General features: G+C 72.3%; 52 protein-coding genes (2 of these 52 running past the window's edge). 25 read left to right on the top strand and 27 right to left on the bottom strand.

Annotated features, from left to right (window positions below; all coding sequences use genetic code 11):
• A protein-coding gene (locus HD597_RS45570) for a helix-turn-helix transcriptional regulator (RefSeq protein ID WP_253752726.1) crosses the window boundary here: on the bottom strand, positions 1-75 show its 5' portion. It extends 942 nt beyond the left edge of the window; 75 of the gene's 1,017 nt are visible here — the first part of the coding sequence; it begins with the start codon at positions 73-75; its stop codon lies beyond the left edge, outside the window.
• Between the two features lie 420 nt (positions 76-495).
• On the opposite strand from HD597_RS45570, the gene guaB reads away from it, so the two are divergent.
• The 4 genes from guaB to HD597_RS45550 are packed head-to-tail and all read left to right on the top strand — an operon-like array spanning position 496 to position 4,602.
• Positions 496-1,977, top strand: coding sequence for an IMP dehydrogenase (gene guaB, locus HD597_RS45565; RefSeq protein ID WP_253752724.1), 1,482 nt, complete (start codon positions 496-498; stop codon positions 1,975-1,977).
• A 4-nt stretch (positions 1,978-1,981) separates the two neighbouring features.
• On the top strand, positions 1,982-3,103 hold the full coding sequence (locus tag HD597_RS45560; RefSeq protein ID WP_253752722.1) for a GuaB3 family IMP dehydrogenase-related protein: 1,122 nt from the start codon (positions 1,982-1,984) through the stop codon (positions 3,101-3,103).
• Between the two features lie 60 nt (positions 3,104-3,163).
• On the top strand, positions 3,164-3,406 hold the full coding sequence (locus HD597_RS45555; protein ID WP_253752720.1) for a hypothetical protein: 243 nt from the start codon (positions 3,164-3,166) through the stop codon (positions 3,404-3,406).
• Between the two features lie 2 nt (positions 3,407-3,408).
• On the top strand, positions 3,409-4,602 hold the full coding sequence (locus HD597_RS45550) for an RNA polymerase sigma factor (RefSeq protein ID WP_253752718.1): 1,194 nt from the start codon (positions 3,409-3,411) through the stop codon (positions 4,600-4,602).
• Between the two features lie 161 nt (positions 4,603-4,763).
• Here HD597_RS45550 and HD597_RS65225 read toward each other — a convergent pair whose 3' ends face one another.
• A complete protein-coding gene (locus tag HD597_RS65225; protein WP_276083189.1) occupies positions 4,764-5,429 on the bottom strand; it encodes a TetR/AcrR family transcriptional regulator in 666 nt (221 codons plus the stop codon).
• Positions 5,430-5,524: 95 nt separating this feature from the next.
• On the opposite strand from HD597_RS65225, the gene HD597_RS45540 reads away from it, so the two are divergent.
• Complete coding sequence (locus HD597_RS45540) at positions 5,525-5,929, top strand: nuclear transport factor 2 family protein (protein ID WP_253752716.1); 405 nt, start codon at positions 5,525-5,527, stop codon at positions 5,927-5,929.
• Here the strand turns inward: HD597_RS45540 and HD597_RS45535 are convergent.
• On the bottom strand, positions 5,905-6,492 hold the full coding sequence (locus HD597_RS45535) for a dihydrofolate reductase family protein (RefSeq protein WP_253752708.1): 588 nt from the start codon (positions 6,490-6,492) through the stop codon (positions 5,905-5,907). The two genes, HD597_RS45540 and HD597_RS45535, sit on opposite strands and share 25 nt — an antisense overlap.
• Positions 6,493-6,564: 72 nt before the next feature.
• Between HD597_RS45535 and HD597_RS45530 the strand changes: the two genes are divergently transcribed.
• The 3 genes from HD597_RS45530 to HD597_RS45520 are packed head-to-tail and all read left to right on the top strand — an operon-like array spanning position 6,565 to position 7,960.
• Entirely contained in the window at positions 6,565-6,714 is a 150-nt protein-coding gene (locus tag HD597_RS45530; RefSeq protein ID WP_372513559.1) for a hypothetical protein, read from the top strand.
• Between the two features lie 38 nt (positions 6,715-6,752).
• The gene (locus HD597_RS45525) at positions 6,753-7,529 is read left to right on the top strand and encodes a phosphotransferase family protein (protein ID WP_253752706.1); all 777 of its coding nucleotides are present in this window, start codon (positions 6,753-6,755) and stop codon (positions 7,527-7,529) included.
• Entirely contained in the window at positions 7,526-7,960 is a 435-nt protein-coding gene (locus HD597_RS45520) for a GNAT family N-acetyltransferase (protein WP_253752704.1), read from the top strand. Before HD597_RS45525 ends, HD597_RS45520 begins: the two co-directional genes overlap by 4 nt.
• Here HD597_RS45520 and HD597_RS45515 read toward each other — a convergent pair.
• Genes HD597_RS45515 through HD597_RS45500 form a run of 4 tightly spaced genes read right to left on the bottom strand, consistent with a single transcriptional unit; the run spans position 7,950 to position 11,690 of the window.
• Positions 7,950-8,774 carry a class II fructose-bisphosphate aldolase gene (locus tag HD597_RS45515; protein ID WP_253752702.1) on the bottom strand — a complete coding sequence of 275 codons (825 nt, stop codon included), beginning with the start codon at positions 8,772-8,774 and terminating at the stop codon, positions 7,950-7,952. The genes HD597_RS45520 and HD597_RS45515 overlap by 11 nt on opposite strands.
• Positions 8,775-8,785: 11 nt before the next feature.
• Complete coding sequence (locus HD597_RS45510) at positions 8,786-9,688, bottom strand: 1-phosphofructokinase family hexose kinase (RefSeq protein ID WP_253752700.1); 903 nt, start codon at positions 9,686-9,688, stop codon at positions 8,786-8,788.
• Complete coding sequence (nagA, locus tag HD597_RS45505; protein ID WP_253752698.1) at positions 9,688-10,821, bottom strand: N-acetylglucosamine-6-phosphate deacetylase; 1,134 nt, start codon at positions 10,819-10,821, stop codon at positions 9,688-9,690. Before nagA ends, HD597_RS45510 begins: the two co-directional genes overlap by 1 nt.
• Complete coding sequence (locus HD597_RS45500; protein WP_253752697.1) at positions 10,818-11,690, bottom strand: SIS domain-containing protein; 873 nt, start codon at positions 11,688-11,690, stop codon at positions 10,818-10,820. Before HD597_RS45500 ends, nagA begins: the two co-directional genes overlap by 4 nt.
• Before the next feature lie 131 nt (positions 11,691-11,821).
• Here HD597_RS45500 and HD597_RS45495 point away from each other — a divergent pair, with 131 nt between their 5' ends.
• Entirely contained in the window at positions 11,822-12,592 is a 771-nt protein-coding gene (locus HD597_RS45495; protein ID WP_253752695.1) for a DeoR/GlpR family DNA-binding transcription regulator, read from the top strand.
• A 68-nt stretch (positions 12,593-12,660) separates the two neighbouring features.
• Positions 12,661-14,397, top strand: a complete 1,737-nt coding sequence (locus tag HD597_RS45490; protein WP_253752693.1) for a glycerol-3-phosphate dehydrogenase/oxidase — start codon at positions 12,661-12,663, stop codon at positions 14,395-14,397.
• A 53-nt stretch (positions 14,398-14,450) separates the two neighbouring features.
• Here the strand turns inward: HD597_RS45490 and HD597_RS45485 are convergent, their stop codons facing one another.
• The 3 genes from HD597_RS45485 to HD597_RS45475 all read right to left on the bottom strand — a co-directional run bounded on the left by HD597_RS45485 (position 14,451) and on the right by HD597_RS45475 (position 20,192).
• Positions 14,451-15,701, bottom strand: coding sequence for a S8 family peptidase (locus HD597_RS45485; protein ID WP_253752691.1), 1,251 nt, complete (start codon positions 15,699-15,701; stop codon positions 14,451-14,453).
• 155 nt (positions 15,702-15,856) lie between these two features.
• The gene (locus HD597_RS45480; RefSeq protein WP_253752689.1) at positions 15,857-17,833 is read right to left on the bottom strand and encodes a beta-propeller domain-containing protein; all 1,977 of its coding nucleotides are present in this window, start codon (positions 17,831-17,833) and stop codon (positions 15,857-15,859) included.
• 31 nt (positions 17,834-17,864) lie between these two features.
• Entirely contained in the window at positions 17,865-20,192 is a 2,328-nt protein-coding gene (locus HD597_RS45475; protein ID WP_253752687.1) for a WD40 repeat domain-containing serine/threonine protein kinase, read from the bottom strand.
• Positions 20,193-20,265: 73 nt separating this feature from the next.
• Here HD597_RS45475 and HD597_RS45470 point away from each other — a divergent pair, with 73 nt between their 5' ends.
• Positions 20,266-21,771 (top strand): succinic semialdehyde dehydrogenase, encoded by a 1,506-nt coding sequence (locus HD597_RS45470; RefSeq protein ID WP_253752685.1) that lies wholly within the window; start codon positions 20,266-20,268, stop codon positions 21,769-21,771.
• A 7-nt stretch (positions 21,772-21,778) separates the two neighbouring features.
• Here the strand turns inward: HD597_RS45470 and HD597_RS45465 are convergent, their stop codons facing one another.
• On the bottom strand, positions 21,779-22,519 hold the full coding sequence (locus HD597_RS45465) for an N-acetyltransferase (protein WP_253752674.1): 741 nt from the start codon (positions 22,517-22,519) through the stop codon (positions 21,779-21,781).
• Between the two features lie 89 nt (positions 22,520-22,608).
• On the opposite strand from HD597_RS45465, the gene HD597_RS45460 reads away from it, so the two are divergent.
• Both HD597_RS45460 and HD597_RS45455 read left to right on the top strand, forming a co-directional pair.
• Complete coding sequence (locus HD597_RS45460) at positions 22,609-24,123, top strand: DUF885 family protein (protein ID WP_253752670.1); 1,515 nt, start codon at positions 22,609-22,611, stop codon at positions 24,121-24,123.
• A 59-nt stretch (positions 24,124-24,182) separates the two neighbouring features.
• Positions 24,183-25,004 (top strand): SDR family NAD(P)-dependent oxidoreductase, encoded by an 822-nt coding sequence (locus HD597_RS45455; protein WP_253752666.1) that lies wholly within the window; start codon positions 24,183-24,185, stop codon positions 25,002-25,004.
• Here the strand turns inward: HD597_RS45455 and HD597_RS45450 are convergent.
• Complete coding sequence (locus HD597_RS45450) at positions 24,995-25,900, bottom strand: DUF2207 domain-containing protein (RefSeq protein ID WP_253752663.1); 906 nt, start codon at positions 25,898-25,900, stop codon at positions 24,995-24,997. The two genes, HD597_RS45455 and HD597_RS45450, sit on opposite strands and share 10 nt — an antisense overlap.
• Before the next feature lie 96 nt (positions 25,901-25,996).
• On the opposite strand from HD597_RS45450, the gene guaA reads away from it, so the two are divergent.
• Positions 25,997-27,544, top strand: a complete 1,548-nt coding sequence (gene guaA, locus HD597_RS45445) for a glutamine-hydrolyzing GMP synthase (protein ID WP_253752660.1) — start codon at positions 25,997-25,999, stop codon at positions 27,542-27,544.
• A gap of 7 nt (positions 27,545-27,551) precedes the next feature.
• On the opposite strand, the gene HD597_RS45440 is transcribed toward guaA, so the two are convergent.
• Entirely contained in the window at positions 27,552-27,920 is a 369-nt protein-coding gene (locus HD597_RS45440) for a nuclear transport factor 2 family protein (RefSeq protein ID WP_253752657.1), read from the bottom strand.
• 76 nt (positions 27,921-27,996) lie between these two features.
• On the opposite strand from HD597_RS45440, the gene HD597_RS45435 reads away from it, so the two are divergent.
• The 5 genes from HD597_RS45435 to HD597_RS45415 all read left to right on the top strand — a co-directional run bounded on the left by HD597_RS45435 (position 27,997) and on the right by HD597_RS45415 (position 33,964).
• Positions 27,997-28,587, top strand: a complete 591-nt coding sequence (locus HD597_RS45435; protein ID WP_253752654.1) for a TetR/AcrR family transcriptional regulator — start codon at positions 27,997-27,999, stop codon at positions 28,585-28,587.
• 77 nt (positions 28,588-28,664) lie between these two features.
• Complete coding sequence (locus tag HD597_RS45430) at positions 28,665-30,557, top strand: hypothetical protein (RefSeq protein WP_253752651.1); 1,893 nt, start codon at positions 28,665-28,667, stop codon at positions 30,555-30,557.
• A gap of 178 nt (positions 30,558-30,735) precedes the next feature.
• Complete coding sequence (locus HD597_RS45425) at positions 30,736-31,914, top strand: PP2C family protein-serine/threonine phosphatase (RefSeq protein WP_253752648.1); 1,179 nt, start codon at positions 30,736-30,738, stop codon at positions 31,912-31,914.
• Positions 31,911-33,500 carry a sensor histidine kinase gene (locus HD597_RS45420; protein WP_253752646.1) on the top strand — a complete coding sequence of 530 codons (1,590 nt, stop codon included), beginning with the start codon at positions 31,911-31,913 and terminating at the stop codon, positions 33,498-33,500. Before HD597_RS45425 ends, HD597_RS45420 begins: the two co-directional genes overlap by 4 nt.
• On the top strand, positions 33,497-33,964 hold the full coding sequence (locus HD597_RS45415) for a response regulator (protein ID WP_253752643.1): 468 nt from the start codon (positions 33,497-33,499) through the stop codon (positions 33,962-33,964). Before HD597_RS45420 ends, HD597_RS45415 begins: the two co-directional genes overlap by 4 nt.
• Here HD597_RS45415 and HD597_RS45410 read toward each other — a convergent pair.
• The 10 genes from HD597_RS45410 to HD597_RS45365 all read right to left on the bottom strand — a co-directional run bounded on the left by HD597_RS45410 (position 33,961) and on the right by HD597_RS45365 (position 45,781).
• A complete protein-coding gene (locus tag HD597_RS45410) occupies positions 33,961-35,544 on the bottom strand; it encodes a hypothetical protein (RefSeq protein WP_253752640.1) in 1,584 nt (527 codons plus the stop codon). The genes HD597_RS45415 and HD597_RS45410 overlap by 4 nt on opposite strands.
• Positions 35,545-35,575: 31 nt before the next feature.
• Positions 35,576-36,256 carry a polysaccharide deacetylase family protein gene (locus HD597_RS45405; RefSeq protein ID WP_253752637.1) on the bottom strand — a complete coding sequence of 227 codons (681 nt, stop codon included), beginning with the start codon at positions 36,254-36,256 and terminating at the stop codon, positions 35,576-35,578.
• Between the two features lie 64 nt (positions 36,257-36,320).
• Complete coding sequence (locus tag HD597_RS45400; protein ID WP_253752634.1) at positions 36,321-37,019, bottom strand: class I SAM-dependent methyltransferase; 699 nt, start codon at positions 37,017-37,019, stop codon at positions 36,321-36,323.
• 3 nt (positions 37,020-37,022) lie between these two features.
• The gene (locus tag HD597_RS45395) at positions 37,023-38,171 is read right to left on the bottom strand and encodes a glycosyltransferase (protein WP_253752631.1); all 1,149 of its coding nucleotides are present in this window, start codon (positions 38,169-38,171) and stop codon (positions 37,023-37,025) included.
• A gap of 108 nt (positions 38,172-38,279) precedes the next feature.
• The gene (locus HD597_RS45390; protein ID WP_253760016.1) at positions 38,280-40,505 is read right to left on the bottom strand and encodes a hypothetical protein; all 2,226 of its coding nucleotides are present in this window, start codon (positions 40,503-40,505) and stop codon (positions 38,280-38,282) included.
• 365 nt (positions 40,506-40,870) lie between these two features.
• Positions 40,871-42,097, bottom strand: a complete 1,227-nt coding sequence (locus tag HD597_RS45385) for an acyl-CoA reductase (protein ID WP_308210830.1) — start codon at positions 42,095-42,097, stop codon at positions 40,871-40,873.
• A 326-nt stretch (positions 42,098-42,423) separates the two neighbouring features.
• Positions 42,424-43,443: a LuxE/PaaK family acyltransferase gene (locus HD597_RS45380; protein WP_253752628.1), complete on the bottom strand. Its 1,020-nt coding sequence runs from the start codon at positions 43,441-43,443 to the stop codon at positions 42,424-42,426.
• A 25-nt stretch (positions 43,444-43,468) separates the two neighbouring features.
• Complete coding sequence (locus HD597_RS45375; RefSeq protein WP_253752625.1) at positions 43,469-44,776, bottom strand: AMP-binding protein; 1,308 nt, start codon at positions 44,774-44,776, stop codon at positions 43,469-43,471.
• Entirely contained in the window at positions 44,776-45,558 is a 783-nt protein-coding gene (locus tag HD597_RS45370) for an SDR family NAD(P)-dependent oxidoreductase (RefSeq protein WP_253752621.1), read from the bottom strand. Before HD597_RS45370 ends, HD597_RS45375 begins: the two co-directional genes overlap by 1 nt.
• A complete protein-coding gene (locus HD597_RS45365; RefSeq protein ID WP_080047271.1) occupies positions 45,533-45,781 on the bottom strand; it encodes an acyl carrier protein in 249 nt (82 codons plus the stop codon). Before HD597_RS45365 ends, HD597_RS45370 begins: the two co-directional genes overlap by 26 nt.
• Before the next feature lie 162 nt (positions 45,782-45,943).
• Between HD597_RS45365 and HD597_RS45360 the strand changes: the two genes are divergently transcribed.
• From HD597_RS45360 to HD597_RS45350, 3 genes are read left to right on the top strand one after another with little or no spacing between them, the layout of a single operon-like run.
• Positions 45,944-46,780 carry a hypothetical protein gene (locus HD597_RS45360; protein ID WP_253752618.1) on the top strand — a complete coding sequence of 279 codons (837 nt, stop codon included), beginning with the start codon at positions 45,944-45,946 and terminating at the stop codon, positions 46,778-46,780.
• Entirely contained in the window at positions 46,777-48,402 is a 1,626-nt protein-coding gene (locus tag HD597_RS45355; RefSeq protein ID WP_253752615.1) for a class I SAM-dependent methyltransferase, read from the top strand. Before HD597_RS45360 ends, HD597_RS45355 begins: the two co-directional genes overlap by 4 nt.
• Before the next feature lie 33 nt (positions 48,403-48,435).
• Positions 48,436-50,322, top strand: coding sequence for a glycosyltransferase family 2 protein (locus HD597_RS45350; protein ID WP_253752612.1), 1,887 nt, complete (start codon positions 48,436-48,438; stop codon positions 50,320-50,322).
• Here HD597_RS45350 and HD597_RS45345 read toward each other — a convergent pair whose 3' ends face one another.
• Positions 50,323-51,447, bottom strand: a complete 1,125-nt coding sequence (locus tag HD597_RS45345; RefSeq protein WP_253752609.1) for a DegT/DnrJ/EryC1/StrS family aminotransferase — start codon at positions 51,445-51,447, stop codon at positions 50,323-50,325.
• Positions 51,447-52,424, bottom strand: coding sequence for a UDP-N-acetylglucosamine 4,6-dehydratase (inverting) (pseB, locus tag HD597_RS45340; RefSeq protein WP_253752606.1), 978 nt, complete (start codon positions 52,422-52,424; stop codon positions 51,447-51,449). The genes HD597_RS45345 and pseB overlap by 1 nt, the downstream gene beginning before the upstream one ends.
• Positions 52,425-52,528: 104 nt before the next feature.
• Between pseB and HD597_RS45335 the strand changes: the two genes are divergently transcribed.
• Together HD597_RS45335 and HD597_RS45330 are read left to right on the top strand one after the other, a co-directional pair.
• On the top strand, positions 52,529-53,257 hold the full coding sequence (locus tag HD597_RS45335; protein ID WP_308210829.1) for a cytidylyltransferase domain-containing protein: 729 nt from the start codon (positions 52,529-52,531) through the stop codon (positions 53,255-53,257).
• A 47-nt stretch (positions 53,258-53,304) separates the two neighbouring features.
• Positions 53,305-54,234 carry a PseG/SpsG family protein gene (locus HD597_RS45330; RefSeq protein WP_253752586.1) on the top strand — a complete coding sequence of 310 codons (930 nt, stop codon included), beginning with the start codon at positions 53,305-53,307 and terminating at the stop codon, positions 54,232-54,234.
• Here HD597_RS45330 and pseI read toward each other — a convergent pair.
• Complete coding sequence (gene pseI, locus HD597_RS45325) at positions 54,231-55,274, bottom strand: pseudaminic acid synthase (RefSeq protein WP_253752583.1); 1,044 nt, start codon at positions 55,272-55,274, stop codon at positions 54,231-54,233. The two genes, HD597_RS45330 and pseI, sit on opposite strands and share 4 nt — an antisense overlap.
• Positions 55,271-55,762, bottom strand: a complete 492-nt coding sequence (locus tag HD597_RS45320) for a GNAT family N-acetyltransferase (protein ID WP_253752580.1) — start codon at positions 55,760-55,762, stop codon at positions 55,271-55,273. Before HD597_RS45320 ends, pseI begins: the two co-directional genes overlap by 4 nt.
• Positions 55,763-55,921: 159 nt before the next feature.
• Between HD597_RS45320 and HD597_RS45315 the strand changes: the two genes are divergently transcribed.
• Positions 55,922-56,141: the beginning of a glycosyltransferase family 2 protein gene (locus tag HD597_RS45315; protein ID WP_253752577.1), read on the top strand. It continues 1,223 nt past the right edge of the window; only the first 220 of its 1,443 coding nucleotides appear in the window; it begins with the start codon at positions 55,922-55,924; the stop codon falls past the right edge of the window.

Here is a 56,141-nt window from a genome sequence, read left to right as displayed (position 1 = left end):
GTAGAGCGCGGTCTGGGCCGGGTCAAGGCCCAGTGTCTCGAGCGGATCTGACATGATTAGCGGCTCGTCGCGCATTATGGGCGGCTCCGTTGGGGGGACACGGGCGTGCCGTGAGGATAACCCCGCATTCGCTTCCTGTCCGCGTGTTGCGCGGACTGCGGCCCCGCGGCGTGCAACTTCGTGCAATTGCACGTTTTCACATTGCGATGTGCCGTTGAGTAACGCAGGCTTTACCTAGCGTCGGCATCCAGCCAAGGGCGCGGTTGCGCCGGCCATCAGGACGCGGAGGGGGGTTCGGTGGCGTGTCGCGCCGCCGTTGCCCGGATGCCGGTGGCCGGGGGGTGGGACGGATCACCGACCGTCCCATCCCCCGGCACTATGTCGAAGCCGGGACTGCGAGAGCCGTGGGGGTTCTCGTGCTCCCGGCTTCAGTGCGTTTTGGAAGCAGGGCCTAGACTTGGTGCACATCAGCGCTAGGCAGGAGGGGGCCGCGGCATGTCCAAGTTCACCGAGATGGGTTTGACCTTCGATGATGTGCTGCTGGTGCCCGGATATTCGGACCTGCAGCCAGGGGAGGCCGAAACCCGATCTCGCCTGTCCAAGGGCATCACGCTGTCCATCCCGCTGATGTCCGCGGCCATGGACACCGTCACCGAGGCCCGCATGGCGGTCGCCATGGCCCGGCAGGGCGGCATCGGCATCCTGCACCGCAACCTGTCGGTCGAGGAGCAGGCCCAGCAGGTCGACCTGGTCAAGCGGTCCGAGGCCGGCATGGTCACCAACCCGGTGACGTGCAGCCCCGACGACACGCTGGCCGACGTCGAGCGGCTGTGCGCCACGTACCGGATCTCCGGGGTGCCCGTGACCGACGTGTCGGGCACGCTGGTCGGCATCGTGACCAACCGCGACATGCGCTTCGAGACCGACCAGGCGCGGCCGGTCCGCGAGGTCATGACGAAGATGCCCCTGGTCACCGCGCCGGTGGGGGTCTCGCGTGACGACGCGTTCGCCCTGCTCAGGCAGAACAAGATCGAGAAACTGCCGCTGGTCGACACCGAGGGCAGGCTGCGGGGCCTGATCACGGTCAAGGACTTCACCAAGAGCGAGCAGTACCCGCTGTCCACCAAGGACGCCGACGGGCGGCTGGTCGTCGGGGCGGCCGTCGGGGTCGGCGGCGACGCCGAGGTGCGCGCCAAGGCCCTCATCGAGGCCGGTGTGGACGTCGTGGTCGTGGACGTCGCGCACGGTCACTCCAAGGGCCTGGCCGACATGATCGCCAAGGTCAAGGCCAACAGCAAGGTCGAGGTCATCGGCGGCAACATCGCGACCAGGGCCGGCGCCCAGATGCTGGTCGACGCGGGCGCCGACGCCGTCAAGGTGGGCGTGGGCCCCGGCTCCATCTGCACCACCCGCGTCGTGGCCGGGGTCGGCGCGCCGCAGGTCACGGCCATCTACGAGGCGTCCAGGGCGTGCGCGCCGGCCGGGGTGCCGGTGATCGGCGACGGCGGGCTGCAGTACTCCGGCGACATCGTCAAGGCCATCGCCGCCGGGGCCGACACGGTCATGCTGGGCTCGTTGCTCGCCGGCTGCGAGGAGTCGCCCGGTGAGCTGATCTTCATCAACGGCAAGCAGTTCAAGTCGTACCGGGGCATGGGCTCGCTCGGCGCCGTGCGCAACCGCGAGCGCGGCGGCACCTCCTTCAGCAAGGACCGCTACGCGCAGGCCGACGTCGGCGGCGAGGACAAGTACATCCCCGAGGGCATCGAGGGCCAGGTGCCCTACCGCGGCCCGGTCGCGGCCGTCGCCCACCAGCTCATCGGCGGGCTGCGCCAGGGCATGTGGTACGCGGGCTGCCGCACGATCGAGCAGATGCACACCGACTGCGAGCTCATGCCGATCACGGCGGCGGGCCTCAAGGAGAGCCATCCCCACGACATCCAGATGACCGTGGAAGCTCCGAACTATCACAGAAGGTAAGTTCATGACTCAGCAGGTGGAGATCGGCCGGGGTAAGACCGGGCGGCGGGCGTACGCGCTTGACGAGATCGGCCTGGTGCCCTCGCGGCGCACCCGTGACCCGGAGGAGGTCTCGATCGCCTGGCAGATCGACGCCTACCGGTTCGAGTTGCCCGTGGTCGTCGCTCCCATGGACAGCGTGGTCTCGCCGGCCACCGCCATCGAGATCGGGCGGCTCGGCGGTCTGGCCCCGCTCGACCTCGAAGGGTTGTGGACGCGCTACGAGGACCCGCTGCCGCTGCTGGAGGAGTGCGCCGCCCTCGACCAGGAGGCGGCCACCAAGCGGCTGCAGGAGATCTACGCCGCGCCGATCAAGGAAGAGCTGATCGGCCGCAGGATCGAGGAGATCCGCGCCTCCGGCGTGACCACCGCGGTCCGGCTGTCGCCGCAGCGCACGGTCCAGTACCACAAGACCGTGATCGACGCGGGCGTCGACATCTTCGTCATCCGCGGCACCACGGTCTCGGCCGAGCACGTGTCGGGGCGGGCCGAGCCGCTCAACCTCAAGCAGTTCATCTACGAGCTGGACGTGCCGGTCATCGTGGGCGGCTGCGCCACCTACACCGCCGCGCTGCACCTGATGCGCACCGGCGCGGCCGGCGTGCTGGTGGGCTTCGGCGGTGGCGCCTCGCACACCACCCGCAACGTGCTGGGTGTGGCCGTGCCGATGGCCACCGCGATCTCCGACGTGGCGGCGGCGCGGCGCGACTACCTCGACGAGTCCGGCGGCCGCTACGTGCACGTGCTCGCCGACGGCGGCATGGGCACCTCCGGCGACATCGCCAAGGCCATCGCCTGCGGCGCCGACGCCGTGATGGTGGGCTCGCCGCTGGCACGCGCGGTGGAGGCGCCCGGGCACGGGTTCCACTGGGGCTCCGAGGCGCACCACCCCGATCTGCCGCGCGGGCGTCGGATGGCGTTCGGCACGGTCGGCACGCTGGAGCAGATCCTGCACGGGCCGTCGAGCGTGGCCGACGGGTCGATGAACCTCATGGGCGCGCTGAAGCGGACCATGGCCTCGACCGGTTACTCCGACATCAAGGAGTTCCAGCGGGTCGAGGTCGTCGTGGCGCCGATCCAGCGCTGACGTTCCGGGTGGCCGCCGCCCGCTCTGCGCGGGTGGCGGCCGCGACGTAGGGTTCTCGCCATGGAATCGGTTGAGGACAGGATCGCCCGGCTCGAACAGCAGGTGGCGGCCCTCCAGCGCTATCTCGGCGTCGATCTCTCCCGCGGTGAGGAGCGCCGGTTCCCGCCGGAGCTCTACGAGGCGCTGAGGCACGGCAAGACGATCAAAGCCATCGCGATCTACCGCAAGGAGACCGGGGCCTCGCTCAGGGACGCCAAGAACGCGGTGGAGGCCATGCAGCGCAGGGCGGGCTCCGGGTTCTGAGGGTGACGGAGGTCGAGCGGGTCTTCCGCGAGGAGTACGGCAGGGCCGTCTCGGTGCTCGTGCGCGTCTTCGGCGACCTCGACCTGGCCGAGGAGGCGGTGCAGGAGGCCTTCACCGTGGCGCTGCGCCACTGGCCGCAGGCCGGCCAGCCGCCGAGCCCCGCCGGATGGATCATCACCACCGCGCGCAACCGCGCCATCGACCGCCTGCGCAGGGAGTCCGCGCGGCACGACAAGCACGCCCAGGCCGCGCTGCTGCACGCCCCCGCCGAGCACGTGGACGAGGGGCCCGTGCGCGACGACCGGCTCCGGCTGATCTTCACCTGCTGCCATCCGGCGCTGGCCGCGCACGCCCAGGTGGCGCTCACGCTGCGGCTGCTGGGCGGGCTCACGACGGCGGAGATCGCCCGGGCGTTCCTCGTGCCCGAGGCCACCATGGCCCAGCGGCTGGTCAGGGCCAAGGGCAAGATCCGGGACGCGCGCATCCCGTACCGGATCCCGGAGCAGGCCGATCTGCCCGCCCGGCTGCGGGCGGTGCTGGCGGTGGTGTATCTGATCTTCAACGAGGGCTATGCGGCCAGCTCCGGTGACCGGCTCGTCCGCGAGGAGCTGTGCGCCGAGGCCATCAGGCTCGGGCGGCTGCTGGCCGCGCTGATGCCGGACGAGCCGGAGGTCATGGGCCTGCTCGCGCTCATGCTGCTCATCGAGTCGCGGCGGGCGGCCCGCACCGGGGCGGGCGGCGAGCTGGTGCCGCTGGCCGCGCAGGACCGGCGGTTGTGGGACCGGGCGCTCCTGGAGGAGGGGCGGGAGCTCGTACGGCGGTGCCTGCGGCGCGACGAGCCGGGGCCGTACCAGGTGCAGGCGGCCGTCAACGCGGTGCACGGCGACGCGGCGAGCGCGGCGGAGACCGACTGGGGTCAGATACTCAAGCTGTACGACCTGCTGCTGACCCTCACCCCGACCCCCGTGGTGGCGCTTAACCGGGCCGTGGCCGTGGCCGAGGTGGAGGGGCCCGGGCGGGCGTTGCGGGTGGTCGAGGAGATCGGGGCGGCGGGTGACTACTACCTGTTCCACGCCGTGCGGGCCGATCTGCTGCGGCGGCTGGGGCGGGAGGCGGAGGCCGCGCAGGCGTACGAGGCGGCGATCGCGCGGTCGGGCAACGAGGTGGAGCGGGAGTTCCTGCGGGCGAGACTGTGACGGGGCCCGGCCGCCAGTCGGAGGCGCGACGGGCCCCGGCGGCCGAGTCGGAGGCGTGATGGGCCCCGGCGGCCGAGTCGGAGGCGCGACGGGCCCCGGCGGTCATGTCAGAGGTGTGACGGGCCCTGGCCGTGAGGCGGGGGTGTCGCGGGTCGCGGCCCTCAGGCGGGGGTGTGGCGGCGGCGGTGGGCGCGTTGCCGGCAGGCGTTGCCGCAGTAGCGGGCGGGGCGGCCCGTGGCGGTGGGCGCGATCGGGGTGCCGCACTCCACGCACCGAGTTTCGTTAGGTTTCGTTACGGAGGCGCGAAGGCCGTCCAGGACGATGGCGGTGCTGCGACCGGGGGTGGCGGCCGTGTGCTCCATGGCGGCGCAGCCCGCGATCAGCCCGGCCACGTCCCCGGCGGTCACGTCGGGACGGACGGCCCCCGCCCGCTGGGCGCGGGCGAGCAGGGGAGCCAGGGCGGCCAGGAAACGGTCGTGGACGCCGGGGGAGACGCCGGCGGCGGAGGCCATCGACTCGCACAGGGCCTTGTTGAGCGCCACCTGCGACACCGCCCGCTCGAACGCGGCGAGGAAGGCCGCGCCGGGGTCGGCGGACGCCGGGGTGGCGAGCTCCTCGACGAGCCGGTCGAGCCGGTCGTTGACCACCGCCGCGAGCAACGCCTCCTTGCTGGGGAAACGCCGGTAGACGGTGCCCGCGCCCACGCCGGCCCGGCGCGCGACGGCGTCGAGCGTCGCCGACGGGCCCTGCTCGGCGAACGTCTCCCGCGCCGCCGCCAGGACGCGGGCGTGGTTGTGGCGGGCGTCCGCCCGGCCGGGAACGGTCATGCCCGGAACCTCCTGGGTTGACAGCCGGAACGAGCGTTCCGTAGCGTCTAAGCGGGTTACTCGTTCCGGATTCTAGACCGTTCTGGAGGCATGTGATGCATCCGTCCGCCCGTGAAGTGGCCGAGCGTTTCCTCGCCGTCGCCGCCGGGGGCGACCTCGCCGCGCTGGCCGACCTCTACTCGGAGGACTCGGTGATCGAGATCCCGTTCACGTCCGGGGGCGGGCCCTTCAGGTTCGAGGGGAGGGAGGGGCATCGGGCCAGGTTCGAGCGGGCGGGGGCGGTGCTGCGGCGGGACCGGCTGGAGAACGTGGTGCTGCACGAGACCGCCGACCCCGAGGTGGTCATCGCCGAGTACGGCCTGCACGGCCACGTCGTCTCCTCCGGCCGGCCGTTCGCGAGCTCGTACGTGATGGTGATGAGGATCAGGGACGGCCTCATCGTGCACTCGCGCGACTACGCCGACCCGACCGGCTATCAGGACGCGCTCGCCGCCTCGTGACGCGTGTACGTCATGACCACGGTGCCGTTGCTGAACGTGCGGGTGCCGGTCAGCGTGAACCTGGTCGGTGAGAAGGCGCCGTGGAAGGCCGGGATGCCCGCCCCCGCCACCACCGGGTAGCACTTGACCACCATCTCGTCGATCTCGGGCAGGAGCTGGGCGGCCAGGCTGCCGCCGCCGCAGAGGTAGATGTCGAGGCCCTCCTCCTGCTTGAGCCGGCGCACCAGGCCGAGGGGGTCGCCGGGGACGAGCTCCACGGCCGGGTCGTCGATGCTCTTGATGGTGCTGGAGACGACGTACTGGCGCAGGTGGGCGTACGGGCTGGTGTATCCGGCCGCCAGGCCGGGCTCGTAGGAGCCACGGCCCATGAGGATGGTGTCGAAGCGCCTGTTGGGGGCCTCGAAGCCGATCTGCTCGCGCACCGGGGTGGGGACGGTCTCGGGATACTGCTCGTTCATGGCGGCGGCCATGTCGTCGGCCACGGGGTAGAAGTCGTACTCGCCCCCGGGGCCGGCGATGTAGCCGTCGATCGAGGTGGCGATGTAGTAGACGAGCTTTCGCATGCGATCAACTCCGTTTGAAGTACTACGAATGAAGTGATCTGACCGTAGTACTACAAGCGGAGTGGTGTCAAGGTGATCCGCAGGAACACGGCGCGGCGTGCCGCGCTGGTCGACGCCGCGATCGAGGTGCCGGTCGAGGAGGGCGCCCACGGGCTCACGTTCGGGGCGGTGGATCACCCAGGCCGCTGCCCGGCGACGTGGACGAGCTCCACAGGCTCGTGACCAGCGCCGTTGCGCGGTTGTTGCCCTAGCATGCGGGAATGGCTGATCTTCAGCACACGCACGAGCTGACGTACGAGGGCGACCGCGTCGTCAAGCGCTACCAGGACAGCAAGCCGGGCGCGGCCGAGCGCGAGTGGCGGGCGCTGACGCTGCTGGCCGAGCACGCGCCGGGGCTCGCGCCGGAGCCGATCACGTTCGAGGGCGGCGCGGTGACGATGTCCAGGATCCCCGGCGTGCCGCTGCGCGGGCTGTTCGCGCGGGGCAGGCACGTGTCGGCCATGGCCGAGGCGCTGGCGGAGCTGCACGCCGCCGTGCCCGGCGACGTGCTGGGCGGCCTGCCCGTACGCCCCTGGCAGCGCGAGGCGATCGTCGACTGGGTCAGGAAGCGCTGCGCCGCCTGGCAGCCCAGGGAGCCGCTGGCCGACCGGGCCGTCAAGGAGGGGCTGCGCTGGCTGGAGAGCTGGTCGCCCGGCGAGGCCGGGGTCCGGGAGGTGTTCGGCGCGGGCGACGGGAACCTGGCCAACTTCCTGTGGGACGGCTCGCGCGTGCGCATCGTCGACTTCGAGGACTCCGGGCGCAGCGACGTCGCGTTCGAGGTGGCCGAGCTGGCCGAGCACGTGTCGATGTGGGTGGACGGGGAGGTGGAGATCGCGCGCCGGTTCGAGCTGAGCCCGCAGGAGGAGCGGCGGACCAGGGAGTGCCGCAAGGTGCACGCGCTCGTCTGGTTCTTCCTGCTGTCGCACGAGCACCCGCGCAACCCGCCCGGGACCTTCCAGCGGCAGGTCGAGCGGGTGCTGACTACATTGGGCGCATGAGAATCGCGGAGGAGAGCGACAGGGCCGCCGTGGAACGGCTCGTCCACGACGCCTACACGCCGTGGATCGAGGTCATCGGCATGCCGCCGCTGCCGCTGGAGTCCGACTACGCGGCGCTCATCGCCGACGGCCGGGTGCACGTCACCGACGGGCTCGAAGGGCTCATCGTGCTGGTGCCCGAAGAGGGCGTGCTGCTGGTGGACAACGTGGCCGTACGCCCCGACCTGCACGGCAGGGGCATCGGACGGGCGCTGCTGGCCCACGCCGAGCGGGAGGCGCGCAGGCTGGGGCTGCCCGCGCTGCGCCTCTACACCAACGCCAAGATGACCGCCAACATCGCCCTGTACGAGTCGCTCGGCTACCGCGAGACCGGCCGCCAGGGCATCGAGGGCCGCTCGGCCGTCCTCATGCGCAAGCAGCTCAGCCCGTGAGCACGCCCAGCAGGTGGCTGACCTCGCGGGCCACCGCGTCGCGGCCGGCCTTGAGGTACTTGCGCGAGTCCACGACCCGCTCGTCGTGGGTCAGGTAGTCGCGTACGGCGCCGGTGAACGCCTTGTTCAGGTGGGTCGCGATGTTGATCTTCTTCATGCCCTGGCGGACGGCCTCGCGCAGCACGTCGTCCGGCACCCCGGAGGAGCCGTGCAGCACCAGCGGCACCGGCACGGCCGCGCGCAGCTCGGCGATGAGCTCCAGGTCCAGCACGGCGTCCTTGGTGGTCATGGCGTGCGAGGTGCCCACGGCGACGGCCAGCGCGTCCACGCCGGTCCTGGTCACGTAGTCGAGCGCCTCGTGCGGCTTGGTGCGGGCCCCGGGCGCGTGCACGCCGTCCTTGCCGCCGACCTCGCCCAGCTCGGCCTCCACCCACACGCCGCGCTCGTGGCACCAGGCGGCCACCTCGGCCGTGGCGGCGACGTTCTCCTCGTCGGGCAGGGCCGAGGCGTCGTACATCACCGAGCCGAGGCCCAGCGTCACCGCCTCCTCGACGAGCGCCCGGTCGGTGGCGTGGTCGAGGTGGACCGCGACCGGCACCTCCGCCTTCCTGGCGACCGCGAGCGAGGCCAGCGCGATCGGCTCCAGCGCGCCGTGGTAGCGCACGCAGTTCTCGCTGATCTGCAGCACCACCGGCAGGCCCAGGGCCTCGGCGCCCGCCACGATGGCGGTGGCGTGCTCCAGCTGGATCACGTTGAACGCGCCCACCCCCGCGGGGGACTGGCTGACGATGTCGCCGATGGAGGCGAGGGGCATGGCGGGGCTCCTTACGTGATGATGATCTGGGGGTGGATGTCGGCGTACACGTCGGGGTCGAACTCGCCGGCCACCGGCCTGGCCACGGCCGCCGCGCCGAGCGCGGCCGCCCGCCTGAGCCGGTCCGGCCACGGATCCGGCTCGACCAGGCCCAGCGCCAGCCCCGCGACCAGCGAGTCGCCGGCGCCCGTCGGGTTGCCCCGCACGGTGTACGGCATCCGCGCCGCGTACGTGCCCTCCCCGGTGACGGCCAGCAGCCCGTCGGCGCCCATGGACACCACCACGGCCCCGGCGCCCCGGCCGCGCAGCGCCTGGGCGCCCTCGGCCGGGGTGCCGCCGGGCACGGCCCTGGCCAGCTCGTCCGCGTTGGGCTTGAGGATCGAGGGGCGGCCCTCGGGCGCGTGGCGCAGGGGGTCGCCGTCGGCGTCCACGATGGACGGCACGCCCCGGCCGGCCGCGATGGCCGCCAGCGTGGCGTAGGTGTCGGCGGGCACGCCGCGCGGCAGGCTCCCGGACAGCACGACCGCGTCGGCGCCGGTCAGGAGGGTCTCGTAGTGCTGGACGAAGCCGGCCAGCTCGTCCGCGGTGACGTCGGGGCCCGGCTCGTTGAACAGGGCCGTGTGGTCGGCGTCGGTGACGGCGAGGGTGGTGCGGGAGTCGCCGTTGATGCCGTACAGGGCGCTGGGCAGCCGCGCCGCCTCCAGGTCGGCCTCGATCGCCCGGCCGGTCGGCCCGCCGGCCAGGCCCGTGACGAGCACGTCCCGGCCGAGCGCGGCCAGCACCCTGGCCACGTTGACGCCCTTCCCGCCCGCGCGCCTGTGCACCGCGCTGACCCGGTTGACCCCGTCCCAGTCGACGCCGGGCACCTGGTAGGTCACGTCGAGAGCGAGGTTGAGCGTCACCGTGATGATCATTAAGGCTCCGTGATCCAGACGCCGTCCTTCAGCACGCCGTCCACTTCCAGCGAGTCGGAGAGCACCAGCAGGTCGGCCGCCTTGCCCACGGCGATAGAGCCGATCCTGTCGGCCAGGCCGAGCAGCCGCGCGGGCGTCAGCGAGGCCACCTGGACGGCGTCGGGCAGCGACATGCCCAGCTCCTGGACGCCGCGCCGGAACGCCACGTCCATCGTCAGCGTGGAGCCCGCGATCGAGCCGCCCTCGACCAGCCGGGCCACGCCGTCGTCCACCCGCACCGCCATGGAGCCGAGCACGTAGTCGCCGTCGCCCAGGCCGGTGGCCGACATCGCGTCGGTGATCAGTGCCGTCCTGCCTGGCCCCGCCACCTCGTACGCCAGGCGCAGCATGGCCGGGTGCACGTGCACCCCGTCGTTGACCAGCTCGACCGTCACCCGCTCGTCGTCCAGCAGCGCCGCCACGGGCCCGGGGGCGCGGTGGCCGAGCGGCGGCATCGCGTTGTACAGATGGGTCGCCACGGTGGCGCCCGCCTCGATGCCCTCGATGGCCTGCTCGTAGCCGGCCTCGCTGTGCCCGATGGCGGCGAGCACGCCTTCGGCGACGGCCATCCTGATCGTGTCGAGCGCGCCGGGCAGCTCCGGCGCGATGGTCAGCATGCGCACGTGGCCGCGCCCGGCCTTCACCAGCCCCGCGAACTCCTGCGGCGAGGGCTCGCGCAGCCGCGTCGGGTCGTGCGCGCCGCAGCGCGACCTGGCGATGTACGGGCCCTCGAAGTGGATGCCGGCCAGCAGCCCCTCGTCGCACAGCTCGGCCAGCGCCGACGCCGCCCTGGTCAGGCCCTCGATCGTGTCGGTGACGAGGCTGGCCATCGTGGTCGTGGTGCCGTGGCGGCGGTGCAGTGCCACGGCCTCGCGCGCCCGCTCCAGGTCGCCGGTGGGGAAGGAGCCGCCCGCGCCGCCGTGGTTGTGCACGTCCACGAACCCCGGCACGACGTGCCGGCCGCCCACGCTGAGGCCGGGACCCGGGGCGGATCCCTGGCCGACGTGCGTGATGCGGCCGTCTTCGATGGTCAGCCACCCCTCGTGCACGCCCTCGGGCGTCACGATCCTGGCGTCGGCAAGAGTAAGGCTCATGAAGAAAGGATCACAGATCGCGTGAGGTGCATGGGCTCGTCGGGGTTCAGCCCCTGGGCGAAGGCCCGCGCCACCGCGACCCGCTGGGCGCGGATCAGCTCGGCCATGGGGTCGAGCGAGGTCTCGAAGAACGTGCCGCCGGTCTCCTCGACCTGCGCGCGCAGCCCTTCGGGAGCGGTGCCGAGCATCCAGGTCACGCGGCCAGGGGCGGCGATGCTGATCGGGCCGTGCCGGTACTCCATCGCCGGGTAGGCCTCCGTCCAGGAGCGGGACGCCTCGCGCATCTTCAGCGCCGCCTCCTGCGCCAGACCGACCGACCAGCCGGTGCCCAGGAAGCTGAACTGCTCGGCCGAGACCAGCGGGTCGGGCAGCGGCGCGGCCACGGCCTCCTCGGCGTCGGCGATCGCCTGGGTCAGGTCCTCGCCCAGGGAGGCGCGGAGCATGGCGAGCTGCGTGGTGGCGAACCTGGTCTGCACGACCGACTGCTCGTCGGCGTAGTCGAGCACGACGACCTCGTCGGCGGCCGACATGATCGGCGTGGTGGGGTCGGCGGTGATGGCGACGCTCTTGTCGGTGGTCCGCGCCAGCAGGTCGAGGACCTCGGTCGTGGTGCCCGAGCGCGTCAGCGCCAGCACGCGGTCGTAGCGGCGCCCCTGCGGGAACTCGGAGGCGGCGAACGCGTCGGTCTCGCCGTGCCCGGCCCGCTCGCGCAGCACCGCGTACGCCATCGCGATGAACCACGACGTACCGCAGCCGACGACGGCGACCCGCTCGCCCCGGCGCGGCAGCGCGTCGGCGGGGACGTTCGCGACGGCGCGGCGCCAGCAGGACGGCTGGGACGCGATCTCGGCCTCGGTGTGGGTGGTCACCACTTGCCTCCCCGTGATTGATTGTTTCTGCGCTTTTTATATCAGGAATGGGCATAAATGAACACTGGTAGCCCTGGCGTTCCTGGGTGTGCCACGCTTGCTCCTGTTCCCCATGCCCCCAGGAGGCCTCCGTGTCCCGCTACGACCGCTGGAACGCCATCCTCGAGCTGCTGGCGCAGGAGGGCAGGCTGTCGGTGGAGGAGGCGGCCCAGGCGCTCGACGTCTCCACCGCGACGATCCGGCGGGACTTCGACCAGCTCGCCCAGCAGCAGATGCTCATGCGCACGCGGGGCGGAGCGGTGGCGCAGAGCGTCAGCTACGACCTGCCGCTGCGGTACAAGACGGCCAGGCACGCCGACGAGAAGCACCGCATCGCCCTGGCGGCGGCCGAGCTGGTGACGCCCGGCGCCGTGATCGGGCTCAACGGCGGGACCACGACGTCCGAGCTGGCCCGCACCCTCGCGACGCTGCCGACGCTGGAGAGCGGGTTCACGATCGTCACCAACGCCCTGAACATCGCGGCCGAGCTGACCGTCCGGCAGCACGTCAAGATCGTGGTCACCGGCGGGGTGGCCAGGCAGCAGTCGTACGAGCTGATCGGGCCGCTGGCCGGCGGCGTGCTGGAGCAGGTGACCCTGGACGTGGCGTTCCTGGGCGTGGACGGGCTGGAGGTCGAGCTCGGGGCCTCGGCCCACCACGAGGGCGAGGCCAGCGTGAACCACCTGCTGATCAGCAGGGCTGCGCAGGTCGTGGTGGTGGCCGACTCCTCCAAGATCGGCAAGCGGGCCTTCTCCCGCATCTGCCCGATCGGCCAGATCGACACGCTGGTCACCGACGCCCAGCTCTCCGACCGGCTGGCGGGGGAGCTCACGGACGCGGGTGTGAAGGTCGTCCGTGCCTGAGGGCGTTACAGGGCGATACGTCCGCGGGTAGGTATGGAACGCAGACCACAGGCGTTCCAGGGGGAGATATGACGTCGGGAAAGAGCGCGGCCCGGCTCGGGCCCGCAGAGCGGGCAGAGGCGCTGGACCGTATGTCGTCCCAGGAGCTCGACGTGGTCGTGGTCGGCGGCGGCGTCGTCGGGGCGGGCATCGCGCTCGACGCCGCGACCCGCGGGCTCGACGTGGCGCTCGTCGAGGCGCGCGACTTCGCCTCGGGCACCTCGTCGCGCTCGTCCAAGCTGATCCACGGCGGCCTGCGCTACCTGGAGCAGCTCAACTTCGAGCTGGTGCGCGAGGCGTTGCAGGAGCGGGCGCTGCTGCTGCAGCGCATCGCGCCGCACCTGGTACGGCCGGTGCCGTTCCTGTTCCCGCTGACCCACTACGGGTGGGAGCGCCCCTACGTGGGCGCGGGCGTGGCGCTGTACGACACGCTGGGCTTCGCCACCGGGCTGACCCGCGGGGTGCCGGGGCACCGGCACCTGTCCAGGTCGCGGGCGCTGCGGCTGGCGCCCGCGCTGAAGAAGACCGCCTTCACCGGCGCCGTCCAGTACTGGGACGCCCAGGTCGACGACGCCCGCTACGTGATGATGATGCTGCGCACGGCGGCCACGTACGGCGCGCACATCGCGCCCAGGGCGCAGGTGGTGGGGTTCCTGCGGGAGGGCGAGCGGGTCACCGGCGTGCGGGTGCGCGACCTGGAGCTCGGCGAGGAGTTCGAGGTACGCGCCCGCCAGGTGGTCAACGCGACCGGCGTCTGGACCGACGACATCCAGGAGCTGGTGGGCGGGCGCGGCCAGATCCACGTCCGCGCCTCCAAGGGCATCCACCTCGTCGTCCCGCGCGACCGCATCCACTCGCTGACCGGCATCATCCTGCGTACGGAGAAGTCGGTGCTGTTCGTGATCCCGTGGGGCCGCCACTGGATCATCGGCACCACCGACACGGAGTGGACGCTCGACAAGAGCCACCCCGCGGCCTCCCGCACCGACATCGACTACCTGCTCGACCACGTCAACGCGGTCCTGTCGGTGCCGCTGACCCGCGACGACGTCGAAGGCGTGTACGCGGGGCTGCGGCCGCTGCTGTCGGGCGAGTCGGACGAGACGTCCAAGCTGTCCAGGGAGCACGTGGTCGCGCACCCGGTGCCGGGGCTGGTGATGATCGCCGGCGGGAAGTACACGACGTACCGGGTCATGGCCAAGGACGCGGTGGACGCCGTGGCGCACGGCCTGGACCAGCGGGTGCCGCGCTCGTGCACCGACCGCATCCCGCTCGCCGGCGCGGAGGGCTACCAGGCGCTGTGGAACTCCCGGCACCGCATCGCCCAGGAGTCGGGGCTGCACGTGGCCAGGATCGAGCACCTGCTGCAGCGTTACGGCTCGCTGATCGACGAGCTGCTGGAGCTGATCGAGCAGGACCCGTCGCTGGCGCGGCCGCTGGCGGGGGCCGACGACTACCTGCGCGCCGAGATCGTCTACGCCGCCACCCACGAGGGCGCCCGGCACCTGAACGACGTGCTGACCCGGCGGACGCGCATCTCCATCGAGACCTTCCACCGCGGGGTGGCGGTGGCGCAGGAGTCCGCCGAGCTGCTGGCCGAGCCGCTCGACTGGGACGGCGAGCAGGTCAAGCGGGAGGTCGAGTACTACACCAAGCGCGTGGAGGCCGAGCGCCGCTCGCAGGAGCAGGACTCCGACCACGAGGCCGACGCGATCAGGCTCGGCGCGCCGGAGATCGTCCCCGTCGTGGTGCCGGAACATACCTGAGGGGGCGGCCCGCGGCGCTGCGGGGTCCGCGGACCGCCCCGTCCAGGATGGTTCTACGCCGGCGGGTAGCGCGTGGCGTCGTGCACGTCGAGCAGCGGCTCCTTGACGCCGTCGCCCGAGTCGTCGGTCCAGTTGAGGTTGCCCGTCGAGATCAGCGTGCTACGGACGGACAGCGAGCCCGTCCGGTTCGTCGGCTTGTGGGTGCCCGACGTGAGCAGGGCGGCCGCGCCCGCCACGTGCGGGCTGGCCATCGAGGTGCCGCTGATCGTGGCGTAGCCGCCTGCGCGGTAGGTCGAGTAGATGCACGTGCCCGGCGCCGTGATCTCCACCGTGGAGCCGTAGTTGGAGTAGAACGCCGAGGTGTCGTCCTGATCGGTCTCGCTGCGGCACGAGAGCGTGCTGCCCCCGGCGCCGCCGGCCAAACCGTCGTTGTCGGTCAGCGCGGAGACGGTGACCACGTCGGGGTGGTTGGCGGGGAAGAAGGAGGAGGTGTTCGTGTGGCTGTTGCCCGCGGCCACCACGACCACGATGCCGGCGTTGACCGCGTTGGTGATCGCCGTGCTGATCGCGCTGCTGGAGCAGCCGTTGCAGCCGAGGCTGAGGTTGATGACCTCGATGGTGGAGGCGCGCGCCACCACCCAGTTGATGCCGGCGGCGATGCCGGACAGGGTGCCGGAGCCGGCCGCGTTGAGCACCTTGACGCCGTGGATGCGGGCGCCGGGCGCCACGCCCACCGGGCCGATGGTGTTGTCGAGGGCGCCGACGGTGCCCGCGACGTGCGAGCCGTGGCCGTTGTCGTCGGTGCCGGAGTTGTTGACGCACAGGCCGGTCAGGCAGTTGGCCCGGGCGACCACGTTGAGGTCGGGATGGGTGTTGTCCACGCCGCTGTCGACCACGGCGACGTCCACGTCGATGCGGACGTCGTCGGTGCCGTCGATGTCCAGGTTCGGGTTGTCCGGGCCGAAGATGCGCCTGACGCCCGTGGGCACGGTCTGCACGAAGGCGTGCACCTCGGCGTCGGGCTCCACGCTGATGACGTTCGGGTTGCGCTTGAGCTGTTCGGCGGCGGTCGCGCTCAGGCGGGCGGTGTAGCCCTTGAACGCGTGCTCGTACACGCCGACGAGCTGCCCGCCGAGGCCGGCGACCTGGTCCTGGGCGGCGCCGCGCGGCGCCCGCATGGCGGGGTTGAGCTGGACGATGTACGTGCCGTCCGGGGCGGCCGCCGCGGCGGAGACGGGCAGGGGCGCGGCGAGTAACGCCAGTGCGCTGACGAGCAATGCGAGCAGGGGGGTGCGTGGTCGCATGGCAGCGTGGGCCCTTTCTGGTTCGGGACCGGCCCGCCCGCTATGACACGAACCAACCGGTCCGACAGTGGGGTGTAAGCAAAGTTTTCACCATTTGTCGGGATAAGTCCACAAAAAGGGCGCCGGTTCGCTACGAACCGGCGCCCTTTGGTTGCTTAACGGAGTGGGATCCACGCTTGTGAGGCCAGCGTGGCGAGGTCGTTGACCTGGACACCCTCGTACGAGACCGTCCACAACGAGTCGCCGATGACGATCGAGCGCTGGATGCCCGGCTCGTAGCTGTAGCCGCCCTCCTGACGCTGCTTCGGGTGCTTGATCATGCCCAGCTCCTTGACCTCCGCGTCACCGATCTGGAGCACGAGCGCGCCCGACTCGTTCATCTTGTTCAGCGGGATCACCGACAGGCCCGTCTTCGGCCAGTACAGGAACGCGTGCGGGTCCCACTCGGCCCCGGAGCCCGAGTCCTTCTGGAAGAACTGCGACAGCCGGCGCGGCGTGCCCGGGTCGCTGACGTCGAACAGCGAGACCTGCGTGCCCAGCGTCCTGCCCTGCTCGCTGGCCTCCTGCCCGATGCCGATGAGCCGGCCCTCGCTGCCGGGGTGCAGGTACGCCGAGTAACCCGTGATCTTCAGCTCGCCCGTCACCCTGGGCGCCGCCGGATCGCGCAGGTCCAGCGTGTAGAGCGGGTCGACCTGCCGGAACGTGACGCAGTAGCCGACCGCCCCGATGAACCTGACCGAGTAGATGCGTTCGCCCTTGCCCAGGCCGCCTACCTCGCCGACCTGGGCCAGGGTGTCGGCCCTGAGCACGTGGACGGCGCTGGAGCTGGTCTTCTCGTCGCCGGAGTCCACGGTGGTGGCGACGCGCAGGTGACCGTCGTGCTCCGACAGCGAGTACTGGTTCAGCAGCCGCCCCGGCACCTTGCCCGAGGCCACGTACGCGGGCGCGCCGGGCCTGGTGATGTCGAACCGGTGCACCTCCGTCTCCTCCGGCGGCATCGTGGGCGTCGGCCGGGGGCTCGCCGGGGGCACCGCCGCGTCGCCGGGGGTGGGCTCCACCGCGGGGGCGACCGCGTCCGAAGAGGCCGGCGCCTCCTCGACGGGGAGCGGGCGGGCCACGGGGAACCACCAGCGCGGGTTGCTAACCACGTACAGGCTCTGGCCGGTGCCGTACACCACGTCGCCGTCGGCGGCCAGGCTGATCGGGTCGGTGCCCGCCGCCGTGACGCCCTGCGCCAGGTCGATGGTGTGCACGGTCAGCATCGAGGTGCCGGTGTAGCCGGCGGGGTGGCTGACCCGCTCGCACTTCACCGTGTCCTTCCTGACGGCGCCCGACGCGTCCGTGATCTCGATCTTCGGCAGCCAGGCGTCCACCGGCGCGCGCCGGACGGTGTCCTGGTTCGCCTTGAGCAGGTCGGCCTCGGTGGCGTTCTGCTTCGGCTCGGGGAAGGCGATGTCGGGCTGGCTGCGGGTGACGAGCCGGACGGTGGAGCCGATCATCCTGGCGTCCACGTACGAGCCCTGTGGCCGGATCGTGCTCAGCACCCTGGGCTCGCCCGCCAGGTCCACCACGACGTAACGGGTGTCGGCGGGCGGCCCGATCGGCCGCGTCTTGTACATGATGTCGCCGCCGCGCATGAGCACCAGCGCGCGGTCGCCCGAGACCAGCAGGCCGCCGGGGATCCCGGGGCCGCCCTCGCCCTCGGTCAGCCTGACCGACCCGGTGATCCTCCTGGTGGCCGTGTCGATGATCCGCAGCGTGCCGTCCGCGACCGTGATGACCCGGTCGCCGTCGGTCTTGACCAGGTCGGGCTCGTCCACCCCGGCCTCGTGCACGTTCGTGGTGGAGTGCTCCGGCGTCGCCGCCACCCTGGCCTTGCTCTCGGCCGCCGCGTCCTGCGCGACCGCGAACGGCATGACGCCGCCGAAGCCGTACGCGGTGACGTTGGCGGCGGCCTGCTCCCGCAGGCCGGCCAGCGCGTCGTCGCAACTGCTGTAGGCCACCAGGCGGACGGCGCCGAGCGCCGTCGCCTTCGGGGGCGGGGCCGTGGAGCCTCCCGTCGAAGAGGTGCAGGCGGCCGTGACCGCCGCCAGCGCGGCGGCGGTCACGGCCGTGCGGATCAACGTCTTCATGCCCTCATCACGGCTGCGTGAGCGGGATGGTTCAGGAGCCTCTGGACGGATTCACGGTGAAGGCCGGGCTGAAGTCGAGATCGTCGGGCACTTCGAGCATCTTGCGCAGCAGCTTGCCGGTGAAGTCGAGCACCTGGATCTCGTCGTTGGCGCCGTTGTCCTGCTCCCAGCAGTAGAGGTGGCTCTCGTCGTAGAAGCCGAGCACCTTGTCGCAGTCGGAGGAGAACTTCTGCAGGCGCTCGCCCGTCGTGGCGTCCCAGATGCAGTGGTCGCCGTCGCCGCCGTTGGGGCAGTTGGTGACGAACGCCTCGCCCGACGGCGAGAAGATGTCCTGCGTGCCGGCGGAGAGCGTGCCGATGCCCTTCAGCGAGCGGGTGGCCTTGCCCTCGGTGTCGAAGAAGCGCAGGTTGCGGTTGGTCTCGCTGCCGTAGACGTTGACCACGCCCTCGTCGTCGCCGTCGAAGCCGAAGGAGGTCTCACGGATGGAGGTGTCGCTCACGTTGACCACGTCGGCCGTCTTCGCGGTCACGTCCACGATGACGAAGCCGAGGTAGTGCCACTTGCTGCCGCTCTTCTTCTCGATGTTCAGCAGGATCCTGGAGCCGTCCTTCGACCAGGCCCTGATGCTGCTGATCAGAGGTTCCTTGACGGTCTTGATCGTCGTACGCTCGCCGGAGTCGCGCTCGGTGATCACGATGAAGTCGAAGTCGTCGGAGCTGTAGCTCCTGCCCCTGGCGGCCAGGAGCTTCCCGTCGGGGGAGACGACCGACTCCCAGTTGCCCTGGTACTTCGTGAACGTGCCGCGCAGCGAGTTCCTGGCGTAGTCGATCCAGTCGTCCTTCGGCTTGTCGTAGACCTCGTAGGAGGTCAGGACGATGGCGTCGGCGGGGTTCTCGTACAGGGAGATCTTGCCGCCGGGCAGCGTCCGCTTGGTGCCGGTCGCCGGCACGCTCGCCTGCGCGGTCTGGGACGGGCTGTCGGACGGGGTGCTGCTCGTCCTGGGATCGGCGCTCTTCGACGAACGCCTGGGGTCCGGGGTGCTGGTCCCGATCGCCACCGACGTCGTCGAGGACTTGTCGATCTGGATGAACACGATGACGCCGGCGAGCATGAGCAGCGCGACCGCCACCGTGACGCCGGCGATCAGCGGGCCCCTGCCGCTCCTGCGCGGCGGCGCCTGCGTGTACATGCCCTGCTGGTGCTGCTGCCCGTAGGGCGGGATCGTGGGCTGCTGCCACGGGGGCTGCTGGTGCGGGTGCTGGGGGAACTGGGCGCCGGTCGCGTACGGGACGTTGCCGGACATCGGCCCCGACGGGGAGCCGGCCGGTGACGCGAACGGCGAGCCCGGGGCAGGGCCGGTGGGAGAGCCGAACGGTGGGCCCGAGGGCGGGCCCGAGGACGGGCTCGCGTACGGGCCTGAGGACGGGCCTCCGTACGGGCCCGAGGGTGACCCGGAGAGCGGCCCCGAGGGCGGGCCGGTGGGAGGCGGGTGGGGCCCGGCGGGGGCGGCCTCTGCGGCGCCCTGCGCCAGCATGCCGGGGTTCGGCGCGGGCTGCTGCAGCAGGCGCATGATCACCTGCTCCGCCGTGGGCCGCTGCGCCGGGTCCTTGGCCAGGCACGCCACCACCACGTCACGCAGCGGGCCCTCGCCGAGCGCGCCCAGGTCGGGCTGCTGGTTGAGCACGCGGTTGATCACCGCGGGCATCGTGTCGCTGCCGAACGGCGCCCGCCCGGAGGCGGCGAACACCATGGCGCTGGCCCAGGAGAACATGTCGGCGGCCGGCCCCACGGTGTGACCCATGACCTGCTCGGGCGGCATGTACGACGGCGTGCCCACGACCATGCTGCTGATCGTGGAGGTGGCGTTGAGCGCGCGGGCGATGCCGAAGTCGATCACGCGCGGCCCGTCGGCGCCGATGATCACGTTCGCCGGCTTGAAGTCGCGGTGCACGATGCCGGCCTGGTGGATGGCGGCCAGCGCCGTGGCGGTGCCGATGGCCAGCCGGTGCAGGACCGAGCCAGTGCGCGGCCCCTCCTCCTGCACGACCCGCTGTAAGGAGGGGCCCTCGATGAACTCGCTGACGATGAACGGCCTGTCCTGCTCGACCCCTGTGCCCAGGACGGCGGCGGTGCAGAAGGGCGCGACCTGCTGGGCCACCTGGACCTCGCGCAGGAACCGCTCCACGCTCACCTGGTCGCCCGACAGGTCGGGACGCAGCCACTTGACGGCCACGTTGTGGCCCGAGTGGTCCTTGGCCAGGTAAACGACGCCTTGACCGCCCTCGCCGAGCCGGCCGAGGAGCTCGAAGCCCCCCAGCCGCTGTGGATCTCCGGGCCGGAGCTGAGCGAAGGATGCCATGAGGGGATTCTGGCCCTATGCCGCGGATCCGCAAAAACTACCCGCCGGTAGCACCGCGGAATATGCTTCTGAGATGCAGGTCACGTCCAGTGGTAGGACACAGTCCGTCATCGCTCCGTTCACCGGAGAAACCCTCGCTGAGCTGCCCATTTCCGACGCCGAGGACGTCCGGGCGGCGTACGGCAGGGCCAGGGCGGCCCAGGAGGCCTGGGCGGGCAGATCGCCCGCGGAAAGGGCCAGGCCCTTCCTCCTCCTGCACGACGCCATCCTCGATCGCAGGGACGAGATCCTCGACATCGTCCAGAACGAGACGGGCAAGGCCCGCAAGCACGCCTTCGAGGAGGTGCTCGACGTCGCGGGCTGCAGCCTCTACTACGCCCGCCGCGCGCCGCGCCTGCTCGCCCCGCGGGCGCGCAAGGGCATCCTGCCCGGCGCCACCCGCGTGACGGAGCTGCGCCGGCCCAAGGGCGTGGTGGCCCTGATCAGCCCGTGGAACTACCCGCTCGCGCTGGGCGTCACCGACGCGGTGCCCGCGCTGCTGGCCGGCAACACGATCGTGCACAAGCCCGACACCCAGACCGCCCTGTCCACGCTGTGGACCATCGACCTGCTGGCCGAGCTGGGCATGCCCCGCGAGATCTGGCAGGTCGTGCTCGGCGAGCCGGCCGGCATCGGCGACGCGCTGCTCGACCACGCCGACTACGTCGTCTTCACCGGCTCCACGCGCGGCGGCAGGAAGGTCGCCGAGGAGGCCGCCAAGCGGCTCATCGGCTGCTCGCTGGAGCTCGGCGGCAAGAACCCGATGATCGTGCTCGACGACGCCGACCTCGACGTGGCCGTGCAGGGCGCCATCCGGGCCTGCTTCACCAACGCGGGCCAGCTCTGCCTGTCGATCGAGCGCCTGTACGTGCACGCGTCCGTCTTCGACGCCTTCGCCGACCGCTTCGCCCGCGCGGCCCGGGCGCTCAAGCTGGGCGCCGGGCACGACTGGTCGGTGCAGATGGGCTCGCTCACCTCCCGCCGCCAGCTCGACACCGTCACCGCGCACGTGGACGACGCCGTCGCCAAGGGCGCGAAGGTGCTGACCGGCGGCAGGGCCAGGCCCGACCTCGGCCCGCTGTTCTACGAGCCGACCGTGCTCACCGGGGTCGGCGAGGACATGGAGCTGTGCCGCAACGAGACGTTCGGGCCCGTGGTGGCGCTCTACCCCTTCGCCACCGAGGACGAGGCGGTCGAGCTGGCCAACGACACCGTCTACGGCCTCAACGCCTCCATCTGGACCTCCAGCCCGCCCCGCGCCCGCCGCCTGGCCGCCAGGGTGCGCGCCGGGACGGTCAACATCAACGAGGGGTACGCCTCGGCGTACGCGTCCTACGACGTGCCCATGGGCGGCATGAAGGCGTCCGGGCTGGGCCGCCGGCACGGGATCGAGGGGCTGCTGCGCTACACCGAGGCCAAGGCGGTGGCCTCGCAGGCGGGGTGGCTGGGGTTCGAGCCGCCGGCCGGGATGTCGTACGAGAGGTGGGCGGGGGTGCTGGCGACGGCGCTGAAGGTGATGCGGCGGGCGCGGCTGAAGTAGGGGGCGGTCAGACGGGGTGCCTGACCCAGACGTTCGGCTCCACGTAGACGGCGTGGTCCTGGCGCACGTCGCAGTGCACCGGGCTGAGCGCGCCCGGCACCTCCACCGGCCCTGAGCGGTCGAAGGGCAGGCCGGTCCAGTCGCGCCACTCCGCCAGCGTGCCCGCGACCACCATCGACCGGGGCGCCACCTTGACGATCTCGCCGCCCGCCCGCACGTGCACCCGGAGCCAGGCGTCGTGGGGCAGACCGTCGGCGCGCGTCCTGAAGGCGTACTCGCTCATGGGGGTGTGCGGTTCGAGGTGCTTGAGGTTGGGGCGCACCGGGGCGACGAGCTCGCGATGGCCGAGCCGGGCGGCCTGGCCGCGCAGCGCGGCCAGCATCGTCGCGGACAGGCCGTTGCGCAGCAGGTCGCGGCGGACGGTGATCTCCAGGGCGGAGACGGCGTCCGTCGGCCGGCCGGCCGCCCTGGCCAGCCAGCCGGACTGGATCACCCCGTCCCAGCCGTTGTCGGGCAGCTCGCCCCCGTTCGACACGAACGGCGTCATGTAGCCCCGCGCCACCAGCCGCCCGGGCTCCGCGTCGTCGTCGGCCACCAGCACGTGGTCCGGGTAGGCGGTCTTGACCAGCGCGTAGTACTGGTCCGCGACCGGGTCCTCCAGCATGAACCGCTGCCACGTGTGGTCCATGTCCCAGAGCGTCGCGGCGAATTCCGGGCGTTCGGCGAGCGTGGTGATACGGATGGCCATGGCGGACATCCTGCCCGGCGATCCCTCCACTCCGCGCCTATATTTATGGGTACTTAAGATCCCAAAGGCGGTGCGCTAGCGTCGGCGGCATGACAGAACTTGACGCCAGGCTGCGAGCCATCACGGACCTGATGGTGGCCGAGGCGCGCGAGGGCGGCGGCAGGCACGAGTACGACGGTCAGATCCAGGACCTGTCGCCTGACGGCGTACGGGCCGGGCTGGCACGACTCGGCCAGGGGCCCGCGCCGGAGGACGCACACGACGCCAGGCACCTACAGGTGTTCGAGGAGAGCCTGCGTGACCAGCTCGGCGACCTGGAGCTGCACCGCAAGAACCCGCTGTTCCACCTCTCCAACCTCGACCTGGCCTGCTACGACCGCGACTACGGCCCCGAGGAGGAGCGCGCCGCGGCCAGGGCCGCCCACCTGGCGCGCTGGCCCGAGGCCGTGGACCAGGCCGTGGCCGCGCTGGACCAGGTGGCGGCGCCCGTCGCCACGTCCCTGCTCGGGGCCGCGAAGGGGCTGGCCGCCGGCATCACGGACGAGGCCGCGCTCAAGGCGCACGCCAGGCTCGTCGCCCACCTGGAGCGGGCCGCGGCCGAGGGCGACCCGGACGCCTCGCTCGGCGCCGAGGCACTGGCCAAGCTGATGGGCACCGCCGAGGGCCTGCCGGTCGACCTCGGGAAGCTGGCCGAGCGGGCCGACGCCGAGCGCGACCGGCTGATGGCGCTGCTCGCCGAGTCCTGCGCCAAGCTGGGGGAGCGGGACCGGGCGCCGCTCGACGTCGTACGCGAGCTGGTCAAGGACCACCCCGACCCCGAGGGCGTGATCGAGGCCGCGCGGATCGGCACCGAGAAGGCCATCGCGTTCACCCGCGAGAAGGACCTCGTGCCCTACCACGACGGCGAGTGCCTGGTGGGCCTGGCGCCCGAGTCGCGCCGCTGGGCGATGGCCATGATGGCGTGGAACTCGCCGGGCGAGCCCGAGGGCCCGTCGTGGTACCACATCACCCCGCCCGACACCTCCTGGCCGCGACAGGACCAGGAGGAGTGGCTGGAGGTCTTCAGCGCCACGACGCTGCCCGCGATCAACGTGCACGAGGTCGCTCCCGGGCACTTCTCGCACGCCAGGGCGCTGCGGCGGGCGCCGTCCGAGGTGCGCAGGGTGCTGCAGTCGGTGGCGTTCATCGAGGGCTGGGCCCACTACGCCGAGGAACTGTGCGTCGAGGAGGGCTTCGAGTCGGACGACCCGCGCTTCGAGATCGGCGTGTGGGTGGAGGCGCTGATCCGCGTCACCCGGCTGGCCTGCGCGATCGGCGTGCACACCGGCCAGTTGACGGTCGAGGAGGGCGCCAGGCGGTTCGAGTCCGACACGCACCTGGCGGGCCCCGCGGCGCTGTCGGAGGCGCGGCGGGCCTCGTTCGACCCGACGTACGGCCGCTACACCTGGGGCAAGCTGCTCATCATGGACCTGCGCGAGCGCGCCCGCGCCGAGTGGGGCGCCGGCTACACCGTGCAGCGCTTCCACAAGCAGCTGCTCGACCTCGGCGCGCCGCCCCTGGGCCTGATCGGCGCCGCCCTCCGAGGCGCGGGCGAGATCGGGTAGCGTCCGCCTGGCCGATCGGGGGAACGTCTGTAGCGTCGGTTCGCTAGGGAGGTTTGTCCGTGCGCGAGCTCTCCGGCAAGGTCGCGGTGGTGACAGGTGCGGCGAGCGGCATCGGGCGGGCGCTGGCCCTCCGGTTCGCGGCCGAGGGGATGACGCTGATGCTCGCCGACGTCGACCACGGCGGGCTCGCCGAGACGGCCGCGCTGGCCGGTGACGTCGAGGTGCTCACGCAGATCACCGACGTGTCCGACGCCTGGGCCGTGCGTCACCTGGCCAACCGCTGCTTCGGGGAGCTCGGGGCCGTCCACGTGCTCTGCAACAACGCCGGCGTCTTCCAGGGCGGCCACATGTGGACCCGCGACGAGGAGGACTTCTCCTGGCTGCTCGGCGTGAACCTGTGGGGCGTGCTGCACGGCGTGCACGAGTTCGTGCCGCGCATGATCGAGCAGGACACCGAGGGGCACATCGTCAACACCGTCTCCGTCGCCGGCCTGTTCGCCTCGCCGGGGTCGGGTGGCTACTCGGTGACCAAGTACGCCGCGCTGGCCGCCTCCCTGTCGCTGGCCCAGGACCTGACCGCCACCGGTTCCAAGCTGCGCGTGAGCGCGCTGTGCCCGGGGGCGGTCAGGACCCGCATCGGCGACTCCGACCGGACCCGCCCGGCCGGCCTGGCCACCACCCCGACGGCGGACGAGGTGGAGTCGCGGGAGTGGGTCAGCAGGGCGGCCGAGCGGGGCATGGAGCCGTCCGAGGTGGCCGGCCTGGTGGTGACGGGCATCCGCGAGGAGCGGTTCCTCCTGCTGACCGACCCCAGGTACGCCGAGAGGCTGCGCGAGCAGACCGAGACCCTGCTCACCGGGAGCCTGCCCGGCTACCAGTGACGGTCGTGGGCCAGCACCCGCACGACGGTGCCGCTGCGCGGCCTGACCAGCACCCGTACGGAGTCGCCCGGCAGCACGTCGTGATAGAGCCCCGGCTCGACCTCGAACGCGATGGCCTTGGCCGAGCTGCCGTCGTGCAGGGCGATGTAGTGGCGATCGGCCTCGGCCCACCGCTTGACGACGTGCCCGGTGACCTCCTGCCGCCCCGGGAGCGGCCTGGCGGGCTCGATCTCGCCGCTGTGCCAGCCGCTGCCCGTGAAGATCCACTCCTGCTCGGGGCCCGCCGGGCCCGCCTCGGCGACCTCGCGGCCGCGCACGGTCGGCACGAAACCGCGGCCGCCCATGAGCAGCCCGATCCCCGCCACGAACGACACCGCCGAGGCGATGATCCCGGGCCAGGACACTCCTGCCGCCGCGACCGTGGCGTACCAGGGGACGACGAGCGCGGCCGCGAGCACCACCGGCACGAGCAGGCTCGGCCAGCGCCGCCGCGCCAGCCCCAGCTCGATGGCGTGCCGGCGGACGAGGGGGACGAACGCGCGGTCGAGCTCGGCCGCCGCCGGCATGAGGTCGATCACCGCGGCCTCGGAGGCGCCGCCCATGCGGGCGCGCACCCGTTCCATGACCCATCGCTCGTACGCCGGCAGCGGCTCCTCCAGCGGGGCCCCCAGGGACAGGTGATCGCCCTCGACCGTCAGCCGGCCGCGCCCGGCCAGCTCGAACAGCGCCGTGTGGAACACCTCCTGGGCCCGCATGCCGCGTAAGAGGTCGGCCACGGGGGCGGGCGGGGGCGCGTCGGCGCCCTGCCCGGGGTCGTGCCGGTTGGACACCTTGAAGGCGGTGACGAGCATGGCGACCCACAGGGCCCACGCCACCACCGGCCAGACAAGATCCATTGTTCTGTGTTAGCACGTCGGCCGGAGCCAGGCCAGGTGTAAGAGCCAAGGCGGATACACTGAGGTCACCGCATTCGCCTTTGGGGGGTTCTCACGGTGTCTGAATTCGACACAGTGCTGGTGGTCGACTTCGGCGCACAGTACGCGCAGCTCATCGCCAGGCGGGTGCGCGAGTGCCACGTCTACTCCGAGATCGTGCCCTCGACCATGCCGGTCGAGGAGATGATGGCGAAGAACCCGAAGGCGATCATCCTGTCCGGCGGCCCCTCCTCGGTCTACGCCGAGGGTGCCCCGCCGGTGCCGCACGGGTTGTTCACCACGGGCGTGCCCACGTTCGGCATCTGCTACGGCTTCCAGGCCATGGCCCAGGCGCTGGGCGGCGAGGTGGCCCGCACGGGCGTCGCCGAGTACGGCGGCACCGCGCTGGAGGTGCTCGACGAGGGCGTCATCTTCGCCGGCCTGCCCGCCAGCCAGACCGTGTGGATGTCCCACGGCGACAGCGTGGCGGCCGCGCCCCAGGGCTTCGCGGTGACCGCCTCGACCAGCGAGACGCCGGTCGCCGCGTTCGAGAACGTCGAGCGCGGGCTCTACGGCGTGCAGTTCCACCCCGAGGTGCTGCACTCCGAGCACGGCCAGGCCGTGCTCAGGCACTTCCTGGAGGCGGCCGGCTGCCGCCCGTCGTGGACCATGCTCAACATCGTCGAGGACTCCGTCGAGGCCGTGCGCCGCCAGGTGGGCGACGGCCGGGCCATCTGCGCGCTGTCGGGCGGCGTCGACTCCGCGGTGGCCGCCGCGATCGTGCAGCGTGCCATCGGTGAGCGCCTGACCTGCGTGTTCGTCGATCACGGCCTGCTGCGCAAGGGCGAGGCCGAGCAGGTCGAGCGCGACTTCGTGGCCGTCACGGGCGTCAAGCTGCGCGTGGTCGACGCCTCCGAGCGGTTCCTGAAGGCCCTGGAGGGCGTCACGGACCCGGAGGAGAAGCGCAAGATCATCGGTCGCGAGTTCATCCGCGTCTTCGAGGACGAGCAGCGCGCCATCATGGCCGACGGCCCGGTGGAGTTCCTGGTCCAGGGCACGCTCTACCCCGACGTGGTCGAGTCGGGCGGCGGCACCGGCACCGCCAACATCAAGTCGCATCACAATGTCGGCGGCCTGCCGGAAGACCTCCAGTTCAAGCTGGTGGAGCCGCTGCGGGCGCTGTTCAAGGACGAGGTGCGCCGGGCCGGCGAGGAGCTCGGCCTGCCGGCCGCCATGGTCTGGCGCCAGCCGTTCCCCGGCCCCGGCCTCGGCATCCGCATCGTCGGCGAGGTGACGCGCGACCGGCTGGCCATCCTGCGCGAGGCCGACGCCATCGCCCGTGAAGAGCTGTCCAGGGCCGGCCTCGACCGGCAGATCTGGCAGTGCCCGGTGGTGCTGCTGGCCGACGTCCGGTCGGTGGGCGTGCAGGGCGACGGGCGCACCTACGGGCATCCGGTGGTGCTGCGGCCGGTGACGTCCGAGGACGCGATGACGGCCGACTGGTCGCGGGTGCCCTACGACGTGCTGTCGCGCATCTCTACGCGGATCACCAACGAGGTGCGCGAGATCAACCGGGTGGTGCTCGACGTCACCAGCAAGCCGCCGGGCACCATCGAGTGGGAGTGACCCGCTCTCACCGGGTGCGGGTGAGCAGGTGGGCCTCGCGCATCCGGCCGTCGGGGGCGAAGCTGCCGAAGAAGTGCACGTCGATGGCCAGCTCCTTGCCGCGCTGGCGTACGTGCAGGGTGTAGCGGGCGGCGAGGCGGTCTCCGTCCCTGACCGCCTCGTGCACCTCCATGCGGCCCTCGGGGCGGTTCTTGCGTACCGGGCGGGTGTGGGCGATGAGCTTGTCCCGGTCGATCCGGTTCCCGTCGGCGTACTGCACGACGTCGGGCGTGTGGTAGCGGTCGATGATCACGGCGGGATCCTCGTCGGTGTTCACCAGGTCGTCGGTCAGTGACGTGATGAAGTCGGCGATGAACGTCTTCGGGTCTGTCTTCACGATGCTCCCAGCGCTGCCATAACTCTTACGCGCTGTAAGATATACACAGCCCAGTAACTTGGACAAGGTGTAAGAGATGAGCTCGTCCCCGACCCGGAACCGCCGCGCCGACGCCCGCCGCAGCAGGGCCGCCATCCTGGCGGCGGCCGTCGAGCTGCTCGACTCCGACCCCGACGCCAGCGTCGACGCCATCGCCACCGCCGCGGGGGTGAGCCGGCAGACCGTCTACGCCCACTTCCCCTCCCGTGACCGGTTGCTGGCGGCCGTCCTCGACCACCTCACCGAGGAGACGGTCGCCGCGATGGAGGCCACCGGCCCCGGCGGCGGCCCGGCTGCCGAGGCGCTGCTGCGGCTGCTCGACGCCGCGGACCGCACGGCCGGGCGGCACCCCGCCCTCCTGGCGAGGCTCGGCGCGCTGCCCGTGACCGCGCGGGACGACCAGGTCCGCCACGCGCCGGTCGCCGAGCTGCTGGAGCGCGTGATCCGGCGCGGCCAGGCGGACGGCGAGTTCGACGCCGGCCTGCCCGCGCAGTGGCTCGTCGAGGTCACGATCAGGCTCGCGCACGCGGCGAGCGAGGAGACCGCCGCAGGCCGGCTGTCCAAGGAGGAGTCGAGGCGGGCCTTCCACACCACTCTGCTGCGCGCTCTCGGCATCACCGCGTCATGATCTGTATCAAAACCGGGTCTGCCGCCTCCTGAGTCACCGGGGGGCCGGTCGCTTCGACCCGGAGGAGATCGCACAACGTGGGCGCGACACGAGAAATACACCGAATCCCGCGCGGCAACATCACCTTCGCCATCCTGGCGGGCGAGCGCGCGCTGTCCGTGGACGGCGACCTGCGGGCGGCCCGCTACTGGTTCGACGCCGCCTACCAGGACGCCGAGCTGAGCGGCGATCCCGAGCTGCTGGCCCGCGCCGCCCTCGGGCTGAGCGGCGTGTGGGTGCACGAGCACCGGACCTGCGCCGACTGGGAGAGGGTACGCACCCGCCAGCGCCACGCCCTGCGGCTGCTGGACCCCCGTACGACGCTGGCCCTGCGCCTGCGGGCCAGGCAGGCCGCCGAGGAGGACTACCGGGCCGGCACGCACGACACGATCCTCCGGCTGCTGTCCGTGGCCCGCGGCGCCGGCGACCCGGTGGCGCTGGCGGAGACGCTGAGCCTGGCGCACAACTGCCTGCTCGGGCCCGAGCACGGCGAACGCCGCCTCAGGCTGGCCCAGGAGCTCATCGGGCAGGCCGCGCGTACGGGGCGCCGGGGCGACGCGTTGATGGGGCTGCTGCTGCGTACCGTCGATCTGTTCCTGGAGGCCTCGCCCAAGGCCGAGCGCAGCCTCGAAGAGCTGCAGGGCATGCTGGCCGCCAAGGAGCACCGGGCGATCGGGTTCGTGGTCAGCGCGATCAAGGTGATGCTGACCATCCGCGCCGGCCGCTTCGAGGAGGCGGAGACGCTGGCGGCGGTCTGCGCCGAGCTCGGCGACGCGACCGGCGACGTCGACGCCACCGGCTGGTACGGCTGGCAGCTCGTCGCCATCCGCTGGCTCCAGGGACGCGGCGCCGAGCTGGTGCCGGCACTGTCGGAGATGGTGCACTCGCCCACCCTCAGCGCCCTGGACAACTCCTACCTGGCCGGCCTGGCCGCGGCCGCCGCCGACGCGGGCGACCGCCGGACGGCCGAAGGGCTGCTGGCCCGGCTGCGCGGCCCCGACCTGCCGCGCTCCAGCACGTGGATGACGTCGATGTACTTCATGGTGGAGGCCGCGCACCTGCTGCGCGACACCGACACCGCCGCCTGCGCGTACGCCGCGCTCGCCCCGTTCGCCGACCTGCCGGTCATCGCCGGGCACGGCGTGACCTGCCTCGGCTCCGCACACCACCCCCTGGGCGTGGCCGCGCTCACCCTCGGCCAGGTGGACCGGGCGGCCGAACACCTGCGGGCCGCCGTGCGGCAGAACCTGGCGCTGGGCCACTGGCCCGCCACCGTGCTGTCCCGGCACCGGCTCGCCCAGGCGCTCGCGCTCACGGGCGACCCCGGCGACGAGGGGCCCGGCGCGGCGCGGGAGGCGGCGGAGCTCGGCATGGTGCTGCCGAAGGCGGCCATCCGGCCGGACGAGGCCGCCGGCGTCTGCCGCTGCCGGCGGCGCGGCCTGCACTGGCTGCTGGAGCTGGACGGGCGCAGCGCGCTGGTCGGTCACAGCGTGGGCATGGGCTACCTGGCGACGCTGATGGCCAACCCCGGCCAGGAGATCCCGGCCATCGACCTGGCCGCCGGCGCGGAGGCCGTCAGGAGCGCGTCGAACTCGGCGCAGCCGGTGCTCGACGAGGTCGCCAGGCGCACCTACAAGGAGCGGCTGGCGCGGCTGGAGGACGAGATCGGCGAGCTGGAGTCGAGGAACGACCTCGAACGGGCCGCCACGCTGCGCGAGGAGCGGGAGTGGCTGCTGGCCGAGCTGGCAGCGGCCACCGGCATCGGCGGGCGGGCGCGGCCGTTCACGGGCAGCGAGGAGCGGGCCAGGGTCGCCGTCGGCAAGGCCATCTGGCGGGCCGTGGACCGGGTGGCGGCGGTCGATCCGTCGATCGGCGAGGAACTGCGGGCCACCGTGCGTACGGGGACGCGCTGCTGTTACCGGCCGCGTTGAACGGGCAGGAACGGCCGGAGCGGCCCGGCCCTGTGAGAGGCCCCGAGCCGCCATTCCGGCATGCGCGTGCATACCCTCGATAATTGAGGGAAGAGAGGCATCTCCTGGGCCAACGCGGACCGCGGTTGGCAAGGGGGAAGCCCGTGACCCGCGGTTCGGAAGGAGTGGCGAAGCCTGCATGTCCCATGCGAGCGAGTACGGCAGGCAGCCGCTGGTGTTGCTCGTCGAGGACGATCCGCAGGACGCGTTGATCGTCGAGGAGCTGCTGGAGGACAGCGGCCTCGCCGTACGCCTGGAGTGGGCGCGGTCCGTGGACGAGGCCAGGCGGGCCCTGGTCCGCCTGCGGCCCCAGTGCGTGCTGCTGGACCTCGGCCTGCCCGACGCGTACGAGTTCTCGGCGCTGTCCGCCGTGATCGAGGAGGCGGGTGACGCGGCCGTCGTGGTGCTCACCGGCCTGGCCGAGGAGCAGGCAGGCCTGGCGGCGGTGTCGGCGGGCGCCCAGGACTACCTGGTCAAGGGCCGGGTCGAGGCCGAGTGGCTGGGCCGGACACTGCGTTACGCGATGCAACGCAAGCAGGCCGAGCAGGCCGCCGTGGCGCTGCACGCCGAGCGCATGCGCGCCAAGGAGAACGAGCGCCTGGAACGCGGCCTGCTGCCCACGCCACTGCTGCAGAGCATGCCGATCGAGGTGGCCTCGCGTTACCGCCCCAGCAGGGGCTCGGCCACGCTCGGCGGCGACTTCTTCGACGTCGTCGAGTCCGACGACAAGGCCGTGCACGCGGTCATCGGCGACGTGTGCGGGCACGGCCCCGACGAGGCCGCGCTCGGCGTCTGCCTGCGCATCGCCTGGCGGGCGCTGGTGCTCAGCGGCGTGACGGGGGCGGCCCTGCTGCGCAGGCTCGAACGCATCCTGGAGGCCGAGCGGGCCGGCACCGACATCTTCGTCACCATGACCACGCTCGTCCTGGAGCCCGACCAGCGCACGGTGCGGATCTGGCGGGCCGGCCACCCCGGCATGCTGCTGCACGACGGCGACACGGTGAGCCTGGCCGAGCCGGTGCACAGCCTCGCGCTCGGCCTGCCGGTGGAGGCCGACTGGCACCAGGACGTGCTGGAGCTGCCCAAGGGCGGCGGCCTGACGCTCTACACCGACGGCCTGTTCGAGCGCCGCCTGCCCGGCGCGCCGCCGCGCTGGCTGGGCGAGGAGGCGCTGCTGGACCTGGCCCAGCGGCACGCGCACCTCGACGGCGAGGGCTTCCTCGACGCGCTGATCGCCGACGTCGAGGAGGTCACCGCGCCCGACGCGCCCGCCGACGACCTCGCCGTGGTGCACCTGCGGTGGAGAGAGCGAGCATGACCGACGCGTCCCGCCTGCGCCGCCTCACCGTGCACGGCTGGTTCATGGTGATGATCGCGGCCTTCACCCTCCTGATCGCGGTCTGCGGGGTGATGGGCGCCGTGATGATCGATCGTACGAGCAGCCTGTCCGACGAGCTGACCACACGCATCTCACCGGCCGCGATCGAGGCGTCCCAGATGCAGAAGGCCCTGATCGACCAGGAGACCGGGGTCAGGGGGTTCCTGCTGACCGGCAGGCAGGAGTTCCTGCAGCCGTACGCCGAGGGCGTGGCCGCCGAGCAGCGCAGCCGCGCGCAGGTGGCCGCGCACCTCGCCGACCGGCCCGCCCTGCTCGCCGAGCTGAACGCCATCAGCGACAAGGCCGCCGCCTGGCGCAGGGACTACGCCGAGCCCATGACCGCCCAGCGGCGCGACGACGGCCGCGTCCCCGGCGTGACGGTCGAGGCGGGCAAGCAGTCGTTCGACGAGATCAGGACGATGCTCGAACGGCAGAACGGCCGTCTCGCGCAGCTCCGCGAGAGCGCGTGGGCGGACCTGTCCGGGGCCGAGCAGCTGCGCAACTGGTCCTTCCTGGCCATGCTCGTGCTGTTCCCGCTGGCCATGACGGGCATGACGGTCCTGCTGCGCCGCGCGGTCGTCCGGCCGCTCGACGACCTGCGCATGGCCTCCCGCGAGATCGCGGCCGGCGACTTCGAGCACGCCATCCCCGCCAGGGGCCCGGCCGACATCCGCGAGGTGGCCGAGGACGTGGACCTGATGCGCGTACGGATCGTGCAGGCGCTCGGCGACTCCCACCGGCAGCAGGTGCTGCTGCGCGACCAGGCGGCCGACCTCGACGCGCAGGCCGTGGAGCTGCGGCGGTCGAACGCCGAGCTGGAGCAGTTCGCGTACGTGGCCTCCCACGACCTCCAGGAGCCGCTGCGCAAGGTCGCCACCTTCTGCCAGCTCCTGGAGAAGCGGTACGGGGAGGTGCTCGACGACCGCGGCAAGCAGTACATCCGCTTCGCCGTCGACGGGGCCACCCGGATGCAGGTCCTCATCAACGACCTGCTCAGGTTCTCCCGGGTGGGCAGGGTGTACGACGACCGCGAGCCGGTCGAGCTGGAGGAGACCCTGGACAAGGTGATAGACGACCTGTCGGCTCCGATCGAGGAGTCCGGCGCCCGCATCGAGCGCCCCGACAAGCTGCCCACCGTCGTCGGCGACCCCACGCTGCTGCGCCTGCTCTGGCAGAACCTCATCAGCAACGCCATCAAGTTCCACGACCCGGACCGCGAGCCGCTCATCCGCATCGGGTGCGAGCCCGGGGTGGACGGCTGGGAATTCTCCGTGGCGGACAACGGGATAGGGGTGGAGCCCGAGTTCGCCGATAAGATCTTCGTCATCTTCCAGCGCCTGCACAGCCGCGAGCAGTACAGCGGCACCGGCATCGGCCTGGCGATGTGCAAGAAGATCGTCGAGAACCACGGCGGCAGGATCTGGCTGGACACCGGCTACACCGGCGGCGCCCGGCTGTGCTTCACCCTGCCCGCCGCCACTCCGCAAGCCGACCCCGGCCCTGATCGCGAAGGACACAGCTCATGACGACCGGGCAACCCATAGAGGTCCTCCTCGTCGAGGACGATCCCGGCGACGAGCTCATCACGCGCGAGGCGTTCGAGGACAACAAGATCCGCAACAACCTCCACGTCGTCAGGGACGGCCTGGAGGCGATCGACTTCGTCTACCGGCGCGGCGAGCACGCCGCCGCGCCGCGCCCCGACCTGATCCTGCTCGATCTCAACCTGCCCAAGTACGACGGACGTCAGGTGCTGGAACGCATCAAGGGCGATCCCGAGCTGCGCTCCATCCCCGTCGTGGTGCTCACCACCTCCTCGGCCGAGGAGGACATCCTGCGCAGCTACGAGCTGTTCGCCAACGCGTACGTGAGCAAGCCCGTCGACCTCGACCGCTTCATGGCCGTGATCCGGCAGATCGACGAGTTCTTCGTCACGGTGGTGCGGCTGCCGGGGCGGGCGCGGGCGTACGGCGGCGACGAGGGCATCTAGGCCCGCTCGCCGGAGCCCGGCCGCACGTCGATCGGCTCGGTCGGCGCGTCGTCGTCCGAGCTCGCCCCAGAGCCCACCTCGGAGCCGATGGGCTCCTCCTTCGACGCCACAAGCGCTTCGGGCTCCTCCGCGGCCTGCTCGGCGGCCGGCCGGCGGTGCAGCAGCCGCAGGAGCCCCTGCCCCGCCTCCGCGGACAGCCGCACCAGGCTCCCCAGGAACAGCGGCACCAGCAGCGCCCCCACGAAGATCGGCGAGGCCATGTAGCGGAAGTCCTGCGCCGAGATGTTGGCCAGCACCGCGAGCTGCTGCCCGGCCACCACCGCCGCCACCCCCAGCACGTACCGGTTGCGCAGCGCCCACGCCCCCAGCCCCACCGCCAGGTACGACAGGTACGCCCACGACGCCCCCCGCCACAGCACCCAGTCCCACTCGGGCATCAACGCCCCGGTCAGCCACGGGTCGGCCACCTGGTTGAGCTCCAGGGACAGCGGCCGCAGCGAGTACACCCACCGCCCCGGGAAGTCGGCCACCTTGTACGGCCCCACGTACGTGTCGGCGTTCGGCCGCCGTGACAGCCGGTACGTCATCCCCCCGGTCACCCGCTCGTCCTGCACCGGCCGCCACGCGATCGCCCCCCGGCACAGCCGCGCGTCCACGACCAGCCCCGGCTCGGTGACCAGCAGCCGCCGCCACAGCTCCAGCAGCTCACCGGCGTGCAGGTCGGCCTGCGGCCAGCTGAAGTCCTCGCGCCAGATCAACGGGTTGATCGTGTAGCAGGTGCCGCCTTCCCACCACCGCTCGATCGGCGCCACCGCCGCGATGAGGCTGACGTCCCGCGGGGTGAACAGGTCCGGCCGCTGCCGGTAGGCGACCGCGATGTCCCCGTACGCGGTGTGGTAGACGTACGTCTTCGACGGCGCCACGATGCCGAACTGCGGGAACACCACGTTCGAGAGCACGAGCGGCAGCGCGGCGGCCAGCGTGCCGGTGAGCAGCAGCCGCAGCCGCACGGCCGGGACGAGCACCACCAGCGCCAGCACGGCCACGCCCGCGATGAGGAAGCCGTTGGCGCGGAAGAGCCCGAGCGCCACGAACAGCAGCGCGAGCCCGATCAGCGCGGGCACGCCGACGGCGCGCCGGGCCGCGATCCGCGCGCACAGGCCCGCGATGGCCACGGCGCAGATCGTGAACGGCACGTCCTTCCACAGCGTCACCGTGAACGCGCCCACGGGCGGCGCCAGCGGCATCAGCACGACCACCACGGTCGTCAGCAGCCGCGGCGCGCCCATCGCCTTCAACGACTGCGCCAGGTAGGTCAGCGCCCCGGCCATGGCCGTGGTCTGCGCGAACGTGACGGCGCCCAGGTCACCCGTCCGGGTGAAGCTCAGCCACAACAACGCGTCGTAGACCACCGAGTGATCGCTCACCCAGGGCCCGACCATCGTGTGGCTGAGGTAGAGCACCGAGTCGCGGCTGAACAGGCCCGGATAGAAGGCCGCCCACCAGCAGCCGAGCACGGCCTGGACGATCAGGAAGGTCGTCAGCGCGACCCAGGGCCCGCGCCTGATGTCTGCCCCCATGGCTTCATTCCCGAACTGAGGGGGGAACCGGTCAGAAGTAGCTCTCCCCTGGCGTCGGCCCCTTGCCGCGCAGCAGCGTGGGCACCGTGACGAGGTGGTAGCCGCGCTTCTTGAGCTCCTTGAGGATCTCCGGCATGACCTGGACGGTCTGCGGGACCACGTCGTGCATGAGGATCACGCCGTCGCGCTTGGCCGCCTTCAGCACGGTCGCCTTGATCTTCTTGGTGTCGCGCAGGCTCCAGTCGAGCGTGGTGTCCGTCCACAGGATCTGCGCCAGCTCGGTCTGGCCCGCCAGCCCCAGCACCCGCTCGTCCGTCTGCCCGTACGGCGGGCGGAACATCGTCGGACGCCGGCCCGTGACCTCCTCGATCACGTCCTGCGTGACCTTGAGCTCGTCGAGGATGTCGTTGTCGGAGTGCGCGGGCAGCGAGGCGTGCGAGTAGGTGTGGTTGCCGATCGCGTGGCCGCGCGCGACGATCTGCCTGGCCACCTCCGGCCGCTCCTCCACCCGCTTGCCCACGAGGAAGAACGTGGCCTTGGCCCTCGCCTTGGACAACGCCTTGAGCAGGGCGGGGGTGGTTCTGCCCGGCCCGTCGTCGAAGGTCAGGGCCAGGCACTTGACCCGGGCGCAGTCGACGGCGGCGCTCTGCGCGGCCTGGGCGGGCAGGGCGGTCAGGGCCAGGGAAGCCGCGAGTAGGGCATGAATCACCACACAGCAAAGCCTAGAGCCAACCTCGCCCGCCCAAGCGTGCCCTCATGTCTCGGTCTGGGCACCTTCACCTGAGGAGCCGGGCCCGCAGGAAGAGGGTCACCCCCCTGAGCGACTTGACCGGCAGGTAACGCTCGGCGCAGACGATCGCCGACAGCCCCGCGTTCAGCAGGAAGGGAGTCCTGTGCAGGTCGCTGCCGCTGGAGCGCCGCCGGTGGCGGGCCACGAGGGGGCGCAGGAGGACGTTCCAGCTCCAGAGGCGGTCGATGGTCAGCCCGGCCTTCTCGACGACGACCGTGAGCGAGTCGCGGCCGTAGCGGCGTACGTGGCCGACGGCGTCGTCGTGCGACGACCACAGCGACATGTCGCACGGCACCGCGATCAACGCGTGCCCGCCGGGCGCCAGCACCCGCGCGATCTCCTCGGTGACCAGATGGTCCTCGCGGATGTGCTCCAGGACGTCGAACGCGGTCACCAGGCTCACGCTCGACGTCTCGAACGGCAGCGCCCGCGCGTCCGCCCGGACCGCCTTGAGCCCTCGCTTCCTGGCCGCCTCCACCGCGGTCTCGCAGTGGTCGGTCGCGGTCGCGTCCCAGCCCGCGTCGACCAGCACCTGGGTGTTCCCGCCGCCCGCGGCGCCGACGTCCAGAGCCCGGCCGGGACGGCCCAGCCCGCGCAGCTCCCTGCGCAGGATCGCGCGGCGCTCGCGGTACCACCAGTGGGTTTCCTCGAGCGCGATCAGGCGGCGGAGCTCAGTGGTTTCCATCGATCAGTTCCTTGTCCGGGAGAAGACCCAGCGGAGCAGGGCGAGCAGGCAGTACGTGGCCGCGACGGCGCCCGACTCGGGCGCGGCCCCCTCGGCGGGCACGCAGAGCACGGCCGCGGTGGTGAGGGCGTAGAGGAGCGCGCATCGGGTCGCGGCACGGAAGGCCGACCGGCGGCGGGCCGTGACCGTGACGATTCCCGCCAGGAGGAGCGCGCCGAGGTTCGCCGTCGCCGGTGACCACATTTCCCGTAACGGGAGGTATGCCAGCGCATGCAGAATTCCGGGGATAATCGCAATAAAAGCAGAAATGTCGAGAATTGGCCGGGTGAGAATCGCGTCCGGGTGCGCCGGCGCCGGCGCCGCCCTGCGCACCTGTACCCGCGCCCGGCCCGTCGTCATCGACCAGGCCACCCTGGCCAGCCCCTTCAGGTCGTCCACGGCCGTCCTGACCACCTTGACGCGGGAGTCGGCGTCCTCGATCCAGTCGACCGGCACCTCGTGCACGCGCAGCCCGTTGTGCTCGGCCAGCAGCAGCAGCTCGGTGTCGAAGAACCAGGAGTCGTCCCTCACCTTGCGCATGAGCGGCCTGACCACGTCCGTCCTGGCGGCCTTGAACCCGCACTGCGCGTCGCTGAACCGCACCCCGAACCCGTGCCTGAGCAGGGCGTTGTAGCCCCGCGAGACCACCTCGCGGCGCAGCGAGCGGCGCGTGCGCGCCCCGGGCGCCAGGCGGGTGCCGACGGCGAGCTCGGAATGACCGCCCGCCACCGCCGCCACCAGTGGGAACAGGGCGTCCAGGTCAGTGGACAGATCGACGTCCATGTACGCCACGACGTCGGCCGGGCTCTCCTGCCAGGCCGCCCGCAGCGCCGCGCCCCGGCCGCGGATGTCCAGCCGCCGGGCGTGCACCTGCTCCAGCTCGCCGGCCAGCGTGGTGGCGACCCGCCAGGTGCCGTCGGTGCTGCCGTTGTCGACGATCGTGATCCGCCACGGCAGCGGGAAGCCGGCGTCGAGGAAGCGGGCCAGCGTGCGGACGCAGCCGGGCAGCGCGCGCTCCTCGTTGAGCACGGGGATGACGATGTCCACGCTCGCCGGCCTGGCCGCGGGATCGAGGACGCGGGGACTCGGCTCCATGGCGGCACGCGTGTCCATAGGCTCCCCTGATCTGCTCGTGGCCGTGGGTCCACGGAAATGGTGCTGGGGGAGTCCAGCGGGGCGCGTGCGGCTTTTTCCTCACCATTCCGAGAAGCGGCGAGATCTTTACCTTCCGGGGAGCCGGTAGACCGAAGTGGTCGCATTCTTGAACCGCAATCGAGCATATTTCCCCAGCATCGGATTTATGCCGGTAAAAAGCCATTTGACGCCATATTTCTGGGCGAGTGTCCGGACGTTCTCCGCCGTCGGCGCCACGAACACCGCATCGTTGGCCGCCAGCCGCGCCCGGTCCCCGAACGGCTCCGCCAGGTACGACCGCACGAACGGCCGGGCCCGCGACAGCGTGCTCTCCGCGTACGCCCAGCCCTCCACCAGCACCCGCCGCTCACTGAACCCCGACACCCAGAAGTGCCTGCTGTCGCACACCTGCCACCAGTCGTAGCGGCAGTGCAGGTCCGTGGCCACCACGTCGCCGGGCGCCGAATGCGCCCGCAGCCATCGCCCCGCCTCCATCGCCCCCTTCGGGATCAACCGCTCCCGCCGCTCCCCCCGGAGATCGACGTGCCCGGCCACGTCCCGTACGGAGCCCGGCAGCGCGTACCCGGCCAGCAGCGCCACCACCGCCAGCACGGACCCGCGCCGCCACAAGAGCAGCGCCCCCACTCCGAGCACCAGATACGGCGCCACGACCCGCACCAGCGCTCCACCCCCGACCTCCACCTCCGCCACCACCAACGCACCCCCCGCCCCCACAGCGGCCAGCCCCCCAGCCCGCCCCCACGACGCCCATGCTGCCCCTGACCCCCGCCCCGCCCCTGACCCCCATCCCACCACCAGCCCCCGCCCAGCCGCCGGCCCTCGCCCCGCCGCTGGCCCCCATCCCGCCGCCGACGCCCGTTGCGCCACCATCACCCCGCACACCGCGGCGACCGACAGGTAGGGCCGCGCCGCCTCCAGGAAGTAGAGCTGCGACTCGGCCGGATGCCCGAACACCACGGTCGCCCCGATCCCCGCCGCCCCGATCCCGAGCAACAGCAGCACCGCAGGCTCCAGCACCCGCCGGCCCAGCCCCGCCACCCCGCCCCACACACACGCCAGGCAGAACAGATGCACCGCCGTCAGCACCACCAGCGGCACCGGCGACACCGAGGCCAGCTCCGGCATCCCCACGCCCGCCACCGTCCCCCACACCGTGCGCATGGTCGCGAACGGCGAGACGACCATCCCCTGAGCCCCCTGCCCGAACAGCACGAACTGCGCGAACAGCAGACACCCGAGCGTCACCCCCGCCACCCCCAGCCACACCCCCGGCACCCGCCGCTGCACCACCCCGCGCACGACGACCACCACCACAGCCCCGGCCAGCAGCAACGGCAGATACGTGGCCTTCGCCCCGGCAAGCGCCACCAGCAACACCCCCAGCACCACCCACCGCGCCCACCCCCCACCACCCGGCGCTTCCCACCGGTCCGGCTCCCTACCGTCTGGCCCTCCCCACCGGTCCGGTTCCCCACCGCCAGGTGCTTCGCACCGGTCCGGCTCCCCACCACCCGGTACCGCCCACTGCCCTCCACCCCCACCGCTCAGCACCGCCGACCGCGTCCCACCCCCGCGGCCCAGTACCGCCCCCCGAGTGACACCCTCACCCACCAGCAGCAGCACCACGGGCACGAACAACAGCGCCCCGAACGTCTGCGTCGGACTCGTCGTAACCGTGAACATGGAACGCGAGCTGAACACCACCCCCTCCACCAACGCCGGACTGAACAGGAAGTACGTCATCCCGGCCGCCGCCACCCCCGCCCCCCGGCTCCCGCCCACCCGCCGCCCGAGCGCCGCCACCAGCACCACCATGGCCGCCGCCATCGGCAGCGTGGACAGCCGATACACCAGAGTCACCGGCTCGATCCCGGTCACCCAGCTCGTAGCGGCCAGCTCCGCGTAGACGAACCAGTGATAGGCCAGCGGCTCACCCAGCACCGACGGCATGGTCGGCGGGAGATGATGCTTGATCTCACCGACCATGGCCAGGTGAAAGGGCATGTCCACGTACGCGGCCTCGACCGGCACCCGATACTGGAACAACGTGCTCCACGCGATCAGGTACACCACGATCCCGGCCAGTGCCCACGCACACCAGCGAGGCGCCCGCTCCCCACCCGCACACCCCCGCCAGTGCCGCCGCAGCCCGGGCACGCACGCGAACACACCCAAGACCACCACAGGCGGCACCACCACCAGCAACGGCGCCCCCACGGCCCGCGCCGGGATGTACGCCAGCACCTCGACCGCATACCCCAGCGCCAGCCCGGCCGCCCACTCCTCACCCACCGACCGCTCCGACCCGGCTGACGGCCCGGACCCGGTGGACCGCCCCGACCCGGCCGGCCTGGCCGACCACCCCGGCCTGGCCGACGACGCCGGCTTGGCCGACGACGTCCGTCCGGCTGACGCCCGTCCGGCCGGACCACCTCCCCCCGATCGGCCGCCGACGGCCAGCGCCCGCCACAGCAACGTCCCCGGCAGCGCCACTCCACCCCCGACATAAGCGGCGAAGGCACACAGATCACGGACGGAGACCCCGCACCACAGAAAGGCAGCCACAGCCACAGCGCACACGAGCACCACCGGCATCCGGCCTCCCCGCCCAGGAGACACCCGCAACCGGACGAGCGTGCTCTCCGGAGCCGCCAGCGTCATCGAATGACGGTCACCAGGCGCGTGAACTCGGCCGGCAGATCCACCCCGTCCCACACCCGGTGGAAGCTCAACGCGCTGCCGACCGGCACCATGCGATCCACGCCCCGCCCCGCCAGCCCCCTGGCCAGCTCCTCCAGCTCCGCCTGGCCGAACCCGAAGTGCGTCATCGTCTGATCCCGCCGCTCCACCAGCGGCACCAGCTCGCCCAGCGCCCCCAGCCTGGCGTGCGCGAACGTCCCAGCCCCCAGCCACCGCCGGGGCGCCGCAGCCGCGGCCGACAGGCGCACCACGGCCAGCGCGTTCCCGTGGAACTCCACGCTCTCCGCCAGCCCGTCGGCGGCCAGCCCGTACGTGGAGACGCGCTTCTCCACGGCCATCGCCGCGTCCACCCCCCAGCCGCGCACGGTCACCACCCGCGCCACGTGGTCGGTGAAGTCGGCCCGCGCCGCGTCGCAGTCGCCCTCGGACCCCACCCAGAACACGGTCCTGGGGGAGGAGCAGGCGGCCTGGTCGAACCAGTAGGTGTCGTTGACGAACCCCTCGGCGACCGTCACCCGAGCCGCCCGCGGCGCGCACAACCACGCCGCCGCCCGCACCACCGCGAACGACGAACGGTCGGGAAAGGTCAGGTCGCGCGCGTGCGGGGCCAGCGCGTGCCGCCGGATCTCGCGTACGGCGCCGTCGCCGCCCCACACCACCCGCAGGTCGCAGGCCGCCGACAGCGCGGCGGTGACGGCGTCGGAGCGGCCGTAGGAGATGACGCGCTGCGTGGCGGCGATCGCGGGATCGGCGTCGGCCAGCGCCTCGTGCAGCGTCTCCAGGATGGTCTCGGCGACCGGGCCGGAGCGGCGCGACAGGCGTACGACGTTGCGGTTGCCCATCAGGGCCGACAGGGCCCAGGAGTAGACGAAGACGGTGTCGACGTTCGCGGGCGGGACGTGGAAGATCAGGCCACGCGGGACGCGTACGTGCTCGCCGCCGAGCCCTTCGACCGTGCGGGCCAGCTCGCTGGGCCGCAGGAAGAAACCGAGCGAGCCCAGCTCGGGATGCCGGCGCGCCAGCGCGGGCCGCAGCAACCGCCGCCCGAAGGCCGCGAGAAACTCCCTGACCCGCTCGTCACCCACCCGCAGCTCGCCACGCCCCGGCTCGCCACCCAGCCCGTCGAGCACCACCTCGACCGGCACGGTCCCCCCGGCGGGAAACCTGACGTCCACAGCAGCCACGTCCCGCGCCCCGGCGGACGCGTCATACGCTCCTGCGAACGTGTCCCGCGCCCCCGCGGGTGCGTCCCGCACTTCAGCGGACACGTTTCGCACCCCTGCGGATGCGGCGTGTGCCCCCGCGGACGCGTCACGCGCGACGCGGGTAGGTTCGCGCGCGCCTGCGGACGTGTCACCCGCGACGCCGACCGGATCACGTGCCGCACCGAACGCATCACCCGCGACGCCGAACGCATCACGTGCGGCGCCGGAAGGATCGCGTGCGGCGCCGGAAGGTGGAAGTGCCGCCGCGGCCGTGTCACGTGCGATGGTGGTGCGTTCGTCAGGCATCAGCCCTGCCCCATGGTGTCGCTGCAGCCGCGCGCCTCAGCCCGCGGCAGCCTGCCGAGAACCTCGAACCGCTTGCCCGGCCAGCTCCCGTCGTCCACGCCGCGCACCACGCCCAGGTCCTCGGTCAGCAGCACGTGACCCGGATAGGACGTGGGCAGCGTGCTGACCACCTCGATGATCCCCGGCACCCCGGCCGGCGCCTCCTGCCATGTCTCGGGGTCGCGGATCACGACGTCGGCGAAGTCGGGGCAGTAGAGCCCGTCACCGCCGGGCCCCTCCAGGAACACGGTGCCGATCTGCTCGACCATGCCGTAGAAGTTGTGCACCCTGCTCAGCCCGCACTCGGCCGCCAGCCGCCGCCGGAACTCGGCGTTGTCGACCGCCTGCTCGGCCAGCCGCTTCCAGCCGCCGGAGTGGATCAGCACGGCCTGCGACAGGTCGGCGCCCAGGCCGCGCAGGTGCAGCCAGACCATGAACGTGAACCCGAAGACCAGGAACCGCTCGCTCCCGTGGCGCGCCAGGAACCCCTTGACCGCCTCCGCGTCCACCCGCCCCTGCTCGTCGAGCACGAAGGTGTGGTCGCGGCCGAAGTTCATCATGCCCAGCACGCCGGCGCCGCGGGCGCTGAGCGTCGGGTCGCGGACGACCGAGCGGGTGTCGACCACCAGCATCGGCAGTCGCCGCTCGCCCAGCACGGCCCGGATCGTGGCGGCCAGCATGCGGGTCTGCGCCGCCGCGGCCTCCCGGTCGAGATAGACGCGGCTCGGCCGCTGCCCGGTCGTGCCGCTGGAGGTCAGCACCCGGAAGACCTGCTCCTCCGGCACGCTGCGCAGCTCGTGCGTCTTGAACAGCCGCACGGGCAGCCACGGCAGCTCGGCCAGCCGCTCGTAGGGCGGCGCCGCACCGATGGCGTCGAGGATCCTGCGGTACGGCGGGCACGCCGCGCGGTGCCGCTCGGTCAGCGCCGCCAGCTCGGGCACCAGGACGGCCTCCCGCTCCGGCCCGCTCAGCGTGAACACACGCGCTCACCACCGGCCGCGACGCTCATGTGAGTGACTCCAGCGTGCGGTAGTCGATCTTGCCGGTGGCCAGCAGCGGCAGGTGGTCGATGTGCCGCATGTCGAACCCGCTCCAGTGCAGCCGCAGCTCGGCCCCCAGCCGCCGCGCCATGCGCACCTGGGCGGCGGGGTCGAGCGCTTCGGTCCAGACCGTCACCCGGTCGTCGCCGCTGGTCACCGCCACGGGGCCGAGGCCGCGCAGCATGCGTTCGACGTCGTCCATGTTGACCCGGGTGCCGAAGACCTTCGCGATGCGCTTGAGCCGCCCGGTGACCTCCAGGAACCCCTCGGGATCGAGCGCCCCGAGGTCGCCCGTGCGCAGCACCCCGCCCAGGTCGTCGCCCCTGGCCAGATCCTCGGCGTTGTCGGCGTAGCCCATCATGACGTTGGGCCCGCGGTAGACGATCTCGCCGTCGGCGATCTCCAGCGACCCGCCGGGCAGGGCGACCCCGACCGTGCCGAGCTTGTCGGCGAGCCGGTCGGGCGGCAGCACGGCCATGCGGGCCGTGGCCTCGGTCTGCCCGTACATCACGTAGAAGCGCTCCACCTGGGCGGCGAACTCCTCGATCAGGTCCGGCGCGAGCCGGCCGCCCGCCTGCGTGAGCGTGGTGAGCCTGGGGTACTTCGAGCGGTCGAAGCGGATGCGGCGCATCATCGAGTACTGGTACGGGACGGCGGCCAGCGACGTGCAGTCGTAGGCGTGCAGATCCGCCCAGAACGACCGCTCCAGCAGCCCGGCCTCCGTCAGCACCACGGCGCCGCCCGCGATGAGGTGGCTGTTGAGCACCGACAGGCCGTAGCTGTAGTGCAGCGGCAGGCTGGTGGGCGCGATCTCGCCGGGGCCGATCGACAGGGCCGTGGCGATGGCCTGCGCGTTGGCCAGCACGGCCTGGCGCGACAGGCGCACGAGCCTGGGGTTGCCGGTCGAGCCCGAGGTCGCCAGCAGCAGGCCGAGGTCGGGATGCGGGTCGGGCACGTCGGCGCGGGACGGCGGCGGGTCCTCCAGCGGGTTGGTGAACCCGAGCAGCGCCGCCGGCCTGAACCGCTCCGCCAGCTCGGCCAGCGTGGCGGCCGGCAGGTCGGGGTCGAGCAGCGCGATCGGCCGCCCGGCGTGCCAGGCGCCGAGGTAGCAGAACACGGAGGCCAGGGTGTTGCGCATGGCGCAGAACAGCGGCCCGGGCCGCAGCCCGTCGAGATTCTCCGCCGCGCGCTTGACGTAGTGGGCCAGCTTGTCGCCGCCGATGCCCTCCTCCGCGCCGGAGGGGATGAGCTGGGCCTGCGGGTGCGGGAACATCACATCACCAGCCCGCCGTCGACGCCGAGCACCTGCCCGGTCACGAACCCCGCCTGCGGCGACAGCAGGAACGCCACGGCCGCCGCCACGTCGCCCGGCTCGCCGAGCCGGCCGAGCGGGGTCGCCGCGACCACGCCGGCGCGGGCGCCGTCGTCGAGGGTGGCCAGCAGGTCGGTGCGGATGTAACCGGGGGCCACGGCGTTGACCCTGACCCCGGACGGCCCGAGCTCCTTGGCCGCGGCCGAGGTGAGACCGAGCACCGCCGCCTTCGTCGCGGAGTACACCGCCTGCCCCGGCCCGCCCGCGCGCCCCATGATCGAGGCCATCAGCACCACGGCCGGTGACGTGCCCCGCCGCAGCAGCCGGAGCGCCGCCTGCAGGGTGTGCGTCGCGCCGACGGCGTTGACCTGGAAGAGGCGCTCGATGGCGGCCTGCCCCGTCATGCCGAGCAGGCCCGCCTCGTGCACGCCCGCGTTGACCACGAGCCCGTCGAGCCGCCCGTGCCGCTCGTAGATGCGCCGCATCGTGGCGGACACCTGCGCCAGATCTCCCACGTCGCCGGCGACGGAGTCGGCCACGCCGCCGGTCTCGGCCGCGATCTCGGCCGCCGCCTTGGCGGCCCGCTCCTCGTCGCGCCCGTGCACCACGACCGTGTGACCGCAGGCCGCCAGCGTGGCGGCCACGGCCCGGCCGATGCCCCTCGTCGAGCCCGTGACCAGCGCGACCCTGGGCCAGGGGGCAGCGGAGCGGGTGTCGTCAGAGGGCGGCCGCGCCGATGCCATGCTTCTCCAGCAGCTCGGCCGCCTTGGCGAACGAGCTCATGTCGATCATTTCGTCGGTGTCGATCATGACGGAGAACTCGTCCTCCATCGCCGCGATCAGCGCCATGTGCGCAAGGGAGTCCCACTGCGGGATGGCGCGGTATTCGAGGCCGTCGACGTCGGTGTCGGGCGGAAGGTTGAGCGCCATGCGGAAGACGGCCCGCAGGCGATCGAGATGACTCATGATCACTCACTCTCTGTCCTCAAGCCATGACGAAGTGTAGCGGCATTCGCCCGCCAAGGAAAAACCAAGCCCCCGTCCTGAGTAATGGAACCGTATAACGAGGCGTGACCCCCGAGGAGGGCTGGGAATGTCGGATGGGACCACGGCAACCGTACGGGGGGAATGATGGACGAATCCAATCACTGGTACGGGCACTCCCGCATACTCGGCGCGTACTGTGGCCTGACGGACGAGGCGCCGAAACGCATCCAGGGCTTCCTTCAGCACGGATGGAACTATCTGCACGGATTTCCCCCGAACGACCACTGGTGCAGCCCCGGATACCCCCGCTTCGTCTGGTCGGACGTGTTGCGGCGCAGGGGCTGGTCGATGGGCCGCAGGGGCCACTACCTGATCGGCGCCCCCTGGATCTATCTCCTTCACCTGGAGCCGGCGCTCGGCGTGCTGCCTGAACGCAAGGGTACGATCTGGTATCCCTTTCATGGATGGGAAAAACATTCCGTCAGCGGCGACCACGCCCGACTTGCCGATGAAATCCGAGATGTCGAGATTGGCCCTGTAACGGTCTGTCTTTATTGGCTTGAATATGCAAATCCGGACATTCGACGTTCGTATGAATCGAGGGGTTTCCGGGTCATCTGCCATGGCGAGCGTGGATCCCGCTGGGAGGGAAAGGGCCGCGACTTCCTGCGCAAGCAGCTCGTCGAGTTGCGGCGCCACCGCAGGGTGGCCTCCAACCGGCTCGGCAGCGCGCTGTTCTACGGCGCCTCGGTGGGCTGCGAGGTGGCCGTGTACGGCGATCCGATGCAGTTCGAGGACGAACGCCCCGAGTACGGCGGCACGGCCCGCCGCAGACGGCTCTGGCCGGAGCTGCACGGCACGCACGTCGATCCCGGGGTGGCGGCGGAGGTGGCGCGGCGCGAGCTGGGATTCGAGTATCAGGCGACACCGGAGGAGCTACGGCAGATGTTCGGATGGAAGCGGGTGCGCACCGCATGAAGGCCCCGACGAGCGACGAGGCGCCCGAGAACGTCCGGTTGATCGGCGGGGAGATGCTGCTGTGGTCGGACATGGCCGCGATGGGCGGCGTCACCGAGTGGCGGGGCGCGGCGCTGGAGCTGATCAGGCGGACGGTCCCGGAGAGCGGGCGGGTGCTGCTGGTCGGCCCGCATCCGCGCACGCTGGTGGACGACGTGGTCGCGCGCGCCCCGTCGGCCGCCGCGCTGCTGCGCTCCTACCCTGACGCCTGCGCGCTGGGGGCCCGGCACCCCGAGCTGGAGGTGTTCTGCGGCCGGCTGGAGCTGCTGGACGCGGAGGAGCCGTACGACCTGGTGCTGGCGATGGACGGGCTGCTGCGCACCCACTCGGCCGAGGCGCCGGCCGCGGCCTGGAGCGAGTCGCTGGGCGCCCTGGCCGACCTCGTCGCACCCGGCGGCAGGCTGGTCCTCGGCGTACGCAACGACCTGGGCGTGGACCGCTTCATCGAGGCCAGGCCGGCCGACCGTGAGTGCGCCGACGACCAGTGGGCGCCGCACGGCTTCGACCCGAGCTACCCCAGCGGCCCCGAGGCGCTCGACCTGGGCCTCGAATCGGCGGGGCTGAGCCTGCAACGCTGTTACGCGGCCTACCCCGACCGGCGGGCCCCGCGGTCGCTGCTGTCCAGGGAGGCGCTGGCGTTCGAGCTGCCCGAGGCGCTGACGTTCCCGCTGAGCGCCAGGGACGGCGACCGGATGCTGGTGGCCGACCCGCTGCGGCTGTCCCGGCTGGTGTTCAGGCACCGCCTGGGGGAGGAGCTGGCCCCGCTGTGGCTGGTCGTGGCCACCAGGACGCCCCGCCCCGACGGTCAGCCGCGGGCGGTGGAGCTGCCGCTGGGCCTCATCGAGGAGGGCCCGGCCCTGTACGAGCTCACCGCCGCCGGCACCAGGCGCCTGCCCGGCGGCCAGGAGCGGCCGATCCCGGCGGGCCGGGTGGTCGAGGAGATCCTCGTCGAGGCGTGCGCCCGCGAGGACGTCAGGACCGTGCGCGAGGTGCTCGCCGGGCTGGCAGGCTGGCTGGAGTCGGGCGGCGACGTGTCGGCGGCGACCGACAGCCTGGTCTACGACGGCGAGCGGTTCGCCGCGGTCAACCCGCCCGTGGGGCCGGCCGTGCCGCCGGGGCCGCGGGTCGTGCTGTGCCGGATCCTGTGGCGGTTCGCGGTCAGGCTGCTGGCGGCGGGGCACCACCATCCCTGGCCGTGGCCGCTGGAGGCCGAGCAGCTCACGCTGACGCTGTGCGGCATGGCCGGGCGGCCCTGCGACGCGGGCGACCTCGACCGGGCCCGCAAGCTGGACGCCGAGCTGGGCCAGCCCGCCGAGCTGGCCGAGCACGCCCCGACGTACCGCGACCTGCTGGGCGCCCGCGACCGCCTGGCCGACCAGCTCACCGCCGCCCTGGCGAGGATCTCCCGCCTGGAGACCAAGCTCTCCTACCGCGAGCGCGAGCTGGTGCGGGCCAAGGCCAAGCTGCGCAGGACCCAGCGCAAGGCCACCGCCTACCGCCGGACGCTCGGCTACCGCCTCTCCCGCCGCCTGGCCCGCCCCCGCAAGGTCGCCCGCCGCGTCATCCGCCTGCTGTCGGGCTGAGGAAACGAGCTGAGGAAACGATGAGGAGTGCATGTGCCGGTTCTTTCGGTGATCGTCCCGTTCCACAACGTCGAGAAGTACATCGGACCCTGCCTTGACTCCATAGCGGCCCAGACGCTGGAGGAGCTGGAGGTGATCTGCGTGGACGACGGCAGCGCCGACCAGGGTGCGGCCGTCGTCGAGTCCGCGATCGAGGACGACCCGCGCATCACCCTCATCAGGCAGGACAACCATGGGGTGGGTCACGCCCGCAACGTCGGGGTGCGCCACGCGAGCGGCGAGTACCTCGCGTTCGTGGACGGAGACGACACCGTCCCGCGCGACGCGTTCAAGCGCCTGGTGTCGTCGCTGGAGGACTCCGGCTCCGACCTGGCCTGCGGCAACGTCATGCGCCTCTACCGCAACCTGCTCGTCCCGTCGTGGGCGCACCGGGAGGCGTTCGCCAGGCCCGCCAGGCGCACCCACATCACCCGCCACCCGCTGCTGATCCGTGACCGCATGTTGTGGAACAAGGTCTACCGCCGCTCCTTCTGGGACGCCCTGGGCCTGAGCTTCCCCGAGCGCATGTACGAGGACCAGCCCGTGGCCATGGCCGCCCACATCGGCGCCCGCTCGGTGGACGTGCTGGCCAGGGTCGTCTACCACTGGCGCCACCGCGACGAGCCGGACGCCTCCATCACCCAGCGCCGCCTGGAGCCGGGAAACCTGCGCGACCGGCTGCTGTCGGTGCTGCAGACCGCCGGCCTGCTGGCCGCCGGCGCGCCGAAGCTCAAGCCCGACTTCGACCGCGACACGCTGGACATCGACATGGCCGTCGCCGTGGAGGCGCTGGCCGCGATGGGCGGCTCGGCCGACCCCGACCTGGTGGACCTGGCGGTGCGCTACCTCGACGGCGTGTCGCGCGAGGCCTGGCAGAGCCTGCCGTTCGAGCAGCGGCTCCTGGTGCACCTGCTGCACGAGCGCCGCCTCGGCGAGCTGGCGGGCATCCACGCGCAGGCGGAGGACGGGCGGCTGCGGCCCAGGATCGGCTCGGTCGGGCTGCTGCGCAAGCGCTGGTACGGCCGCCACCCGGCGATGCCGGAGCAGCTCTCCGAGGTCTCCGGGGAGCTGGCGTTGCAGACCAGGCTGGTGAGCGTCGACTGGAGCGACGGCGTGCTGCACGGCTCGGGACGGGTGGCCGTGGGCCGGTTCGACGTGGGGGAGCTGCGCCGGGTGCGGGTGCGCACGTGGATGCAGGAGCGGGGGACCGGCGACGTGGTGCCGCTGTCCGACGAGGAGAGCGTGCCCGTCTGGGAGAGCGTCGAGCAGGAGGACGGGGGGCGGCTGCCGGAGCACGCGTTCCCCTTCAGGTTCGCCTTCGACCCCGGCGCCCTGTCGCGCGGTCAGCTCGCCCGGCACGGCCACTGGGACCTGAAGGTGCAGCTCAGAGGGCACGGCCTGCGGCTGGACGGGCGGGTGGCGGGGCCGCGCTGGCTGCCGCCGCTGATCCCGGTGCCGCGGCGGAAGTCCGGGGTGTGGCTGGTGCCGGCGCGCAACGCGAAGGGCGCCTGGGGCGTGCGGCTGCGCACGGCCAACGCGGTCATCGGCGAGTACCGCGTGGACGACGGCGAGCTGATCTTCTCGGGGGAGATGACCGACGTGGGGGACGGCGAGCCGGTGCTGCGGCTGCAGCGCAGGAGCGACGGCGAGGAGATGTACTTCCCCGTGGCGCTGGCCGGGCAGGACTTCCACGCGCGGGTGCCGCTGGCCGACATCGACGAGCGCGTGGGGCACGAGTCGTGGTGGGAGGTGGTGATCGACCAGGGCACCGCCATCCGGCCCCTCGTGCGTACGAGGCAGCGGGCGGTCGCGACGGTGGACGAGCGGCGCTTCCTGATCGACCGCGGCGAGGACGGCTGCCTGCTGCTGGCCGAGCGCTAGCTACCGCAGGATGCCGGCCAGCGTCTCCACGACGTGCTCCTGCTGGGCGTCGGTCAGGCCGGGGAACAGCGGCAGCGACAGCTCCTGCGCGTAGTACGCCTCGGCGTGGGGGCACAGGCCGCGCCGGTAGCCGAGGTCCTCGAACACCGGGTGCCAGTAGGCCGGCACGTAGTTGACCTGCACCCCTATACCGGCGGCCCGCATGCGCTCGTACACCTCGCGCCGCCGCCCGTCACCGACCCTGACCGGGTAGAGGTGCCAGCTCGGCCGCACGTACGCGCGCTGGGCCGGCAGCGTCAGCCCGGGCACGTGGCGCAGCATCGCGTCGTACCGCTCGACGAGCTCGGCCCGCCGCTCGCGGAAGCGCTCCAGCCTGCGCAACTGGCTGACGCCGAGCGCGCACAGCACGTCGGGCAGCCGGTAGTTGAGCCCGAACGCGTGCACCTCCTGGTGCCAGCCGCCCTCGCCGGGGTGGCGCTGCTCGGCGGGCTCCCTGACCAGGCCGTGGTTCCGGAACCGGGCGGCCCGCCGCAGCAACTCGGGGTCGGCCGCCGCCACGGCGCCGCCCTCCGCCGTCGTCACGGTCTTGGTCGGGAAGAACGAGAACGTGGTCAGGTCGGCCAGCGAGCCCACCTGCCGGTCCTTGTACGCCGACCCGATCGAGTGGGCGGCGTCGGCCACGAGCACGGCTCCGGCCTCGGAGGCGACCTGCCGCAGCTCGTCGTAGTCGGCGGGATGGCCGGCGTAGTCGACCGCCGTGACGGCCCGGGTCCTGGAGGTGACCAGCGCGGCGGCGGCGTCGGGGTCGAGGTTGCCGGTGTCGGGCCGCACGTCGGCGAAGCGCACCCGGGCGCCGAGGAGGGCGGCCGTGGCGGCCGTGGCCACGAACGTCAGCGGCGAGGTGACCACCTCGTCGCCCGCTCCGACCCCGGCCGCCACGTAGGCGACGTGCAGCGCCGCGGTGCCCGACGTGACCGACACGCACGGCACGCCGCCCGTCCAGCGGGCCAGCTCGGCCTCGAACCGGCCGACCGCGGGCCCGGTCGTCAGCCAGTCGCCGCGCAGCACCTCGGCGACGGCCTCGACGTCGGACTCCGCGATCGACTGCCGGCCGTAGGGCAGCATCAGCCGGCCACCATGTCGCGCAGGTCGTCGACCGACAGCCACTGCTCGTTGGTGTCGGAGCGGTAGGAGAAGCCCTCCGGCAGCAGCTCGCCGGTGTGCGGTGGCGCGTAACCCCAGGTCGCGATCGTGGGCTGGACGACGAAGCGGTCTTCCAGGCGCAGCGTCCTGCGGCCGTCGTCGGGGCCGATCATCTCCTCGTGCAGCTTCTCGCCGGGCCGGACGCCGATCTCGTAGATCGAGCTGCTGGGGGCCAGCGCCTCGGCCAGGTCGGTGATGCGCATGCTGGGGATGCGCGGCACGTACAGCTCGCCGCCCTGCATGAGGTCGAAGGAGTCGACCACGAACCTGACCGCCTGCTCCAGCGTGATCCAGAACCTGGTCATGCGCTTGTCGGTGATCGGCAGGCTGCTGCCCTGCTGCGCGAGCCGCTGGAACAGGGGGATCACCGAGCCCCTGCTGCCGACGACGTTGCCGTAGCGGACCACGGAGAAGCGGGTCTCGTGGGCGGCGGCGTAGTGGTTGGCCGAGACGAAGAGCTTGTCGGCGACCAGCTTCGTGGCGCCGTAGAGGTTGATCGGGCTGGACGCCTTGTCGGTGGAGAGCGCGACGACCTTGCGCACGCCGCAGTCGATGGCGGCCTCCACGACGTTCTGCGAGCCGGCCACGTTGGTGCGGACGTACTCGAACGGGTTGTACTCGGCGGTGTCGACCTGCTTGAGCGCGGCGGCGTGCACGACGTGGTCGACGCCGTGCATGGCGCGGGTGAGCCGGTCGCGGTCGCGGATGTCGCCGATGAACCAGCGCAGCCGCTCGTCGTCGCCGAAGAGCTGCCTGGCCTCGTACTGCTTGAGCTCGTCGCGGGAGAAGACCACCAGGCGCCGGACCGCGAGTGAGTCGAGCGCGTGGCGGATGAACGCCTTGCCGAAGGACCCCGTTCCTCCGGTGATCAGAATCGACGATCCACTGAGAATGCTCACGTGGCCCCCTGGATTCGCGCTTTACGCGCTGTAGTCGTCGTGGCAGGCGGTAGCATAGCGCGATCGGATAATCACGCGCTGTCACACGGGGGAATGGGGCTTCGGTGCGTATTGTCGGAATTGTTCAGGCCCGTATGGGCTCAACCCGTCTACCCGGAAAGGTGCTGCGAGAGCTGGGCGGCCGCTCTGTGCTGGGCTGGGTGGTCCGCGCCGCGCGTGAAGCGGGAGCGCTGGACGACCTCGTCGTGGCCACCACCACCGAGCCGGCCGACGACGCGGTCGTGGCCGAGTGCCACCGGCTGGGCGTCGCCTGCCACCGGGGGCCCGTCGACGACGTGCTGACCCGGTTCGCGCAGGCGCTGGCGGGGCGGCGGTGGGACGCCGTCATGCGGTTCACCGCCGACTGCCCGCTGCTGGACCCGGAGGTGATCAGGGAGGCGGCGCTGGTCTTCCGCGCCGTGCCCGGGCTCGACTACCTGAGCACCAGTTTGGCGCGTACGCTGCCGCGCGGTGTCGACGTGGAGCTAGCGAGCCGCGCAGCCTTCGCCCGCGCCGACGCCGAGGCCACCGGCTACCACCGCACGCACGTCACCTCCTACCTCTACGAGCAGCCGGGCGAGGCGCGGCTGCTCGGGCTCGCCTACCGGCCCGCCGCCGACGACCTGCGGGTCACGCTCGACACCGAGGACGACTGGCGGCTCATCTCGGCGGTGGTGGCCGAGCTGGGCGACCGGTGCGTGCCGGTCAGGACCCTGGTGGGCTGGCTGCGCGAGCGGCCCGAGGTGTGCGGGCTCAACGCGCACGTGCGGCAGAAGGCCCTGCAGGACGCGTGACCGGCCCGGCACGCCCCGCGCGGGTGGGCCTGCGCTGCGATGCCGGGGTGAGGAGCGGGGTCGGGCATCTGGTGCGCTGCGTGGCACTGGCCGAGGAGCTGTGCGCGCGGGGCGCCGGGGTGGTCTTCCTCGGCGAGATCTGCGGCTCGGCGTGGGCGCGGGCGCAGCTCCGCGAGCGCGGCTTCCCGCTGGTGCCGGCGCCGCGCGAGCCCGACAGGCTGGCCGCGCTGGCCTGCGAGCTGCGCCTGGACGCCGTGGTGCTCGACTCCTACGACCTGCCCGCGCGGACCGGGGCGGTGCTGCGCGAGGCCCGGTTCGCGGTGCTGGCCCTGATCGACGGCGATCCGCTCGGCCAGGAGGCCGACCTCTACCTCGACCAGAACCTCGGCGCCGAGCGGCGGCCCTTCCCGCTGCCCGCCAGGCGGCTGGCCGGAGCCCGGTACGCGCTGCTGCGCGACAGCGTGCGCCGGCGCACCAGGGCGGCCCCGGGCGGGAGCACGGTGCCCAGGGTGCTGTGCTTCTTCGGCGGCACGGACAGCGGCGGCGTCGCCCCGGCGTGGGCGCGGGCGCTCAACGCCACCGGGCGGCCCTTCCTCGGCACGGTCGTCAGCCCGGCCCCGTTCGAGGCGGGCGGGCCGATCACCGTCATCCCGCCGACGGACCGGCTGCCCGAGCTGATGGCCGCGGCCGACCTGGTCGTCACGGCGGCCGGATCGGCCGTCTGGGAGCTGCTCTACCTGGGCGTCCCGACGGCGCTGACCTGGGTCGCCGACAACCAGCTCATCGGCTACGAGGAGCTGGTGGGCAGGGGCGCGGCGGCCGGGCTCGGGCGCGCGGCGGACCCGGCGGCGACCGGCCTGCTGGCCCGCCTGCTCGCCGACCCCGCCGCCCGCGAGGAGCACGGCCGTCGGGGGAGCGGCCTGGTGGACGGCAGGGGCCGCGAACGCGTCGCCGACGCCCTGCTCGGGATCTGCTAGATCAGATCCCAGGTCAGCGGCGTGCCGAAGGGGACGTCGCGGGTGAACCGCCGCCCCATGACCGTCGCGGCGGAGTCGGGAGGCAGGCCGCCGGCGGGCCGGATCGAGCGGACGTTCTCCGGCGTCACGGGCTCGCCCGCGCTCACGTCGCGCACCACGTACAGAGAGCGGCGGAAGCGCAGCCCCTCCCGCTCGGACGGCCGCGGCCCGATCGCCACCTCGCCCAGCGACTCCCAGGCCCGCTCGCTCTCCACCACCAGTGCCGCCAGCTCGGCCGGCTCCAGCGAGAAGGCCGAGTCCACCCCGCCGTCGGCCCGTGACAGGGTGACGTGCTTCTCGATCACACAGGCTCCCAGCGCCACCGCCGCCAGCGCGGCGCCGAGCCCGGGCGTGTGGTCGGACAGCCCCACGACCTCGCCCGTGATCGCGGCCAGCAGCGGCAGCGCGCGCAGGTTGCTCTCCGACGGGCTGGCGGGGTAGGACGCCGTGCACGACAGCACGGCGAGCTGCGTGCACCCGGCCCCCCGGGCCGCCGACACCGCCGCCTCGATCTCGGAGACGGTGGCCATCCCGGTGGAGATGATCAGCGGCTTGCCCGTGCCGGCCGCCAGCCGGATCAGCGGCAGGTCCACGATCTCCGAAGAGGCGATCTTGTACGCCGGCACGCCCAGCTTCTCCAGCAGCTCGACCGCCGTCGGGTCGAACGGCGCCGAGAACGCCGCCAGCCCCCGCTCCCGCGCCCGCGCGAAGATCGGCTCGTGCCACGCCCACGGCGTGTGCGCCCGCTCGAAGAGCCGGTAGAGGCTCTCCCCGCCCCACAGCTCGTGCTCCTCGCCCAGCCGGAACGGCGGGGCGTCGCAGTCGATGGTCAGCGTGTCGGGCGTGTACGTCTGCAGCTTCAGCGCGTGCGCCCCCGCGTCGGCCACCGCGTCCACGATGGCCAGCGCCCGCTCCAGGTCGCCGTTGTGGTTGCCGGACAGCTCGGCCACGACGAACGGCGGATGTCCCGGCCCGATCGCCCGTCCTCCGATGGAGATCATCCTTCTTCCTTCCTGATCTCGAAGGTCACGGCGTCGCGCGTCACCCCGTCCACGACCTGCTTGCGCCGGCCCACCTCGACGAACCCGAACCGCCTGTGCAGCCGCATGACCGGCTCGTTGCCGTCGAGCACCTCGCCGCGCAGCCTGCGCAGCCCGAGCGGGCCGAAGGCGTGCCCCACAGCCGCCCGCTCCAGCCCGATCCAGGCCCGCAGCAGGCTGCCCTGCCGCTCCAGCGTGGCCAGGTCGAGGTAGTAACCCCAGGTGGCGCTCTCGGGCGTGAGGTCGGAGTAGGTCACCACCCCCGTGGCGACGCCGTGGTGGTCGTAGATCAGGACCCGCCTGCCGGGGTCGGTGCGGACGGCCGCCCACCAGCGCAGATGCTCGTCCTCCGTGATCTCGTGCGTGGTGAAGCTGGCGGCGCGCACGCGCGGATGGTTGCGCCAACGGCGCATGTCCGCCAGGTCATCGCCCTGGACCTCCCTCAACACCGTCGGCCCCCTTACTCTTTGTCATTGATCTCTTGCACAACGTAGCGGATTACGCGTCCGGTAAAGAGCTCATCAGGGACAGTCATCGGACACGGAATCCGGTCGGCCACCGAGGCATGCTGCCCTCGAACCGGTACCGAGCCAAGGAGCGAATCCGGCATGATCCCCCTGCTCAGCGTCATCGTCCCGATCTACAACGTGGAGCCGTACCTCGCCGAGTGCCTGAAGTCACTGGCCGCCCAGACCCTGGAGGACCTGGAGGTGGTGCTGGTGGACGACGGCTCCGTGGACGGCAGCCGGCGCATCGCCGAGGACTTCGTGGCCAGGGACGACCGCTTCGTGCTGATCGGCCAGCGCAACCTGGGGCCGGGGCCGGCCC

It is taken from the genome of Nonomuraea thailandensis (genome assembly GCF_024172165.1).
GTDB classification, from domain to species: domain Bacteria; phylum Actinomycetota; class Actinomycetes; order Streptosporangiales; family Streptosporangiaceae; genus Nonomuraea; species Nonomuraea thailandensis.
This window is presented reverse-complemented; position numbering and strand designations above follow the sequence as displayed.

Bases quoted from the DNA above. Each gene is read 5' to 3' on its own strand.
- HD597_RS45375 (WP_253752625.1), bottom strand. From the start codon at position 44,776: ATGTTCCCGCACCCGCAGGCCCAGCTCATCCCCTCCGGCGCGGAGGAG.
- HD597_RS45360 (WP_253752618.1), top strand. From the start codon at position 45,944: ATGATGGACGAATCCAATCACTGGTACGGGCACTCCCGCATACTCGGC.
- HD597_RS45540 (WP_253752716.1), top strand. From the start codon at position 5,525: ATGCATCCGTCCGCCCGTGAAGTGGCCGAGCGTTTCCTCGCCGTCGCC.
- HD597_RS45515 (WP_253752702.1), bottom strand. From the start codon at position 8,774: ATGCCCCTCGCCTCCATCGGCGACATCGTCAGCCAGTCCCCCGCGGGG.
- HD597_RS45435 (WP_253752654.1), top strand. From the start codon at position 27,997: ATGAGCTCGTCCCCGACCCGGAACCGCCGCGCCGACGCCCGCCGCAGC.
- pseI (WP_253752583.1), bottom strand. From the start codon at position 55,274: ATGATCTCCATCGGAGGACGGGCGATCGGGCCGGGACATCCGCCGTTC.
- HD597_RS45415 (WP_253752643.1), top strand. From the start codon at position 33,497: ATGACGACCGGGCAACCCATAGAGGTCCTCCTCGTCGAGGACGATCCC.
- HD597_RS45470 (WP_253752685.1), top strand. From the start codon at position 20,266: ATGCAGGTCACGTCCAGTGGTAGGACACAGTCCGTCATCGCTCCGTTC.
- HD597_RS45425 (WP_253752648.1), top strand. From the start codon at position 30,736: ATGTCCCATGCGAGCGAGTACGGCAGGCAGCCGCTGGTGTTGCTCGTC.
- HD597_RS45370 (WP_253752621.1), bottom strand. From the start codon at position 45,558: ATGGCATCGGCGCGGCCGCCCTCTGACGACACCCGCTCCGCTGCCCCC.
- HD597_RS45555 (WP_253752720.1), top strand. From the start codon at position 3,164: ATGGAATCGGTTGAGGACAGGATCGCCCGGCTCGAACAGCAGGTGGCG.
- HD597_RS45410 (WP_253752640.1), bottom strand. From the start codon at position 35,544: ATGGGGGCAGACATCAGGCGCGGGCCCTGGGTCGCGCTGACGACCTTC.
- HD597_RS45355 (WP_253752615.1), top strand. From the start codon at position 46,777: ATGAAGGCCCCGACGAGCGACGAGGCGCCCGAGAACGTCCGGTTGATC.
- HD597_RS45400 (WP_253752634.1), bottom strand. From the start codon at position 37,019: ATGGAAACCACTGAGCTCCGCCGCCTGATCGCGCTCGAGGAAACCCAC.
- HD597_RS45490 (WP_253752693.1), top strand. From the start codon at position 12,661: ATGACGTCGGGAAAGAGCGCGGCCCGGCTCGGGCCCGCAGAGCGGGCA.
- HD597_RS45510 (WP_253752700.1), bottom strand. From the start codon at position 9,688: ATGATCATCACGGTGACGCTCAACCTCGCTCTCGACGTGACCTACCAG.
- HD597_RS45485 (WP_253752691.1), bottom strand. From the start codon at position 15,701: ATGCGACCACGCACCCCCCTGCTCGCATTGCTCGTCAGCGCACTGGCG.
- HD597_RS45475 (WP_253752687.1), bottom strand. From the start codon at position 20,192: ATGGCATCCTTCGCTCAGCTCCGGCCCGGAGATCCACAGCGGCTGGGG.
- HD597_RS45450 (WP_253752663.1), bottom strand. From the start codon at position 25,900: ATGGATCTTGTCTGGCCGGTGGTGGCGTGGGCCCTGTGGGTCGCCATG.
- HD597_RS45465 (WP_253752674.1), bottom strand. From the start codon at position 22,519: ATGGCCATCCGTATCACCACGCTCGCCGAACGCCCGGAATTCGCCGCG.
- HD597_RS45365 (WP_080047271.1), bottom strand. From the start codon at position 45,781: ATGAGTCATCTCGATCGCCTGCGGGCCGTCTTCCGCATGGCGCTCAAC.
- HD597_RS45535 (WP_253752708.1), bottom strand. From the start codon at position 6,492: ATGCGAAAGCTCGTCTACTACATCGCCACCTCGATCGACGGCTACATC.
- HD597_RS45560 (WP_253752722.1), top strand. From the start codon at position 1,982: ATGACTCAGCAGGTGGAGATCGGCCGGGGTAAGACCGGGCGGCGGGCG.
- HD597_RS45460 (WP_253752670.1), top strand. From the start codon at position 22,609: ATGACAGAACTTGACGCCAGGCTGCGAGCCATCACGGACCTGATGGTG.
- HD597_RS45395 (WP_253752631.1), bottom strand. From the start codon at position 38,171: ATGGACACGCGTGCCGCCATGGAGCCGAGTCCCCGCGTCCTCGATCCC.
- nagA (WP_253752698.1), bottom strand. From the start codon at position 10,821: ATGAGCCTTACTCTTGCCGACGCCAGGATCGTGACGCCCGAGGGCGTG.
- HD597_RS45525 (WP_253752706.1), top strand. From the start codon at position 6,753: ATGGCTGATCTTCAGCACACGCACGAGCTGACGTACGAGGGCGACCGC.
- HD597_RS45420 (WP_253752646.1), top strand. From the start codon at position 31,911: ATGACCGACGCGTCCCGCCTGCGCCGCCTCACCGTGCACGGCTGGTTC.
- HD597_RS45520 (WP_253752704.1), top strand. From the start codon at position 7,526: ATGAGAATCGCGGAGGAGAGCGACAGGGCCGCCGTGGAACGGCTCGTC.
- HD597_RS45345 (WP_253752609.1), bottom strand. From the start codon at position 51,447: ATGCTGCCCTACGGCCGGCAGTCGATCGCGGAGTCCGACGTCGAGGCC.
- HD597_RS65225 (WP_276083189.1), bottom strand. From the start codon at position 5,429: ATGACCGTTCCCGGCCGGGCGGACGCCCGCCACAACCACGCCCGCGTC.
- HD597_RS45480 (WP_253752689.1), bottom strand. From the start codon at position 17,833: ATGAAGACGTTGATCCGCACGGCCGTGACCGCCGCCGCGCTGGCGGCG.
- guaB (WP_253752724.1), top strand. From the start codon at position 496: ATGTCCAAGTTCACCGAGATGGGTTTGACCTTCGATGATGTGCTGCTG.